General features: G+C 70.1%; 49 protein-coding genes and 3 pseudogenes (2 of these 52 running past the window's edge). 25 read left to right on the forward strand and 27 right to left on the reverse strand.

Translation table 11 applies throughout. The annotated features are described in order from the left end of the window. Both ACFZBU_RS06620 and ACFZBU_RS06625 read right to left on the reverse strand, forming a co-directional pair. Positions 1–168: the 5' portion of a hypothetical protein gene (locus tag ACFZBU_RS06620; protein WP_391582376.1), read on the reverse strand. It extends 69 nt beyond the left edge of the window; only the first 168 of its 237 coding nucleotides appear in the window; it begins with the start codon at positions 166–168; the stop codon falls past the left edge of the window. 120 nt (positions 169–288) lie between these two features. Continuing rightward, entirely contained in the window at positions 289–1,050 is a 762-nt protein-coding gene (locus tag ACFZBU_RS06625) for an IclR family transcriptional regulator (RefSeq protein WP_391582377.1), read from the reverse strand. 69 nt (positions 1,051–1,119) lie between these two features. Between ACFZBU_RS06625 and ACFZBU_RS06630 the strand changes: the two genes are divergently transcribed. The 3 genes from ACFZBU_RS06630 to dmpG are packed head-to-tail and all read left to right on the forward strand — an operon-like array spanning position 1,120 to position 3,826. Then, positions 1,120–1,827 (forward strand): 2-keto-4-pentenoate hydratase, encoded by a 708-nt coding sequence (locus ACFZBU_RS06630; RefSeq protein ID WP_391582378.1) that lies wholly within the window; start codon positions 1,120–1,122, stop codon positions 1,825–1,827. After that, positions 1,824–2,825 carry an acetaldehyde dehydrogenase (acetylating) gene (locus ACFZBU_RS06635; RefSeq protein ID WP_391582379.1) on the forward strand — a complete coding sequence of 334 codons (1,002 nt, stop codon included), beginning with the start codon at positions 1,824–1,826 and terminating at the stop codon, positions 2,823–2,825. Before ACFZBU_RS06630 ends, ACFZBU_RS06635 begins: the two co-directional genes overlap by 4 nt. Then, on the forward strand, positions 2,822–3,826 hold the full coding sequence (dmpG, locus tag ACFZBU_RS06640) for a 4-hydroxy-2-oxovalerate aldolase (protein ID WP_391582380.1): 1,005 nt from the start codon (positions 2,822–2,824) through the stop codon (positions 3,824–3,826). Before ACFZBU_RS06635 ends, dmpG begins: the two co-directional genes overlap by 4 nt. Before the next feature lie 389 nt (positions 3,827–4,215). Here the strand turns inward: dmpG and ACFZBU_RS06645 are convergent, their stop codons facing one another. Continuing rightward, the gene (locus ACFZBU_RS06645) at positions 4,216–5,694 is read right to left on the reverse strand and encodes an APC family permease (protein WP_391582381.1); all 1,479 of its coding nucleotides are present in this window, start codon (positions 5,692–5,694) and stop codon (positions 4,216–4,218) included. A 74-nt stretch (positions 5,695–5,768) separates the two neighbouring features. After that, complete coding sequence (locus tag ACFZBU_RS06650; RefSeq protein ID WP_391582382.1) at positions 5,769–6,992, reverse strand: amidohydrolase family protein; 1,224 nt, start codon at positions 6,990–6,992, stop codon at positions 5,769–5,771. 218 nt (positions 6,993–7,210) lie between these two features. Here ACFZBU_RS06650 and ACFZBU_RS06655 point away from each other — a divergent pair, with 218 nt between their 5' ends. Both ACFZBU_RS06655 and ACFZBU_RS06660 read left to right on the forward strand, forming a co-directional pair. Next, the gene (locus ACFZBU_RS06655) at positions 7,211–7,906 is read left to right on the forward strand and encodes a GntR family transcriptional regulator (protein WP_391582383.1); all 696 of its coding nucleotides are present in this window, start codon (positions 7,211–7,213) and stop codon (positions 7,904–7,906) included. A 452-nt stretch (positions 7,907–8,358) separates the two neighbouring features. Next, entirely contained in the window at positions 8,359–9,693 is a 1,335-nt protein-coding gene (locus ACFZBU_RS06660) for a VWA domain-containing protein (RefSeq protein WP_391582384.1), read from the forward strand. Positions 9,694–9,792: 99 nt separating this feature from the next. On the opposite strand, the gene ACFZBU_RS06665 is transcribed toward ACFZBU_RS06660, so the two are convergent. After that, a complete protein-coding gene (locus tag ACFZBU_RS06665) occupies positions 9,793–9,927 on the reverse strand; it encodes a hypothetical protein (RefSeq protein WP_391582385.1) in 135 nt (44 codons plus the stop codon). A 73-nt stretch (positions 9,928–10,000) separates the two neighbouring features. Between ACFZBU_RS06665 and ACFZBU_RS06670 the strand changes: the two genes are divergently transcribed. The 5 genes from ACFZBU_RS06670 to ACFZBU_RS06690 all read left to right on the forward strand — a co-directional run bounded on the left by ACFZBU_RS06670 (position 10,001) and on the right by ACFZBU_RS06690 (position 13,367). Further along, complete coding sequence (locus ACFZBU_RS06670) at positions 10,001–10,393, forward strand: hypothetical protein (protein WP_391582386.1); 393 nt, start codon at positions 10,001–10,003, stop codon at positions 10,391–10,393. A 37-nt stretch (positions 10,394–10,430) separates the two neighbouring features. Then, positions 10,431–11,444 (forward strand): hypothetical protein, encoded by a 1,014-nt coding sequence (locus ACFZBU_RS06675; protein ID WP_391582387.1) that lies wholly within the window; start codon positions 10,431–10,433, stop codon positions 11,442–11,444. Positions 11,445–11,704: 260 nt separating this feature from the next. After that, the gene (locus ACFZBU_RS06680; RefSeq protein WP_391582388.1) at positions 11,705–12,277 is read left to right on the forward strand and encodes a hypothetical protein; all 573 of its coding nucleotides are present in this window, start codon (positions 11,705–11,707) and stop codon (positions 12,275–12,277) included. Between the two features lie 144 nt (positions 12,278–12,421). Then, a complete protein-coding gene (locus ACFZBU_RS06685) occupies positions 12,422–12,793 on the forward strand; it encodes a peptidase inhibitor family I36 protein (protein WP_391582389.1) in 372 nt (123 codons plus the stop codon). 343 nt (positions 12,794–13,136) lie between these two features. Further along, positions 13,137–13,367: a hypothetical protein gene (locus ACFZBU_RS06690; protein ID WP_391582453.1), complete on the forward strand. Its 231-nt coding sequence runs from the start codon at positions 13,137–13,139 to the stop codon at positions 13,365–13,367. A gap of 84 nt (positions 13,368–13,451) precedes the next feature. Here ACFZBU_RS06690 and ACFZBU_RS06695 read toward each other — a convergent pair whose 3' ends face one another. Beyond that, a complete protein-coding gene (locus ACFZBU_RS06695) occupies positions 13,452–14,006 on the reverse strand; it encodes a TetR/AcrR family transcriptional regulator (RefSeq protein WP_391582390.1) in 555 nt (184 codons plus the stop codon). 260 nt (positions 14,007–14,266) lie between these two features. On the opposite strand from ACFZBU_RS06695, the gene ACFZBU_RS06700 reads away from it, so the two are divergent. Next, positions 14,267–15,448 (forward strand): 4-hydroxybenzoate 3-monooxygenase, encoded by a 1,182-nt coding sequence (locus ACFZBU_RS06700; RefSeq protein ID WP_391582391.1) that lies wholly within the window; start codon positions 14,267–14,269, stop codon positions 15,446–15,448. Positions 15,449–15,821: 373 nt separating this feature from the next. Here ACFZBU_RS06700 and ACFZBU_RS06705 read toward each other — a convergent pair whose 3' ends face one another. Further along, positions 15,822–16,331 carry a hypothetical protein gene (locus ACFZBU_RS06705; protein ID WP_391582392.1) on the reverse strand — a complete coding sequence of 170 codons (510 nt, stop codon included), beginning with the start codon at positions 16,329–16,331 and terminating at the stop codon, positions 15,822–15,824. Positions 16,332–16,546: 215 nt separating this feature from the next. Here ACFZBU_RS06705 and ACFZBU_RS06710 point away from each other — a divergent pair, with 215 nt between their 5' ends. The 4 genes from ACFZBU_RS06710 to ACFZBU_RS06725 all read left to right on the forward strand — a co-directional run bounded on the left by ACFZBU_RS06710 (position 16,547) and on the right by ACFZBU_RS06725 (position 20,846). Beyond that, positions 16,547–16,930 (forward strand): winged helix-turn-helix transcriptional regulator, encoded by a 384-nt coding sequence (locus tag ACFZBU_RS06710; RefSeq protein ID WP_391582393.1) that lies wholly within the window; start codon positions 16,547–16,549, stop codon positions 16,928–16,930. A gap of 466 nt (positions 16,931–17,396) precedes the next feature. Continuing rightward, on the forward strand, positions 17,397–18,737 hold the full coding sequence (locus tag ACFZBU_RS06715) for a radical SAM protein (RefSeq protein WP_391582394.1): 1,341 nt from the start codon (positions 17,397–17,399) through the stop codon (positions 18,735–18,737). Next, complete coding sequence (locus ACFZBU_RS06720; protein WP_391582395.1) at positions 18,734–19,750, forward strand: aminotransferase class I/II-fold pyridoxal phosphate-dependent enzyme; 1,017 nt, start codon at positions 18,734–18,736, stop codon at positions 19,748–19,750. Before ACFZBU_RS06715 ends, ACFZBU_RS06720 begins: the two co-directional genes overlap by 4 nt. Positions 19,751–20,216: 466 nt before the next feature. Continuing rightward, on the forward strand, positions 20,217–20,846 hold the full coding sequence (locus ACFZBU_RS06725) for an alpha-ketoglutarate-dependent dioxygenase AlkB (RefSeq protein WP_391582396.1): 630 nt from the start codon (positions 20,217–20,219) through the stop codon (positions 20,844–20,846). A gap of 477 nt (positions 20,847–21,323) precedes the next feature. Here the strand turns inward: ACFZBU_RS06725 and ACFZBU_RS06730 are convergent. Together ACFZBU_RS06730 and ACFZBU_RS06735 are read right to left on the reverse strand one after the other, a co-directional pair. Continuing rightward, a pseudogene (locus ACFZBU_RS06730) lies at positions 21,324–21,398 on the reverse strand (hypothetical protein); the annotation flags it as partial. A 231-nt stretch (positions 21,399–21,629) separates the two neighbouring features. Further along, entirely contained in the window at positions 21,630–21,938 is a 309-nt protein-coding gene (locus ACFZBU_RS06735; protein ID WP_391582397.1) for an ArsR/SmtB family transcription factor, read from the reverse strand. A gap of 61 nt (positions 21,939–21,999) precedes the next feature. Between ACFZBU_RS06735 and ACFZBU_RS06740 the strand changes: the two genes are divergently transcribed. Continuing rightward, positions 22,000–22,983, forward strand: coding sequence for a zinc-binding dehydrogenase (locus ACFZBU_RS06740; RefSeq protein ID WP_391582398.1), 984 nt, complete (start codon positions 22,000–22,002; stop codon positions 22,981–22,983). Positions 22,984–23,406: 423 nt separating this feature from the next. On the opposite strand, the gene ACFZBU_RS06745 is transcribed toward ACFZBU_RS06740, so the two are convergent. Further along, entirely contained in the window at positions 23,407–25,968 is a 2,562-nt protein-coding gene (locus ACFZBU_RS06745; RefSeq protein WP_391582399.1) for a hypothetical protein, read from the reverse strand. A 702-nt stretch (positions 25,969–26,670) separates the two neighbouring features. Here ACFZBU_RS06745 and ACFZBU_RS06750 point away from each other — a divergent pair. Further along, entirely contained in the window at positions 26,671–27,216 is a 546-nt protein-coding gene (locus ACFZBU_RS06750; RefSeq protein WP_391582400.1) for a hypothetical protein, read from the forward strand. A gap of 1,128 nt (positions 27,217–28,344) precedes the next feature. Here the strand turns inward: ACFZBU_RS06750 and ACFZBU_RS06755 are convergent. The 9 genes and pseudogenes from ACFZBU_RS06755 to ACFZBU_RS06795 all read right to left on the reverse strand — a co-directional run bounded on the left by ACFZBU_RS06755 (position 28,345) and on the right by ACFZBU_RS06795 (position 35,225). Beyond that, positions 28,345–29,223 carry a hypothetical protein gene (locus tag ACFZBU_RS06755; protein ID WP_391582401.1) on the reverse strand — a complete coding sequence of 293 codons (879 nt, stop codon included), beginning with the start codon at positions 29,221–29,223 and terminating at the stop codon, positions 28,345–28,347. Positions 29,224–29,288: 65 nt separating this feature from the next. Next, the gene (locus tag ACFZBU_RS06760; protein ID WP_391582402.1) at positions 29,289–29,819 is read right to left on the reverse strand and encodes a SigE family RNA polymerase sigma factor; all 531 of its coding nucleotides are present in this window, start codon (positions 29,817–29,819) and stop codon (positions 29,289–29,291) included. A gap of 238 nt (positions 29,820–30,057) precedes the next feature. Continuing rightward, complete coding sequence (locus ACFZBU_RS06765) at positions 30,058–30,207, reverse strand: hypothetical protein (protein ID WP_391582403.1); 150 nt, start codon at positions 30,205–30,207, stop codon at positions 30,058–30,060. A 290-nt stretch (positions 30,208–30,497) separates the two neighbouring features. Beyond that, entirely contained in the window at positions 30,498–31,103 is a 606-nt protein-coding gene (locus ACFZBU_RS06770; protein WP_391582404.1) for a peptidase, read from the reverse strand. 82 nt (positions 31,104–31,185) lie between these two features. Continuing rightward, a pseudogene (locus tag ACFZBU_RS06775) lies at positions 31,186–31,431 on the reverse strand (pyridoxal-phosphate dependent enzyme); the annotation flags it as partial. Between the two features lie 137 nt (positions 31,432–31,568). After that, on the reverse strand, positions 31,569–32,129 hold the full coding sequence (locus tag ACFZBU_RS06780) for a hypothetical protein (RefSeq protein WP_391582405.1): 561 nt from the start codon (positions 32,127–32,129) through the stop codon (positions 31,569–31,571). Then, a complete protein-coding gene (htpX, locus tag ACFZBU_RS06785) occupies positions 32,129–33,049 on the reverse strand; it encodes a zinc metalloprotease HtpX (RefSeq protein WP_391582406.1) in 921 nt (306 codons plus the stop codon). Before htpX ends, ACFZBU_RS06780 begins: the two co-directional genes overlap by 1 nt. 529 nt (positions 33,050–33,578) lie before the next feature. Next, positions 33,579–34,022, reverse strand: a complete 444-nt coding sequence (locus ACFZBU_RS06790; RefSeq protein WP_391582407.1) for a hypothetical protein — start codon at positions 34,020–34,022, stop codon at positions 33,579–33,581. Positions 34,023–34,256: 234 nt separating this feature from the next. Further along, positions 34,257–35,225 (reverse strand): DUF6461 domain-containing protein, encoded by a 969-nt coding sequence (locus ACFZBU_RS06795; RefSeq protein ID WP_391582408.1) that lies wholly within the window; start codon positions 35,223–35,225, stop codon positions 34,257–34,259. 1,070 nt (positions 35,226–36,295) lie between these two features. Between ACFZBU_RS06795 and ACFZBU_RS06800 the strand changes: the two genes are divergently transcribed. Beyond that, complete coding sequence (locus tag ACFZBU_RS06800; RefSeq protein WP_391582409.1) at positions 36,296–37,969, forward strand: flavin monoamine oxidase family protein; 1,674 nt, start codon at positions 36,296–36,298, stop codon at positions 37,967–37,969. A 101-nt stretch (positions 37,970–38,070) separates the two neighbouring features. Here the strand turns inward: ACFZBU_RS06800 and ACFZBU_RS06805 are convergent, their stop codons facing one another. After that, positions 38,071–39,384, reverse strand: coding sequence for a TetR/AcrR family transcriptional regulator (locus ACFZBU_RS06805; RefSeq protein WP_391582410.1), 1,314 nt, complete (start codon positions 39,382–39,384; stop codon positions 38,071–38,073). Between the two features lie 185 nt (positions 39,385–39,569). On the opposite strand from ACFZBU_RS06805, the gene ACFZBU_RS06810 reads away from it, so the two are divergent. After that, positions 39,570–41,033: an aminobutyraldehyde dehydrogenase gene (locus ACFZBU_RS06810; RefSeq protein WP_391582411.1), complete on the forward strand. Its 1,464-nt coding sequence runs from the start codon at positions 39,570–39,572 to the stop codon at positions 41,031–41,033. Between the two features lie 135 nt (positions 41,034–41,168). Here ACFZBU_RS06810 and ACFZBU_RS06815 read toward each other — a convergent pair whose 3' ends face one another. After that, positions 41,169–42,284 carry a LacI family DNA-binding transcriptional regulator gene (locus ACFZBU_RS06815; protein WP_391582412.1) on the reverse strand — a complete coding sequence of 372 codons (1,116 nt, stop codon included), beginning with the start codon at positions 42,282–42,284 and terminating at the stop codon, positions 41,169–41,171. Between the two features lie 198 nt (positions 42,285–42,482). Here ACFZBU_RS06815 and ACFZBU_RS06820 point away from each other — a divergent pair, with 198 nt between their 5' ends. Next, positions 42,483–44,102 (forward strand): ABC transporter substrate-binding protein, encoded by a 1,620-nt coding sequence (locus ACFZBU_RS06820; RefSeq protein ID WP_391582413.1) that lies wholly within the window; start codon positions 42,483–42,485, stop codon positions 44,100–44,102. Positions 44,103–44,865: 763 nt separating this feature from the next. Here ACFZBU_RS06820 and ACFZBU_RS06825 read toward each other — a convergent pair. Both ACFZBU_RS06825 and ACFZBU_RS06830 read right to left on the reverse strand, forming a co-directional pair. Continuing rightward, positions 44,866–45,060 (reverse strand): hypothetical protein, encoded by a 195-nt coding sequence (locus tag ACFZBU_RS06825; protein ID WP_391582414.1) that lies wholly within the window; start codon positions 45,058–45,060, stop codon positions 44,866–44,868. A 255-nt stretch (positions 45,061–45,315) separates the two neighbouring features. Further along, positions 45,316–46,050 (reverse strand): DUF4232 domain-containing protein, encoded by a 735-nt coding sequence (locus tag ACFZBU_RS06830; protein WP_391582415.1) that lies wholly within the window; start codon positions 46,048–46,050, stop codon positions 45,316–45,318. A gap of 255 nt (positions 46,051–46,305) precedes the next feature. Here ACFZBU_RS06830 and ACFZBU_RS06835 point away from each other — a divergent pair. Then, positions 46,306–47,293 (forward strand): annotated as a pseudogene (locus ACFZBU_RS06835) (tyrosine-type recombinase/integrase). Between the two features lie 20 nt (positions 47,294–47,313). Here the strand turns inward: ACFZBU_RS06835 and ACFZBU_RS06840 are convergent. From ACFZBU_RS06840 to ACFZBU_RS06850, 3 genes are all read right to left on the reverse strand, one after another. Then, positions 47,314–48,390: a hypothetical protein gene (locus ACFZBU_RS06840; RefSeq protein WP_391582416.1), complete on the reverse strand. Its 1,077-nt coding sequence runs from the start codon at positions 48,388–48,390 to the stop codon at positions 47,314–47,316. A gap of 147 nt (positions 48,391–48,537) precedes the next feature. After that, a complete protein-coding gene (locus tag ACFZBU_RS06845) occupies positions 48,538–51,600 on the reverse strand; it encodes a Tn3 family transposase (RefSeq protein WP_391582417.1) in 3,063 nt (1,020 codons plus the stop codon). 370 nt (positions 51,601–51,970) lie between these two features. Beyond that, a complete protein-coding gene (locus tag ACFZBU_RS06850; RefSeq protein WP_391582418.1) occupies positions 51,971–52,897 on the reverse strand; it encodes a LysR family transcriptional regulator in 927 nt (308 codons plus the stop codon). A gap of 110 nt (positions 52,898–53,007) precedes the next feature. Here ACFZBU_RS06850 and ACFZBU_RS06855 point away from each other — a divergent pair, with 110 nt between their 5' ends. The 4 genes from ACFZBU_RS06855 (at position 53,008) to ACFZBU_RS06870 (ending at position 56,873) form a co-directional block, all read left to right on the forward strand. Then, complete coding sequence (locus ACFZBU_RS06855) at positions 53,008–53,736, forward strand: SDR family oxidoreductase (protein ID WP_391582419.1); 729 nt, start codon at positions 53,008–53,010, stop codon at positions 53,734–53,736. 66 nt (positions 53,737–53,802) lie between these two features. After that, positions 53,803–54,414 (forward strand): ester cyclase, encoded by a 612-nt coding sequence (locus tag ACFZBU_RS06860; RefSeq protein WP_391582420.1) that lies wholly within the window; start codon positions 53,803–53,805, stop codon positions 54,412–54,414. A 450-nt stretch (positions 54,415–54,864) separates the two neighbouring features. Further along, a protein-coding gene (locus ACFZBU_RS06865) for an IS5 family transposase (RefSeq protein ID WP_391582452.1) occupies positions 54,865–55,769 on the forward strand; the annotation gives its coding sequence in 2 pieces (ribosomal slippage) (positions 54,865–55,201 and positions 55,201–55,769; 906 coding nt in all). A gap of 117 nt (positions 55,770–55,886) precedes the next feature. Further along, positions 55,887–56,873 carry a hypothetical protein gene (locus ACFZBU_RS06870; RefSeq protein WP_391582421.1) on the forward strand — a complete coding sequence of 329 codons (987 nt, stop codon included), beginning with the start codon at positions 55,887–55,889 and terminating at the stop codon, positions 56,871–56,873. Here the strand turns inward: ACFZBU_RS06870 and ACFZBU_RS06875 are convergent. Further along, a protein-coding gene (locus ACFZBU_RS06875; RefSeq protein WP_391582422.1) for a hypothetical protein crosses the window boundary here: on the reverse strand, positions 56,794–56,892 show its 3' end. 258 nt of this gene lie beyond the right edge of the window; only the last 99 of its 357 coding nucleotides appear in the window; its start codon lies beyond the right edge, outside the window; it ends in the stop codon at positions 56,794–56,796. The genes ACFZBU_RS06870 and ACFZBU_RS06875 overlap by 80 nt on opposite strands.

The following is a 56,892-nucleotide window of genomic DNA, read 5'->3' on the forward strand; positions in this document are numbered from 1 at the left end:
CAGTGCCGTCGGGCCGTACAGCCAGTCGACGAACGTGTAGTCGTGGGTGTCGCGTTCGTCGAGTGCCGCGCAGGCGTCGAGGAACCGGGCGGTGCCGAGTCGCATCCAGCGCAGCGGACCGTCGGGCGCGTCATCCACCGGGGCGGCGCCGGCGGGTGCGCCGCTCACCCGGCGTCCGCGCTGAGCACCCGCCACCCGAGCGCGCCTACCGTGCCCGGGGTGGGCCGGCCTGAACCCCGGACGGCCCGTCCCGGGCCGCGCGCGTCCCGGGCGGGTGCACGACGGGGGTCAGGACAGCGCGTCCCGGCGGGCGAGGACGCCGCCCAGGGCGGTCGCCGCGGCGCGCAGCGCGGCCACGTGCGCCTCGGGACGGAAGCGGGGGCTGGGCCCGGCCACGCTGATCGCCGCGACGGGCTCGTCGTCCGGACCCAGGACCGGCGCGGCCACACACACCAGGCCGACCGCGGCCTCCTCGTACTCGAACGCGACCCCGTTCTCCAACGCGGCCTCCAACTGGCGGCGCAACAACCCCGGGGCGACCACGGTGTGCGCGGTGCGCCGCGCCAACGGCGCGGCGAGCACGGTGCGCCGCAGGTCGTCGGTGCCGTGCGCGAGCAGCGCCTTGCCGATGGCGGTGCAGTGCATCGGCATCCGGCCGCCGACCCGGGACGGGCTGCGCGCCTGCCGGTGCCCGCCGATCTTGGCCACGTACACCACGTCGGTGCCCTCGCGCACCCCGAGGTGGACGATCTCGTGGGTGCGTTCGTACAGGTCCTGGAGGAACGGCATGGCCAGTTCGAGCAGGCCGCGTTCGACCGACGCGCGCATGCCGAGCTCGAACACGGTGCCGCTGAGCCGATAACCCGCCGGCAGCCGGTCCAGCAGTCGCAGCGCCACCAGTTCCCCGGTGAGCCGGTGCACGGTGGCCTTGTGCAGGCCCGTGCGGCGCACCAGCTCGGCCAGCGGGACGGCGCGGTCGTCGATGGTGAACGCCTCCAGAATGGCGGTCGCCTTGCTCAGGACGCTGTTGCGGTCGGGGGTGTCGGGCACCCGTCCAGCGTATCGCTGAGCGAGACGTTTTGGTTGTGCGCGACTCTCGCAGGTCGCGACGATGCCGGTATGACCTGTACCTCCTCCCACGGCGAAGACGCGGTGCGAGCCGCGGCCGAACGGCTGCTCGCGGCCGCCGAAACGGGTAGACCCTGCGCCCCGGTCCGCGACTTGATCGGCCCGGACGACCTGGCCGCCGCGTACGCGGTCCAGCGCCGCGTCGTCGACGACCGACCGGCGCGCGGTGCCCGCGTCGTCGGCCGCAGGATCGGCCTGACCTCCGCCGCCGTCCAGCAACAACTGGGCGTCGACCAGCCCGACTTCGGTGTGCTCTTCGACGACATGGGCTACGCCGTCGGTGACGTCGTGCCCTACCGCGCGGTGCTCCAGCCCCGCGTCGAGGCAGAGATCGCGTTCGTTCTCGGCGCCGACCTCGCCGACGGACCGCTCGACCGCGCGCACGTGCACGACGCGATCGACCACGCGGTCGCGGCCCTGGAGATCTGTGGCAGCCGCATGGCCGACTGGGACATCCGCTTCGCCGACGTGGTCTCGACCGGCACCGGTACCGCCTGCCTGGGCGACCCGGTCGAAGCGGTTGCCTGGCCGGCCCGGCAGGCCCGCGACCTCGGCGATCCGCTGCGCGCCGGGCAGCTCGTGCTCTCCGGCGCATTGGGGCCGATGCGCCCCGTCGTTCCCGGGGACACCGTCCGTGCCGACATCACCGGCCCGGGCACGGTCGCGATCGATTTCGGCTCCGACGAGGAGGGCTCATGAACAGGACCAAGGTCGCCGTCATCGGATCGGGCAACATCGGCACCGATCTGATGATCAAGGTGCTGCGCACCGCCGAGCATCTGGAGATGGGCGCCCTGGTGGGCATCGACCCGGACTCCGACGGCCTGGCCCGGGCGCGCCGACTCGGGGTCCCGACCACCCACGAAGGAGTCGACGGGCTGATCGCCATGCCCGGATTCGCCGACATCGGGATCGTCTTCGACGCCACGTCGGCAAAGGCGCACGTGCACAACGCGGCCCGACTGCGGCCGTACGGCAAGCGGCTGGTCGACCTCACACCCGCGGCCCTGGGGCCGTACGTCGTCCCCGCGGTCAACCTCGAACAGCACCTCGACGCCGACGACGTCAACATGGTCACCTGCGGCGGGCAGGCCACCATCCCGGTGGTCGCGGCGATCGGCGGCGTGGTCCCGGTCGAGTACGCCGAGATCGTCGCGTCCATCGCCTCCAGGTCCGCAGGACCCGGTACCCGCGCGAACATCGACGAGTTCACCGAGACCACCTCGGCCGCGATCGTCGAGGTCGGCGGTGCCCGGCGGGGCAAGGCGATCATCGTCCTCAACCCCGCCGAGCCGCCGCTGATCATGCGCGACACCGTCCTGGCCCTGGTGCGCGCGCCCGGCCCCGACACGGCGGACGAGATCCGGCGCGCGGTGGCCGCGATGGTCGCGTCCGTCGCCGAGTACGTACCCGGCTACCGGCTCAAGCAGGAGGTCCAAGTGGCCCCCGTCCCCGCCGACCAGCCGCTGGAAACCCTGCTGGCCCCCGGCGCCGACCGGCCCACCCACCAGGTCTCGGTGTTCCTGGAGGTCGAGGGCGCCGCACACTACCTGCCCGCCTATGCCGGAAACCTCGACATCATGACCTCGGCCGCGCTCCGCGTCGGCGACCGGATGGCGGCCCGCGACGCGGCCCGCGGCACGGCCGCCGGCAACGACCGCGGCACCGCCCGGCAGCACCTGGAGGCCGCCCCGTGAGCACCCAGATCTTCGTCCAGGACGTCACCCTGCGGGACGGCATGCACGCCGTCCGGCACCGGATCTCCACCGCGGACGTCGCGCGGATCGTCGCCGCCCTCGACCGGGCCGGCGTGGACGCCATCGAAGTGGCGCACGGCGACGGCCTCGCCGGCGGCTCGCTCAACTACGGCCCCGGCTCGCACAGCGACTGGGCCTGGATCGAAGCCGCCGCCTCCGTGCTGGAACGGGCCCGGCTGACCACCCTGCTGCTGCCCGGCGTCGGCACCATCCACGACCTGCGGCACGCCTACGACCTCGGCGTGCGCTCGGTCCGAGTCGCCACGCACTGCACCGAAGCCGACATCGCCGCGCAGCACATCGCCGCGGCCCGCGAACTCGGCATGGACGTCTCCGGCTTCCTGATGCTCTCGCACATGGCCCCACCGGAGGAACTCGCGGAACAGGCCCGGCTGATGGAGTCGTACGGCGCGCACTGCGTCTACGTCACCGACTCCGGCGGCCGACTCACCATGAACGACGTCGCCGCCAGGGTGCGGGCATACCGGGACGTGCTGCGCCCGGAGACCGAGATCGGAATCCACGCCCACGAGAACCTCTCGCTCTCGGTGGCCAATTCGGTGACGGCGGTGGAGAACGGCTGCCTCCGCGTGGACGCCTCGCTGGCCGGGCACGGCGCGGGCGCCGGGAACTGCCCGTTGGAGGCCTTCATCGCGGTCGCCGACCTCTCCGGCTTCGACCACCGCTGCGACCTGTTCGCCCTCCAGGACGCCGCAGACGACCTGGTCCGTCCGCTCCAGGACCGCCCGGTCCGGGTCGATCGCGAAACCCTCACCCTCGGCTACGCGGGCGTCTACTCGTCCTTCCTGCGACACGCCGAAGCCGCGTCGGCGCGCTACGGAGTGGACGTCCGCGACCTCCTGATGGAATGCGGACGCCGGGGTCTGGTCGGCGGCCAGGAGGACATGATCGTCGACATCGCCCTGACCCTGTCCGCCTGACCGACCCACAGCGGTCGGCGCCCGATTCGCGAACCCCGCCCGCCCCGGTGCTCCCGTGCGCCGGGGCGGGCGGGGGAGCGCCGACCCCTCGGCTGCCCCGGTTCGCAGGACGGCACGCCCGTCGGCGCCGCCCTCGCACCACCGCCGCGCGACGTGCGCCGGGTGCCCTCTCGGCGATCGCCGGTGGGCTGCGCCCGTGCGGTCAAGGCCGTTGACCGTTGACGACACGCGCACCCGTGCCGCGGGCGACACCGTCGCCTGCCACCGCGGCCACGACGGTCACCGACGCCGAGGCCCCACCCCCGCACCGTCCGGACACTTCGATGCCGCCCCTACCGATCCCGGAACCGGGTGGGGGAAGCGGCAACCACGTTGGAGTCCGGGCCCGTTCAGTCGCGCTCGACGTCGGTCGTGGTCAGGAGCGCGTAGCGCTCGGGGTCGGTAAGGCGGATATGCCGAGCCATCATCAGCCCGGCACAGAACACCACCGGCAGCGGCACGAGCAACGCCGCGTCGACTCCGTCGGACGCGCCGGTGAGCAGGTCGAAGTGGATCACCGCGAGCACCGTCAGCAGGATCAGTCCGGCGCACGCGGCAAGTGGCGCGAGCACGATCCGAAAGAGCGAGAAGCCGCGTCGGTTTCGACGGAAGAACCCGTACACGGCCAGTGCCGCCAGCGCCTGCATGGCCATCACGCCCAGCACGCCCGCGCCGTTGGGCCACAGGAAGGTGACGGTGTACGGGTCCACGTCGGCGAGCGCGCCGATCACGACGACGGCCAGGCCGAACGCGCTCTGCACGAGCACGGCCAGGCTCGGCGAGCCGGTCCGCCGGTCGACCCGGCCGAGTCCGCGTGGCAGCAGGCCCTCGCGACCGAGCGCGTACATGTACCGCGTCGCGGCGTTGTGGAACGCGAGGGTGGCGGCGAATGCGCTCGTGATGATCAGGACGTGCATCGAGTCGGCCAGCCACGGCCCGACGAAGTCGGAGCCGGCGGTGAAGACCATGTCGGCGCCGCCGGCGCCGTTCGCGACCTGCACGGACTTCTCGCCGCCGAACGCGCCCATGATCACCCAGACGGTGAAGGCGTAGAACAAGGCCAGGAAGCCGACCGCGATGTAGGTCGCCCGCGGCACGGTGCGGTCCGGGTCGCGCGCCTCCTCTGCGTAGATCGCGGTGGCCTCGAAGCCGGTGAACGCGCCGAGGGCGAGCACGAACATGCCCGCGACGCCGTCACCGGACAGCGACGAGGGGTCGAAGACACCCATGTCGAAGGTGGATCCGCCCCGATCGCCGAGCACGCCGATCTCCAGCACGAGCAGGACCAGGACCTCCAGGGCGAGCGCGATGCCGAGCACCTTGGCGCTGAGCGTCACCCGCAGCCACCCGAGCCCGGCCACCCCCGCGACGCAGCCCAGGGCCCAGAGCCACCACGGCAGATCGAGCCCGGTCAGGTCGGCGACGCCCGTCGAGGCGAAGTACCCGAAGCACGACACCAGACCGATCTCGATCAGGTTGTACGACACCACCGCGACGTACGCCGCGCCCACGCCGACGGCCTTGCCCAGGCCGCGGGCGATATAGGCGTAGAACGCGCCGGCGTTGCGCACGTAGCGGCTCATCGCGGTGAAGCCGGTCGCGAAGAGGGCGAGCAGCACACCGGAGAGCACGTAGCCCAGCGGTGCGGCCATACCGCCCATGCCGATCGCGGCGGGCGCGACGCCGGCCATCGCGGTGAGCGGGGCGGCGGCCGCGACCACGAAGAACACGAGGTCGGCGGTGCCGATCGCGGACTTGGCGAGGGCGCCGCCGGGTTCGGTGGGCTTCGCGACGGAGGGCGCGGCGGGGGATTGCTGACGGATCGTCATGGGTGGTGTCTCCGGGGCAGGGGAGGTGACCGATTCGACGGTGCGGGTCGAACCGGTGGTCTGGTGTGGGGTGTTCAGCCGAGCAGGCGACCCTCGGCCGCGACGGTGCGGCCGGCGTGCAGGACCAGGCGGCGGGCGGGGTGCGCGGCGACGGCCTCGGGCAGGGACGCGGCCTCGACGACCACCAGGTCGGCGCGGGCGCCGACGGTGAGGCCGTAGTCGGGCAGACCGAGCGCGGTCGCGGCGGCGTCGGTGACCAGGTCCGCGGCCACGGCGAGTTCGTCGTCGCTCATCAGGTCCTGGCGCAGGCCGACAATGGTCGCGCGCTCCAGCATGTCGCCGGTGCCGTAGGGCCACCACGCGTCGCGGATGTTGTCGGATCCGGCGAACACGCGCACGCCGCGGTCGCGTAGTGCGAGGACGGGCGGCATCGAGCCGCTCGGGCCGTTGGTCAGGATCGACACGCCCGCGTCGGCGAGTGCGTCGGCGGTGCGGGCGAACGCGGCGGGTTCGAGGTCACCCAGGCAGTAGGCGTGGCTGACGGTGACCTTCCCGGCCAGGCCGACCGCGGCGGTGCGGGCGGCGATCTCGCGCAGTTGTCCCGCGCCCGACTCGCCGCCGTCGTGCAGGTGCAGGTCGATGCCCGCGCCGTGCCGTTCGGCGAGGCCGAACACGACGTCCAGGTGGCCCTCGACGTCGTTGTCGAAGCCGATCGGATCCAGGCCGCCGATCAGGTCGGCGCCCTCGCGCAGCGCGGCGTCCAACAGGTCGGCCGTGCCCGGCGCGGTCACGATGCCGCTCTGTGGAAACGCCACGAGCTGCACCGAGAGCACGTCGCGAAAGCGCTCGCGAACCTCCACGAGGGCGTGCAGTCCGGACAGCCCGAGCTGCGGATCCACGTCGACGTGCGAGCGCACGTGGCCGGTACCGAGCGCCACGATCCGCCGGACCAGGTGTGCGGCCCGCTCCGCGGTCGGCACCCGGACCCGCTCGCGCAGGGCGCGCTCCGCCGCGACCCGCTCGCGGATCGTGCCGCCGGTGACGTGCGGCTGCCAGTCGCTGCCGAGGAAGGTCTTGTCGAGGTGGACGTGACCGTCGACGAACGCGGGCAGGACGAGGGCGCCGGCCACGTCGATCGTGGTGCCGACCGGCGGCTCGTCGCCGGCCCCGCGGTCGCCGACCGGGTCCAGCGCGGCGATCCGGCCTGCACGGATCGTGATGTCGGCGCGGGTGCCGTCCGGCAGGGTTGCGTCGTGAAGCAGGTCGGGACGGGACAAAGTGGGCGACGGAACGGTCAAGGCGGCCTCCTTCAAGGGTGCGGCGGTGGCTCACCGTATCTGGTATACCGAATACCAAACAAGGGTCTCGGACGTCTCGATTCCGTCGCGCGGGAACACTGCGATGATCTGCGAAGGCCGATCGAGGACGACCCGCCCGACCGGTCCGACCGGCGGGGAGGAACGACCTGCCCGACCGGTCGGACAGGCGGCGACACGAGCAGGAAGGCGCGGACAGCGTGGAGGACATCGCGGCGGCTCGACGGCGGCCCAGCATCGGCGCCGCCGACCGCTCGCTGCGCGATCAGGTGTACGAGGAGCTGCGCGAGCGGATCATCGAGGGCGACCTCGAACCCGGCCGCCGCCTCGTCGAGCGGGAGATCGCCGCCGAACTGGAGGTCTCCCGGGTCCCGGTCCGCGAGGCGGTCCAGCGCCTGGAGGTCGAGGGCTTCCTGACCGTGCACGCGCGCCGCGGTGCGGTGGTCACGCGGCTGCTCGCGCCCGACCTCGCGCACTTCTTCGACGTCCGGGAAAGCCTGGAGGCGCTTGCCGCGGGATTGGCCGCCGAACGCGCCGACGCCGCCGGGCTGGCCCGCCTGGGCGAGTTGTTGTCCGCCGCGCACCGGGCCACGGCCGCGAACGACGCGCGTGACATCGCCGCACTCAACGCGGCCTTCCACGCCGAGATCGTCGCGCTGTCCGGCAACCCCATGCTGGTCGGGATCATGGAGCCGCTCAACGGTCGGCTGCGCTGGCTGTTCCGGCTCACCGCCGGCCCCGACGACCACCCCGTGATGTGCCGCGAGCACGAGGCGATGTACGCCGCCATCCGGTCCGGCGACGCCGCCGAGGCCCGCCGCCTCGCCCGCGAACACGTGGTCGCCACCCGCGCCGCCACACTGACGACACTGCCCGCCGCCGAACCGGGCGCCTGACCGCGCCGGTCGGCACCGTGTTCCCCGAGCGGGCCGGGCCGAGCCGGCCGGGGTGGCCGGTGCATGCACTGTTCTGCCGCGAGGGTGTGGAACCCGGCGCACCCGCCGGCACGGTCGAGCCGTGGCGGTCGCACCGACCGGAGGAGGCCGGGATCGCGGGACGCCGCACCGGTTAGCGAACACGGCCTCCGAGCGCCATCGGCCGGGTTGTCCCCGGCGTAGACGAGGAGTTGGCCCGCCACATCCGGGTCGGCGCTCCCCAACGCGAGGATTCTGGGGGTGAATCCCGTCAACTCCCGCACGTAGAAGCTGAGTTTGTGCACGGCTGGAGCCACCGGCCGACGGCTGCTGCTCGCCGTGCGGCCGCTCGGGGTTCGGGCCCCGGGTTAGGGCTTCGGGGCTCGGACTCGCCGGCTCGGGCCTGGGAGCTCGGGCTTCGGCAGGATGGTGCCATGACATTGCCATCTCTGCGTCAAGGCGCCAACCTGCGTGTCGAATCCACGCGGCTTCGGGTGGAGCTGTCGTGGTCCGCCCGCGCCGGCGTGCCCGACGTCGATGCCTCCGCGCTGCTGCTCACCGATACCGGACGCGTGCGCGGGGACGCCGACTTCGTCTTCTACAACCAGGCGCGCCACCCGTCCGGCGCGGTGACACACCTGGGCCGAGGCGTGACCGGCGACGGCATCGTCGACACCTTCGCCGTGGATCTCGCGCTGGTGGAGGAGGCGATTCACCGGGTCCTGCTGTGCGCGTCGGCCGACGGCGGTACGTTCGGCCAGGTCCCGGACCTGCGCCTACGGGTGCTGGACGCGGTGACGGCGATCGAGATCGCGCGCTTCGACATGACCGCCGGGATCGAGACGGCCTTCGTCGGCGGCGAGTTGTACCGCCGTCACGGGCAGTGGAAGTTCCGCGCCGTCGGGCAGGGGTACGCCTCCGGACTCGCCGGACTTGCCACGGATTTCGGCGTCACGGTGCACGACGAACCGGCGGCTGACCCCGTCGTCGCGCAGCCGGTTGCGACACGGCCGGCCGCCGTACCGACCGGAAACGCCGAGGAAGCCCTGCCCGCGGGCATGCGTGAGCGCCTGTCGCTGCGCAAGGAGCAGGTGGCGGTGAGCCTTCGGAAGCGGGGCGCGGAGGGGATCGCCGCGCGGGTGATCCTGGTCATGGACGCGTCGGGCTCCATGAATTGGCTCTATGAGCAAGGCGTCGTCGCCGACGTGGTGGAACGTATGGCGGCCGTGGCGGCGGAGTTGGAGGACGACGGGGTGATGCAGGCCTGGACGTTCGCCACCGACCCGGTCCGCCTGCCCGACCTGCGCGTGGGTGAACTCCCCACGTGGTTGCGCCTGCACGTGCGTCCGGGGCACGACGATCCCGAGCAGGGGTTGCTGCCGGGCCAAGTCGACATGCCGGCGCTCGGCTTCGGCAACGAGGAGCACAAGGTAATCGCCGAGGTGCGCTCATACGTCCGGGAGAATCCGTCCCCGGCCCCCACGTTGGTGCTGTTCTTCTCCGACGGCGGCATCTACTGCGACGACGAGATCGAGCGCGAACTCCGGGACGCGGCCAGGGAACCGGCGTTCTGGCAGTTCGTGGGACTCGGCGACGCGAACTACGGCGTCCTGAGGCGCCTGGACACGATGCGTGGCCGCCATGTCGACAACGTCGGCTTCTTCGCGATGGACGACATCGGCGACGTTCCCGACCAGGAGTTGTACGACCGGCTGCTTTCCGAGTTCCCCTCGTGGATCGAGGCGGCGCGGCGCAAGAACATACTCTGACCGACTGCCGTTCCGGGCACCGGCGGAGGCTCCATCCGGCTCGCCGTGGCGCGGATGGGGCTCTCGGCTCGGCGCACTCGGCGCCCTCGACGCCGGGCGTCAGGCAGGCGAGCCGGGGGAGCGGTGCGTGTCCGCGAGGTGCGTCGGGGCCGGGGCCGGCGGGACCTCCTCGGCGGTGAGCTTGCGCAGACCCGCGAAGCCGTCGTCGGTGGGATACGTGTCCTCGGCGGTCACCAGGCCGTCGGCGTCGAAGGCTCAGAAAATGGCGATGCGCGACTCGTACCGGTAGAAGGCGTCCGGGTCGTCGATGTCGCGGCCCACGGCGGTCACGACGCGGCCCGGCTACGACGAACGCTTCATGCACACAGCGCTGTTGCTGCTTGCCGGTGCCGGGGGGTTCAGGTCGAAATCGGGGCGGGACCACGTGCTCTTCCGGGCGGAGACCAGCGGTGCCCTGCTGAAGCCCTTCGACGACGGGTGGCCGACGGTGCTGTCGGTGGGCCGCGACGGAGCCCGTTTCACCGGTTGCGCGGATCCGCCCGAGACGGTGGCCGGCCTGCGCCCGACCGAGGAGCGGTTCTACGCCCTGATCGAGCGCATGGCCGAGGACGAGGAGCAGTGGGACAGCGAGTCGGACGGCCCGTTCCACTGCGAAGCCCCGCGCGACCCGCTCTTCATCGACCCGGAGGTGCTGCGGTAGCGGAGCCGGAGCAGATCGGGCAGGGCGCGTAGGGCGGGTGGGACGCGTGCGCGGTTGTGATGCGTCCTGTTCGCGAACTCGTTTGTCGCCGTGTCGCGGGTCACCGACGAATTCCTCCAGCGAACGGCGTTTTATACCAAGCCGATTGTGGCCGCATCCGGTCGGGGCCACAGTGAAAGGCGGGGGATCGACGACCGCACGGCGACCGGGGGTTTCGATGCTGGTGTTCAAGGGCGACTTCGCGACCGAGGGGCATGGCTACGCGACGGCGGCGGCCCGCTTCAAGTCGCTCGGCCTGTGGGACACGATCGAGGCCGACCAGGGGACCACCCTGACGATCGCCTCCCGCAAGAACGGCCGGCAGGGCGATACGACACTGATCGTCGGCACGATCGACACCGTGGCGACCATTCCGCACACCTGGTGCACGGCCGGTGTCCACCTCCGGCCGGTGGAGATTCTCATCGAGATCGTCGCCGGCTGCGGCCAGGCCCTGACGCTCGAACTCCTCGCCCACGAATGGTGTCTGCACGGTGCCAAGGACTGGGGCTTCGTCCGGCAGATGCGGCACGAAAGCAACCCGGAGAAGGTCAAGACGCTCGCCGTCACGGTGCTGGGCACCGCGAAAACCGCCACCGAGGTCGTCGAACACCGCGAACTCGCCGAGAACACACACGATTTGTTCCGCACGACTTTGTTTCGCCTCAGGGCCCAATACCCGGACCTCGCGGACGGCCTCCTGCAGGCGTGGCGCGACGACATCGAGGACAACAAGGCATCCGCTCGTGACGGACACCTTGCCGAGGTGTCCTGGTCGAACGAGGACGGCGCCGAGGGCAAGCGCGCCGAGAAGAGGGAACCCACCACCACCACGACCACCCTCCCGGGCGAGGAAAGCCTCTTCGGCACCACCGACAACACCGCCTTCGAGGACTGGCTCGGCTCCGACGTCGGCTCCGATGAGGACGAAGGCGAGAAGAGCGGGAAGCACGACAAGACCGCTGCCCGTGAGAAGCTCGACGAGGACCGCGACAACAACACCTCGACGTAGCGCCGGTTCGGGAAGTCCGCGGCGAGGAGGGCCTCGGATGGCAGCGGGTTATCTTCCGATGCCTCCACCCGTCACGACGCGGACAACTGCCGTGCTTCCCGGCCCTGTCGAAGGACACGACCGTCCCGCAGCCCGCCACGACACGGGTCTGCCTCAGCGTCGACCACCCGCGAACCCACCGGTAGAACCCGCGAGGCGCCGGCCCGTACGCCGACGACCCGGCCGACCTCGCGAAGGTCATCCACCCGCCGGCCGCGCGCGTGCCTGGACACGGCCGGCGAGGAGGCTCGGGCCTCGCGGGGTACCGGCGCAAGCCCACCCCATCCGACGCGCACGCCGATCCCGACGAGCGACTGCGCGCCCACGAGAACACCAACGCACTCCTCGGGCTGCTCCGCGTCCACCCGGTCCTGTGGGTCGACGACCTGTGGGTCGACAACCCGACCGCGGTCGACGCCGCCGAGCACAAGCCCACGCAACCGGCCTCCGCCGGCCGTGCCGGACTGCACGTGCCCGACACCCTGCTCACCTGCGACCCGCCCGCCTCCCGCGCATTCGTCGACGCCCATCACGGCAACGCCGTGCTCAAGACCCCGACCCAACCCGCACCACGCTCGTCCCCACGACACGGCTGCGCGCCCGCGCCGACCTGGACGCGGTCGGCGGTCGCCGTAACGCTGTACTACCTCCACGGCGCCGAAGGGCGGGAGTTCGCGCTCGTCGGCTTGCCCTCCCGGATCGACGGGATCGTCTCGAACGACCAGGAGGGCCTCACCCCCAGCCTTCGACGCGGCATGTCGTACCTGCTACGTCGCGGCCATCCTTTCGAGTGATCACGGGCTCGGGCCTGCTTGGAGGCGGACGCGGATGCGTAGAACCCTCACGTCGACTCGTCTCGGATCATCGACGCCGAGGGTGGGCGACAGCGCCGAAGTGTCTCGTCGGCGCCTTCGGAGGATGTGAAAGGAAGTGGCACCATGACCTTCAGAACGCGCAGCGCCGCAGTAGCCGCCGCGTTGCTGGTCGGAGCCGTTGCGATCGCCACCCCACCTGCGGCGGCCCGCACGGACTCGTCGGCGTGGCCGTGCAACTCGAATAAATTCTGCATCTATTACGGCACGAACGGCACCGGCGCGCACTACGAACTCGAGGACGGCGCCTCCGACCTGAGCGTCCTGTCGGGCAGGCTCAACGACCACGTGTGGTCGGCCCGGAACAACACCAAGGACGACTGGTGCCTGTTCCACGACGCCGGATACAAGAACAAGATCCTCAACATCCTCGACGGCCAGAGCACGAACCTGCCATCGCCGCAGAGGAACGAGGTGAGTTCCGTCCGACGCTGCTGACCCCGACCGGAAGCAACACGCCGGAGGGCCCCTCGACAGGGTCGACCGGATCGACGTGGGCCACCGTCCGACCGCATGCGGGCAGCGGCAACTCCGCCGCTGCCCGGCCGACTACACAGCCGCCCTCCACGGCGGCAAACGACTCGCCCCACTTGCCGACCAGGTGCGGTACACGACGAGCGAGCCCCGGAACGCGCCCTCTCCGCCCTCGCCTTCGACCTCCGCGCAGGTTCACGTCCACGGCCGGCACGAGCCGGCCGTTGTCGGCTCGGGGCCGAGGGAGTGCGGCCGGCGATCGCCACTGCCGGGTCGCACCCAGGAGAAACGGAAGACTCTGCCGCGAGTGGAGCGGGCGTCGGCGAAGCCGGCGACCGCGTTCCAAGTCGTATTCGACACCACGAGCGAGCAGGTCGACACCGACGACGGCTTCGAGGTCCGCGACGAGGAACTCGCCCGGCTCTCCCCGTTCGTGCGACATCACATCAACGTGCTCGGCCGGTACTCCTTCCAACTCCCCGACCTGCCGGGTGGCCTGCGGCTCCTGCGTGACAAGACCGCCGTGGAAGAGCCGTGACGGGGCAGTGGTGGGGCCGGCGCCGGACGGTGCATCCCTATCGGGCCGGGCGCGCGGGCCAGGTTGGACGGAAGGGATCAGGTGTCAGCGCGGTACGCCGAGGCCGTCGAGGACGATGCCCACGGCCCGGTCGAGCGCCTCGCCTTCGCTGAGATCCGTGGCGTATGCGAGGGCGCGCAGGAGGAGGGAGACGTCGTCGGCGGTGACGTCGGGGCGCGCGGCGCCGGCGGCCTGGGCGCGGCGGAGTGCGCCGTCGAGGGCGGCGCGGAAGGCGTCGGCCGCCTCGATGACCGGCCGGGACAGGCCCCGGCCGTCGTCGTCGTGCGGGGGCAACAGATCCAGCAGGGTCATCTTCACCGGCCCGGCCGCCGCGAGGGACCTCATCAGGGAGGCGAAGGCTTTTCCGGGGTCCTGGCTTTCGGCGAGCGCCGGCGCCTGGGCGGTCAGCTTCTCCAGGTAGCGGCACGCGGTGGCCTCGATGAGGTCCTGCTTGGTGGCGAAATTCCGGAAGACGGTGGCGATGCTGACCCCGGCCCGCTGCGCGACCTCATCGGTGGAGGCGGCGGCCCCCTTCTCGGCGAACACATGCTCGGCGGCCAGCAGGACCTTCTCCCTGTTGGCGGCTCCGTCGCGGCGCATACCCGACTCCCTTTGCAAACGTAGTGGACACTACGTATGATGCGTAGTGAAGACTTCGCTTAAGGGTAGGGGGTCTCGCCCCGCTGCGCCAACGCGCGGGACACCCCATGTCCGGCGATCGCCATGAACAGCACGGGCCGATGAGCGCACCACTCTCCCGGGCGAAAGGCGCCCACCCTTCGCACCGCAGGCCCCCAGGGCACCGGCGCGGTAACGGCCCTCCTCACGGGCCGGCAGAAAAACATCAAGGAGCACCAACCATGTCCGTAACGGACGAGAACACCACTGTCGTGATCGTGGGCTCGGGTGTCGCCGGGCTCGCCCTCGGCAACTTCCTCCTGCGCAGCGGGATCGACTGCGTGGTACTGGAGCGGCACAGCCGCGAGTACGTCGAGCAGCGCCAGCGCGCGGGGGTCATCGACCCCAGGGCCGCGCGCATGTTCCGTGAGTGGGGTCTGGAGGACCGGGTCCTCGACGGCGCCCCCTTCGCGCCGGTGCTGAACTTCCGCGTCGACGGCGAGACGCGGCCCTTCCGGTACGTGACCGACGACCACGTCGACGGACGCTTCTGCCCCCAGCAGGTCCTCGTGCGCAACCTCATCGACGTCTTCGTCGGCGACGGCGGCGACCTCCGCTTCGAAGCCGAGCACGTCGAACCGGGGGACCTCGCCGGCCCCCGGCCCCAGGTGCGCTACCGCGACGGCACGGGCGTGACGCGGACCATCACCTGCGACTTCATCGCCGGCTGCGACGGAGACCACGGCGTCAGCCGGGCGAGCATCCCCGACAACGTACTCACCCGCCAGTCCCACGAGTACGGGTACGCCTGGCTGACCGTACTGGCCGACGCCCCCGCCAACCACCAGTCCATGATGGCGATCCACGACCGGGGATTCGCCGGCCAGTTCGCCCGCGGACCCCGAGCCAGCCGCTTCTACCTCCAGTGCCCGCTGGACACTGCCGTCGAGGAGTGGACGGACGACCGGATCTGGGAAGAGATCGAGGCACGCTTCGGCGAACCGGTCACCGCGAAGGGACCCATCACCAGCAAGACGTTGGTGCCGCTGCGCAGCGTGGTCTACGACCCGATGAGCTACGGCCGCCTGTACCTGCTCGGTGACGCCGCGCACATCGTGCCGCCCATGAGCGCCAAGGGCATGAACCTGGCCCTGCACGACGCCGACGTGTTCGCCACGGCCCTCCTGAAGCAGGTCAGGGAGCAGGACGCGGGCCCGCTGGAGGCGTACTCCGCCACCTGCCTGAAGCACGTGTGGAACTACCAGGCGTACGCCGCATGGTTCACCGACCTCATGCACGACGCGGGAGACGTCTCCTACCACGGCGAGTTCCGGCGCAGCCTCGCACGCGCCGAGTTCGAACGCCTCTACGACTCCGAGACCGCCAACCGGCTCTTCGGCGAGTTCCTCACCGGCCTGAACTGAGCCCCCACCTCCTGGCCGAGTAGGCAGATAAGCAGAGTTTGCGGGTCTGAGCAGCCGGGCCTTCAGCCTCTGCCACCGGCATCTGCGGGGGCCGGAACGGGGAAACTCCGTTCCGGCCCCCGCAGATGCTGCTCATGAACACCATGCCGTGAACGGGATGCGCATCGGCTGCCGGCGCATCAACTCCCGCTTCATCACCTACCGCAAGGCCCTGGGCCCGGACGACGGGCTGGACCACCACTCCTTCCGTAGGTCCTACGTCACCCACCTCATCGAGGATGGCTGGGACCCCCGCTTCAGGCATCCCGGCCCGGGCAACCGTGCTGCCGGTCGTCGAGATCAATCGGAAGTCAACGTGATCAGCCGACCCTCGTCAGCCCAGCCGATGCCTCACGAAGGCTGGATGCGGATCCCCCACTTCGATGGTGTTCTCGTCGAGGCCGTTGCCGATGCGGAAGCGATCCGCATCGAAGGCGAACTCCACAGCGATGGTGCCATCGGCCAGGTCTTGTCCTGACGGGCGCCATTCGAGCAGGGAAGCTTCGCGGAGTTCCTGGCCGACGAACGGCTCAAGTCGTTCGTCGGCGCCGGACCACACAGGCGTGAACTCTGACCACTCCCAGCCGGTGATCGCCGTGGTGGTGTCGATGGTGTTCCAGCCGATCGACAGCTCATCGAACTTCCAGTGGCAGATCTCGACTCGCACGCCCTCAAAGTCCAACACCACCGGGCAATCAGCGAACCACTCCCCGTCCTCGACAAAGCGCACCAGCGCGAACCCGGTCAGGCGCCGCCCGCCCAGCTCCGCCAACCGCGGTCGGTGACTCTCACGGACGGCTTCGAGCCCGACGAGGAAGGTTGGCTCGAAGCCGAAGATGCCCATACTCACAACCCCGGATTCTCCAGAACTTTCAGGGACACGGCCATTCAGGGGGCTGGGCCGATTGAACGGCATGGCCTGCGGATGGTGACGAACTCCAGCGCTGTCGCCGGTCACGGTGCTCGCCTTCCCGATCTGCTCTCTTGTGGTTACTCGGGAACCGTAGGAGAGTGAGCGCTGAACTGGAAGAACGCACGTTTCGGTGACTGAGGAACCTGATGGTGACCAAGCAACTGCTCAAGGACCTACCCGAGGACGCCGACCTGAGGCGCGCGGACTCCCTGGCGCGGGAAATCTTCTCGGACATTGCCAACAAGTGGGCGCTCCTGATCATCGAGGCGCTCGGCGAGCGCACCCTACGCTTCGGCGAACTGCGGAACGAGGTCGAGGGCGTCAGCCACAAGATGCTCACCCAGAACCTGCGCATGCTGGAGCGCAACGGCCTGGTCGAGCGGGAGGTGTATCCCACCGTGCCGCCGCGGGTCGAGTACACCCTGACCGAGCCGGGCCGGGCCTTGCGCGCCACGGTCGACGCCATATGCGGCTGGACCCAGCAGTACCTCGGTCACGTCGAGGGCGCGCGCCGTCACTTCGACGCCTGACGGGCGCTCAGCGTCAGACTGTCGTTGCGGGCTTCCTTGATCGATCCCGGGTTGAAGGCCACCGATTCGGCCTGCGCTGCGCCCGATATCGGGCTTCCGAGGCGTCGTTCCCATGCTCTGCCGGCGCGCTGATCTCGAAGACGGTGTTCGACGCGGCCGCGCCTTGAATTCCCCGGCGTCGAGCGGTACTTCACCGCGAGAACGAATCACCGGCCGCGTTTGCGGGCCCAAGCCCCCGGGCCGAGTCGGGGACCCGACTCCGCCCCGGTTTCCGCCTCGTCACCGCGGAGCGTCCCCGAGCGAGGCATGGGCCCACCATGGGCATCATCCCTCGGTCCACAACCATCGCGTGTCGTGGACCGCGGTGGGGTGGGGCTTGTCGTCGGCGACGGATCGGACCGGGACACCGCGTTCCGCCTGCAGTTCGGCCCATGTGGTCCGGGGCCCGTTCATGCATGATGACCGGATGAACCAGAGCCACCAGCGCTTCCACGTCATCGTGCTGTCGAACTTCGCGAAGGGCTTCGACAAGTACGCCTTCGCTTACGGCAAGGCCGGAATTCCGGAGAGTACCCATCCCGACCGGTTCCACCTGCTGACCCGTGCGGAGTTGGGAATCGGCATCGACAAGGCGCGACGCCTGCTGGACCGTCTGGCCATTCCGGGCGATCGGCTGCTGGTGCTGGAAACCACGGTGGACCCCGACAAGTTGGTGCCCAACGTGTCGACCGGCCTCGGCACGGAACTGCACGAGGCTCGCATCCGGTTGTCGGCAGTCCACGAACTCGACCAATTGGGCCAGGAGTTCACCCTGCGTCCGACCACCGTCGAGGATGCGATGGCGGCGTCCCTGCACCTGCACGCGTCGGCACAGCGTCGCTACGCCGACACGCGACCGCGCTCGGTTTCGATTCTGCCGGTCGCGTCCGCCTGCCAGGCCCGGTGTTCGTTCTGCTTCTCCTCGGCTTCGATCTCCAGCGACCAGGCGCCGGCACGGGTCCCGTGGGACGCGGTCGCCCACTGGCTGGAGCGCGCCCGTGCGGCGGGTGCCGAGCGTGCCGTGATCACGGGCGGCGGGGAGCCGACGCTCATACCGTTCGAACAACAACTGCGCCTGGTGTCCGCCTGCTCGGCGGCCTTCCCGAAGGTCGTCCTGATCACCAACGGGCACACCCTGGCGAAGGGCGGGCACGCCGATCGGGCCGGCCGCCTCGCAGCCCTGAGCGCCGCGGGCCTGAGCGTGCTGGCGGTCTCCCGGCACCATCAGGACGACGCCGTCAACGAGCGGCTGATGATGCTGCGCACGCCGGTGAGCTCCGTGATCGACACCTGGCGTGTGGGGCGTGACCGCCGGCCGGGTCTGCGGATGAGGCTGATCTGCGTGCTCCAGCACGGCGGCGTCGCCGACGCGGCCGGCGTCGCCGACTACCTTTCGTGGGCCGCGGCTCTCGGTGTCGACGAAGTCTGCTTCAAAGAGCTCTACGTATCCACCAGCACCGAGTCCCTCTACTTCGACCGCGCCGCCAACGTCTGGAGTCGAGAGCACCAGGTTTCGCTGTCCGTCGTCACCCGGTTCGCCGAGCAGCACGGCCTCGAACCGGCGAGCCGCCTGCCCTGGGGCGCTCCGGTCTACCACGGCAGCTGGGACGGACGGCCGATGCGAATCGCCGCCTACACCGAACCCAGCCTGCTCTGGGAACGCACCAAGGGGATCGCACGCAGTTGGAACGTCATGGCCGACGGACGCTGCTACGCCTCGCTGGAAGACCGGGCCAGCGAGATCGTGCCGGAAGGCGCCACGGCATGAGGTTCGACGAGTTCCAGGAATTCCGGCAGCAGCAACTCCGTGCTTCCTCGTCGCTTCTGGACGCCGCAGAGACCAACGTGTACCGGGCGCTTGCTCCGATGCGACCGGAACCGCCGACCGACACACGTACGGTGCACCGATGCGATCTCGCCCGTGCCTGGCTGCGGCGCTTCGAACTGCCGGATGAGTGGTCCGGCCACGCCATGGTCTGTCGAGGGGTCCGTCACGGGCTCGGCGTGGTGTTCCACCGGCTGCGCGCCATACAAGCGCGATTGTGGCTGCCCGGCGACGTGTACCCGGTCTACTTCGAACTGGCCCGCGCTGCGGGCCTGGCACCCGCGACCTACCCGACGCTACCGGCGCCGGTCCTGCCGAGGTCGCCGGCCGACCACCGGCCCGAATACCTGCTGCTCGCCAACCCCAGCAAGCCGCTCGGCCGATACCTGTCCGATGCCGAGTGCGCCGCGGTGGTCGCGTGGTTGCGGGTATCACCACGGCGCCGCCTGCTGATCGACAGCGTCTACGACCTGGGAGCCCCGTTCGCTGCCGGCACACGGCGATTGCTGGACACCGGGCGTGCGGTCCTGCTGCATTCGATCACCAAGGGATGGCTGTGGCCACGCACGTTCGGCGTGGTCCTGCTGGGCCCGGCACAAGCCGAATTGGCCGAAGCGTTCCGGGCGGATCCGCCGACGTCGGCACAGCTGAGGCTCGCCGACCGGCTGCTGACCGAGCACGGCGACGTGCCCCGGCAGGTCGTCGACGAACTGGCCGCACGGGCCGAGCGGCTGTTCGAACAGTTGCCGGACGAAGTGCTCGGGGCGATTCCCCCGGCGAGCCGGACTTGTCCCGGCAACTACTTCTTCCCGGTTGAAATCCCAGCGGAGACGCTCCGGCGCGAGTGCGGCGTACTCGCCATGCCGGTCGGCGTGTTCGGGGAGAGCAACTGGGCCGGCTCCGTCCTGACCAGCCTTGCCGGCGCTTTCGACCCGACGCCGGCGGCGGCACGATGAAACACCGGAGGACCTGGCTGTATAGGACGATGCGGACTTCTACGATCGGGAGTTCACCGCGCGAGACCACGACACCCTCCACACTTGCGCGTGCCCGTCAGCGTTCCGACTGCCAGTCGAGTGGCAGGAACAGGACTGCCGAGGCGCTTCGCCCTGGCGTCCTCGGAAACCAACACGATGCAGCACCTGCACAACCCGGAATCCCTGGTCGCGTTCCTCACCTCACCTCACCTCGGGGTGAAACGTGCTGCGACCAGGCGGGGCCCTGATCCTGGAGTGTTCGACTCCGACGTGGCCAAGCTGTGCGGGCTTCCCCGAGTCGCCCCACCAGCACAAGTCGGTAGTGGACCGGGACGGGTGGACCGCGACGGGGCGAGGCTCGACGTGCGAGCGACGAACGGCTACGACGCCGCTGACCAAGTGCTGGTTCGAACATGCGTTCGGATCAATGGGGTATCGTGGTGGAATGTCCGACTCACTCCAGGGTTCGCTCTTCGATCAGAGCGACGTCGTCCGTATCGGCCCGCCGCGGGGGCTGCGCCGCACCGTGATCGGCGGCGGTGCCTGGATCGACGAGTTGCCCGGGTGGGTGGAGGGCGCCGACACCCTGTTCACCGCGCTGGCCGAGACGGTTCCCTGGCGTGCCGAACGGCGCCTGATGTACGAACGTGTCGTCGACGTCCCCCGGCTGCTCGCCTACTACCGCGCCGGCGACGCCCTGCCGCATCCCGCCCTCGCCGAGGCGCGTGACCGGCTTTCGGAGCACTACGCGGCCGAACTGGGCGAGCCGTTCGTCGGCGTGGGGCTGTGCCTGTACCGCGACGGCCGGGACAGCGTCGCCTGGCACGGCGACCGCGACGGCCGCGGCGCCCACGCGGACACCATGGTCGCGATCGCGTCCGTCGGCGCGCCGCGCGATCTGCTGCTCCGCCCGCGCGGCGGCGGCGAGCCGGTGCTGCGCCGTCCGCTCGGCCACGGCGACCTGATCGTGATGGGCGGCTCGTGCCAACGCGCCTGGGAGCACGCGATCCCCAAGACGGCCCGGGCCACGGGGCCGCGCATCAGCATCCAGTTCCGCCCGTACGGCGTCGGCTGAGCGGACCGCCCGAGTGCCCGGCCGGCCTCGGGCGGCGGGGCACTCGCCCTCCGCTACTTGAACGCAGGTCGAGTCGGTCCTCGGCAGTCGGCCCGTGTCCAGGTAGACGTTGACCCGGTCATCCGCGCAGACAGCGCCCGCGCCGCGTCGGTGTCGTCCGCGTTCTCCATCAGGAGCACGAAGCCCACGTGGCTGTCGTCCAGCCGGTACGGGTCCGGGGCCGTGCCGACGACGAGCGGGCCACGCGTGGACGCCCCCTGGGCCCGGTCCACCGTGGCCGGCACCCCGGCACGGGTGCCGCCGAGGTGGTAAGCGTCGTTCCGAAGCGCCGCCCAGTCGCCCAGTCGGACACCGCGCGATCGTTCTCGTTCTCGTTCTCGCTTCCGCGCAACACCCGGGGCCGTAGCGGCGCGGGTCGAGCGCACCGTCCAGGACGACCCGGGCGACGCGACCGGGGAACATCTGGGCGTAGACCCTGCCGAGGTGGGTGCCGTACGAACAGCCCACGTAGGAGATGCGGCGCTCGCCGAGCGCGGCCGTGATGACGTCCATGTCGCGAGCGGTGTTGCGGGAGATCGACGACAGGAAACGCGGCAGCAACACCGCGACGCTGCGCGAGGCCGCGGGGAAGGCCGACCGACCCCTGAAGGGACTGCGTGCCAACGACCACGTGACCGTCGGGGCCCGCGTCGCCGGCGACGTCCACGCCGTCTTCGGATGCGGCGCAGAGGGTGCGGCCGGCTGCCTACCCGGCTGTGTCCGCCGTGTCCGGGGGTGTCGGGTCTAGAAAACGTCGTGCAGGGTGTCCAGGAGGCGGGCGATGTTGGCTTCGTCGCGGCGGTAGTAGGTCCATTTGCCGCGGCGGGTGGCGATCACCAGTCCCGCTTGCCGCAGTATCGCGAGGTACTGCGAGGTGGTCGACTGTCCCAGGCCGGTGCGTTGCGCGATGTCGGTCACGCAGACGCCGATCTCGACATCCTCGCGCTCCTGGCCGGGGAAGCTCATCGGGTCCTTGAGCCATACCAGCATCCGGCGGCGGGTCGGGTTGGACAGGGCCCGGAACACAGCCAGCAACTCCGCCTCCGTGAACATGCGGTGATCGTAACGCACGTACATATTGACGATTCGCAATATTACGATCTAACGTTTTCGCATGTCGACTTCGATGCGTGTGGTGGAACTCGTCAGCTTCGGTGACGCGGACACCGCGTTCGCCACCCGGGAACTGCCCATCCCCACCCCCGGACCCGGCCAGGTGCTGGTGCGCGTGATGGCCACGTCCGTGAACCCTCTCGACCTGCAGACCCGGCGCGGGGACTACCGCGACCAGGTGGCGCTGCCGGCGGTGATCGGCAACGACGTCTCCGGTGTGGTGGTCGCCACCGGCCCCGGGGCAGGCGACTTCCGCCCGGGCGACGAGGTCTGGTACCTGGCGCCGATGTTCGCCGGGCAGGGCACCTACGCCGAGTTCCACGTGGTCGACCAGGCCCTGGTCGCCCCCAAGCCCGCGCGGTTGTCGCACGTCGAGGCCGCCGCTCTCGCGCTCGTGGGCGTGACGGTGTGGGAGGCGCTGGTCGAACGTGCCGGGGTGCGGGCCGGGGAACGGGTCCTGGTGCACGGCGGAGCGGGCGGGGTCGGCTCGGTCGCCGTCCAGCTCGCCCGCGCGCTGGGAGCCGAGGTGGTGACCACCGCACGGGCGAGGGATCACGAGTTCGTCACCGGACTGGGAGCCGACATCGCGATCGACTTCTCGGCCGGTGACTACGTGCCGCAGGTCCGCGCGCTGGGTGGGGTCGACGTCGTGCTGGACACCGTGGGCGGGGACACCCTTGCCCGCAGCCCGCAGGTCCTCGCCGACCGGGGCCGCGTGGTGTCCATCGTGGACATCCCCGAACCGCAGAACCTGCTCGCGGCGTGGGGCGTGAACGCGACCTACCACTTCCTCTTCGTCAGCCCGGGCCGGGCGAAGCTCACGGCGCTGGGCGCCCTGGTCGACCAAGGCGAACTCCGGCCCGTGATCGGCGCCGTGCTACCACTGGCCGACATCGCACAGGCCCACACCCTGCTGGAAGGCGGCTCCACCGGTGAGGGCGGCAAACGCCCACGCGGCAAGATCGCCATCGCCGTGCACCCGTGAGCGGTCGGCGCCCGCGGTGTACCGGGCTGACGTGGATGGCCGACGCGGGCGTCCCGGTGCACGTCCTGCGAAGATCCCGGGCACGGATCGCCGTCGACGACGCAGTGGTACCTGCATCCCGAACTCCGTTTGGTGACCGGTGCGTCGGAGGCGCTTCAGGTGTATGTGAAGTGGCGCGGTCCACAAATGGTCCACAAGGTGAGGGGCCCTGCAGGGGTGCAGCCGGCGGCCGGGTTGACCTGGCGCCACATGTCAGGTCGGGGGCACGTGGTGGCGCGATGCGCGTCGGTGTGCGCCTGTCCTCATCGATGTTGTGACGGAGGGCTTTGCGGTACGTGTGTAGCCCGTTCCGGCCGGCGTGCCGGTCAACCGGTCGCCAAAGGGGCGGGTCGTATGGACCGGCCCGCCCCGTGCGTGCGAGTCCTATGGCTTCAAGCGGTCCAGCGAGACGCGCCCGTCGGGCTCGAGGACGGCCGCCAAGGCGACGGGAGGATCGAGGTCGAGGAGCCTGGCCGAGGACCTGTTGTTCCAAGTCTCCGGGGTAACGGCGACATAGTCGGATCGGCAGGCATAGGACGTCCAGGGGAGAGCGATGATGGCGTTGTTCGCGGCGTGGTTGATTCCGATGCAGCCGCCCTGGAAGACCTGGAGGGTCGTGAAGTTCTTCACCTGTGGGGCGGGACTGTAGGCGGGTTCCTTGATGGGGAATCCCAGCCACGAATCAGGCCCGGTCGTCAGGTACGCCTGGAAGGCGCTCGCCCAGTGGAGTCCAGTGGTCGGGTGCGAGGTGTAGACCGCCAGGAGGGCGGGGCCGCCGTTGTAGATACGCGATGTGTAGAGGACCTTGCCCTTTCCATCGGAGGTCGTTCTTTCTTGATCGACCGGGTAGCCACTGGCCTTTTCGGCGCCGTACTGCAACCACTGCCGGCGAATGCCGTCACGGATCCATCCTGCTCCGATCTGCGGGTGCCAGTAGATGGAGTCGTCGTCAGCGGTCGCTCCGAGCTTCCGGAAGTGGTTGTACCTTCCCGCGCCGTCGGGCGTCACTGTTGTATCGGTGGTCGGGTATCCCGCACCGGTCTCCCAGCCTGTTGCCTGCCACTTGTCGCGGACCGATCCGCCGATCTGATGGGCTCCCGTCGCCGGAGTCCAGTAGATCGAGTTGTTCGCGTTCGAGAAATGGTTGAATCGCCCCACGCCATCGGGAGCCGTGGTCTCGTCGGTGGTTGGATAGCCGGGGCCCTTCTCGTAGCCGAGGCCGGCCCACTTGGCTCCGATCGGCCCGCCTACTTGGTGGGCTCCCGTCGCCTCGGTCCAGTAGATCGAGTTTCCGTCCTTGGAGAAGAAGTTGAACCGGCCTCGTCCGTCGGGTGTCGAGCTCTCGTCGGTGGTCGGGAAACCGAGTCCGTCCTCCCAGCCGAGCGATGCCCATTTGGTGCGGATGTTCCCCGCGACGTAATGGGCTCCGGTGGTCGGGCTCCAGTAGATCGATGCGCTGTCGATGTCGGAGCCGGGGCTTCTCAGGTGAACGAAGCGGCCACTTCCACCCGGGATCGACGACTGGTCCGCCGTCGGGAACCCTGCCGAGAGTCCGGGGCGCAGAGCGGTGTACTTGTCGCGTATCTCTCCGGATATGGTGTGGGCTCCGGTGGAAGCGCTCCAATAGATCGATGTGTTGTCTCGCGAGAACTCCGCATGGAGACCGCCACCGCCCTCGGTTGCCGCGGTGTCGGTGATCGGATAGCCGAGTCCGCCTTCCGAGCCGAGGCCGAGCCATCTGTCCCTGACGGGACCGCCGAGGTAACTGGCGGGAGTGGAGGGTGTCCAGTAGATCGTGCCGGATACCGCAGGTTCGCCCGGGCGGCGCAGGTTCAGGTATCGCCCCGTTCCATCCGCGGTGTTGCCCGTGTCTACGGGCGAACCGACTGCACTCGGTCCGCCGACCCTGTTGTATGCCTTCAGTAGGGGACCGCACACAAGCAGCGCCGATGTGCTCGCCGTCGACTTCGACAGTGGTGTCGCAGTGTCGAAGGTGTCGCAGTCTCCCCATCCCGGTGGCCCGGCGTCGACCCAGTAGGGATCGCGCGGGCTCAGCCTTGCAGACGTCGTCAGCCCGGCGAGAGCGGAACCGACCAATTTGTTTTCGTTGTTCGGGATGTGGCCACGAACGCACAGCGCTTCGTCATCGACCGGCCCGATGGGCTTGACGCTTGTATATAGTGCCTCCCCGGTCGGTCCGGTGACCTTTCCCTGGGCTTGCACCTGGATGCATTCCTGGCCGGAGCGCACGGCGTCGGGTCCGGGTCGCCCGCCCTGCCCGGCGCTCTGGGTTGCCATGGCGAACGGGTATTCATCGCAGCTGTCCGGGCCTTCGGGGAAAGGTGAGGCTACGAAAGTGCCATCGCAAACGATCTTGCGACTGACTTCGTCCCAATCCTTGTCCGCAGGTTCGACGGCTTTTTCCGGGCTTCGAGTCAGCGGCTTTCCAGAGCCGTTTGCCCGTTTGAGGCCCCATCGGTCGATGGTGTGTTCCTGATAGAAGCGGATCATGGCTGCGGAGGAGCCGAACTTCGGATCGGTCAGATCCAATGTCGGGGTGTATTGGGCAAATACACAACCGGAAGAGTTCCTGATGGCCGTGTCGTCGCATCTGACTGTCTGGAGCGCGCCTCCGCCCCATCCGTTGTTTCCTGGGATGGTGGGCGTGCCGGGCAGGATCGCGTGCATTTTCCAGGTGGGGAAAATGGTGTTCCTGTCGGTGCCGGTCCACGTCATCGTTCCGTCATAGATCAGAACGGCATCCTGGAATGCCGTCTGGTAATTCCACGTGTCGTTCGCAGTACATGCGGGCGAGCAGGCCGACTCGATGCTGAGGGTGAGACCCTTCAGGGCCGGATCGAATCGGTCGACGCGGACGGCCGCATAGTTGATGAAGGTCGGAAGTTTGGGCCTGGTGCGCAGCTCCTGCAAGATGGTGATATTCATACTGCCGATTGGGGCTTCTGTCCCCACGTCGAAGACCGTGAGTGTCCTTGATGTGGCGTAGCACCAGTTCAGGCGATCGTAGGACTCGCGCTCATATACCGGCTTGCATTCCCAGTCCGGAGCCAAGCGTCCTTTTGTGGGTTCGGCCACGCGGCCCGTGACGGGACCTGTGCCTTGTCCCGGCGAAAAACAGACGACTCGTGTTCCCGGGGCGGTCGATAAACTCTCGGTGGCAACCCCGGGACACAGTTCGCGCAGCGTTTTGTGTGTGGGCGAGTCCGGTATCTGTGTGCTGCGGGTTGCGCTCGGGTCTTGAGGGGGTGCCTTCGCTGGGGGCTCGTTCGTCGTATCGGGCAGCGCGGTCCGGGTGTTGGTCGATGGTGCTTCGCGATTGCTCGCCTGCGTATCCGTCGCAGCGGCCGATGAAGCGGGAGGGGGAGAAGGGCGGACTTCTTCGGCGCTTGCGGTCGTCGGGAAGAGGGTAGGGCTTATCAGTACGACCAGCGAAACAGCCAGGCCCAGGGAACGTGCCCTTGACCGGTTCCTTATTCGCACCGCGCGGTACTCCTTTCTCGGCACGACGCGGTTTGCCGTTTCATCTCGGCGAGGCGCTGGATGCGCGAACGTCGTGGATGGGGATCGCGTGCGCGTTCGGCGGTCGGTAGGCTTGGTTCGCCGAGACGCTCACGAGGAAGGACGGGAATGGAATCGTCCGCATGGGCCTGGATTCGCGATTACTCGTATTTGTGCGGCTTCTTCGGATACGCCAGGGGCGTTACACCACGTGAGGTGATCCAGGCTGCGAATATTTCCGGGCGAGAACCGTTCATGACGACGCGCAGTGAGGCCATGGCCATGGATGCGGATCTCTATGAAGGCGGCTTGACACTTCTGCGGGCAGGTAGGATCGGGGATTGGACGTATTTTATGACGGCCCTGTCGGCGAAGCCGAGCAGGGAGCCCTTCATGTCCGAGATTTCCCGCAATGGAGATGCCTTGGGGTTCTATTGGGACTCGATGCAGTGGTTTACTTATGCCAGAAATGGGTCGATCGAGTTGTCATGCGACCCAATGTTTGGCGTACCGATCGAAGCGCCCGCTTCGGCTCTCGTACGAGATCTGCGCTCGGCTGTACCGGGCGGGTCCGGCCTGGAGGAATTCTTTGCCGTATGCAGTGAGCACTTCGAATTTTCGGTCGACATCGAAGTGATATCTGCATCGTCGCCGTCCGTCCATATCGACGCCTGAGACCCTTGGCAACTACCATGTGTGACCGTGCGAGTACAACCAGACGGTATCAATCGAATCCCGCATCCCGGAAGAGGGTCGCGGAAAATTGATCGATAAGCTATAAATAATGCCGCGTATGTAGATTGGGGTGAAATTGGTTTCTCTGCAAGATTTCGCGATCATTTCGACAGAGTGGTGAGGATCCACATATGCAACATCCGGAACCTCATGATCAGGATCGAGGGCCTGCGTCAAGGACACGATCACGATCCTGGTGCGTGGGATGCAACAGACCCACCGGGACGGGCTGATCGAGACGAATCCGGCCCGGGTCACAGGCCGCAGCATGCGTACCACGCGGCTGAGGACGAGCTCGACAACCCCCGCGCGCTCGCGCTGTGCGACTGGGCGGCGCTCGACGGGCCGACGGAGGCTTTGGTCGCCCGCTCGCATGGGATGGGGCGACGTGGTGCGGTTCGCCGGTGCACCGCGGCTACGAGTTCCCGCTGCGGCACGGATTGCGGCACGCCGGACTGACACGGATGGCCGATGCGGGGGTCCCCGTACACGTGTGCTCCGGAAGCTCGCCGGGGACGGGTCGCTGTCGACGACGCAGCGGCATTCGCAGCGTTGGCCAACTTGGTGGCCGTGAACGGGTGACCGATTTCCGTGTTCTCGCCGTCGACGTGCAGTTCGCCCGCTGTGCCGACCTCGAGTTCCGGACCGTCGGCGATCACCGCGCTTCACGCGACCGGACCGACGTGCTCGCCCGGCGGCCAGTCGAACGGATCGAGGTCGATGTCCACGCCACCCAGTCCCGGCACGGTGAGGTAGCCGCATGCCTCGATGATCTCCAACCTGTGAGTGTGGCCCGATTCGTAGCGGGTCACGTACACCTACGTGGGCGACGACAACGACACGGACGACGTGATCCAGAACGCGTGCATCGGCCTGGTCGGGAAACTGGCGCACCCTGAAGACCATGGCGGAGCACAAAGGGGGCGGGCGTCCTCGGCGCCGGGCCCGGCGGTACCGGCCCCTTCGGCCGGTGGCCCGACGCCGGGGAGGACAAGGAGCGCAACGTCGGTCCCGACCGGGGCGCCCCGGTCGGGACCGACGGGGGCGCCCTCAGCACGTGCGGGTCGGTCAGGGCTGCCCTGCCGGGCTGAGCGGGGCGATCGGGAACCGCGTCGGGCCCGAGGTCGGCAGCGTGGCGGGGTCGGCGGGCGGCGGCGGGACGTAGGCGGCGAGGATCGGCGCCCAGGCCGGGTTCCTCAGGATGGACAGGGCCTGCTCGTCGGTCAGCGGCAGGGTGCTGCGGGTGGGCTTGCCGTTGTCCGACAATTCGCCGTTTCCGTAGCTCAGTTCGACCATGGTCTCCCCGGTGACGTAGTTGACGACCTTCCAGGCGATGCCCTTGTCCGGAAAGGGCTTCTCGAAGGTACCGAGCAGCGTTCCGTCCGGTGCGTTGCGGCAGCCGCCGAAGTTGTTCTCCTTGGGCCTCGGCTTGCCGTCGGCCATGGTGCACCCGAAGAACCGCTTGCCCACCATGTGGAAGGTCACCTCGACCACGCCCTGGCCGGTGTCCCAGGTGACCTTCGCGTAGAGGCCGCCGTCGATGGCGGTGTTGGTTGTGACCTGCTTCGTCCCCCCGGGCAACAGGCTCGTGATGATCGGACCGAGCCGATCGGCGAGGGGATTCGGGGCCACCGGCTGCGCCGGCAGTTCGGGGTTCACGTGGTCGAACCGTCCGTCGATTTGGGACGGCGACGGATTCGCTGCGGGCCCCGCCTTGGTCGCCGGACTCGTCCGCAGCTGTGCCGCGCCCAGCACGCCCGCCGCGATCACTCCCACCGCCAGGATCGCCCCGACGGTCTGCCCCAACGCGCGCCGCCGTGCCCGGCGGCGGCCGCCCTCGGCCGCCCGGGCAGCCAGCCCCGCGCCCGGCGGGATCACCAACTCGTCCAGTTCGGCGCGCAGTTCGCTGCGAAACAGGTCTTCGGTCTCCACTTCGTGCCCTTCCACGACGTCGGTTCCTCTCATGTGTGCCGCTGTGTCCGCCGCCGGCCGCTTCGCCGTGCGCCGTTTCCTCACGGCCGACCCTCCGCAGCGGCCTTGCGGGTCAGCTCCGGCACGCGCTCGCGCAGCCTGGCGAGTGCGCGCATCGCGCCGGTCTTCACGGCGGACACGCCCATGCCCAGTCGCCGTGCGGTCTCCTCGACGCTCAGGTCCTCCCAGTACCGCAGCACCAACAGGGCGCGGTCGCGTGGTTCGAGGGTGTGCAGCGCGTCGACGAGGGTGAGCCGCAGTTCGGGGTCGCCATGGACAGGGGCGGGGGTGCGGGCCAGTGCGTCGGCATCCATGCCCGTCATCTCGCCGCTGCTCTTGAGGCGGCGCCCGTCCAGGAACGCGTTGATCAGGACGCGCTTGGCGTAGGCCTCCGGGTGCTCCTGCCGCTCGAGCCTCGGCCACGCGACGTAGACCTTCTCCAGCGCGGTCTGCGCCAGGTCCTCGGCCAAATGCCAGTCGCCGCAGAGCAGGAAGGCGGTGCGGCGCAGCACGGTCTGGTTCGCCTCGGCGAACTTGGCAAATCCGATGCGCTCCCTGTGGAACCAACCCATCCTGCTCCCCGCTCCGTCGACAACCTCGCAGAGTCTTGACGTGTCGAACCGCCGGTTCGGTCACATCCTTTCGAGGCACGGTCAGGGCGGGGCCCGTGAGGTATCACGTCATGGTGCTTGAGACTCTGCGTCGGGAACGGGTGACGGTTAAAAACAGTCGAGGACCGACGCCCACCGTGATGACGTCGGCGTGAAAGCGGGTCGGACAGTCCACAAGCCAAGTCGATGTCTCGGCCGGCTATCCGGTGCCGTATGTCTCCCGCAGGCGGGCGGACAACTCGCGGACGTCGGGCGCGGAGAACACGGTCACCTCGGCGCCGTCCGCGTCGACGTCGACCCTCGGCTCGCCCTCGCGATCGCCCTCGCCCTCGCGATCGCCGAGCCCCACCCGTACGGGAGGTCGCGGGCGTCGACGGCACCCAGACCGTGTGGTGTGGCGAACTCTCCGGCCCGTCGTGGCCGGTCCCCCGCGCGGCTGATCCCGAACGCGGTACCGCCCGCACAAACTCGCGCGGTGGGTCGGTAGCGCGTTCGGCATACATGGACACGTGGTGCTGAACTGCCGTTGCCGGAGGCGCCGGCCGAGCCGGCGGCGGCGCGGGTGGACGAGTACGCCGGTGTCCGGCGACGGCTGAAGACCTGCCTGGGACGCAACCGCCCGAAGCGGCGTCGGTGATCTCAGATCAGGGACACGCCGCGGCCGGCGAAGAACCCGGCGAACTCGGCCGTGGGCAGGCTCGCGGTACGGGCCTGCTCGGTGTGTCCGGACGGGTTTCTGAAGTGCACGGTGTCTCCCTGGCGGTGGGTGACGAGCACGAGGTGCCCGCCCTTGCCGGGGGCGGGGTTCTCGGGGCGGCGGATCTCCTTGTGGACGGAGGCCATCACCAGCCGCCCGCCGTCGAGCAGGGCGAGGAGGCCGGGCACGGTCAGGGTCGAGTGCGTTTCGGCGCCCAGCGGGTGGACGTCCTGCACGTACTCGACGAAGGGGGCGTAGATCAGACCGCGGATTGCTCCGGTGTCCGGGTCTTCGGTGTAGGCCCCGTACTTCCGTGCACCGTCGAGGAGTTCGAACATGGTGGGTGCGTCGCCGGTGCGGGCCAGGAGCGCCATGCGCAGGCAGGCGATGCCGCACATGTGGCCGCACCACCGGCCGTACGTGTCGGGGTCGGGGGCGCCGGACTCGGCCCAGCGGGGATCGGCGGTGCGGGGCAGGCCCTCGTAGGCGATGGCGGCGATCAGGTCCGGGCTGGCGTACTGCGTGACGGTGGGGAACTGGTCGGACACGTGGAGGCTGTTCCTTCCGGTGGGCGGCCTGGTTGATCAGCCGGTGGAACGTGGGCAGGTCCACGCCGCCGCCGGAGATCACCACTCCGATCATCCCCGAGTCGTGGGGGAGGAGGCCGCGAAGGACGGCGGCCGGGGCGCAGGCACCGCTCGGTTCGGCCACGATCTTGAGGCGGCGGAACGCGAACGCCATGGCGGTGGTGATGTCCTGGTCGGTCACGGTCACGACGGCGTCCAGGAGCTTGGCGTTGACGGCCCAGGTCAGCGGCGAGGGGCTGGTGTGTCCGAGGCCGTCGGCGATGGTGGCGGGGATGTCGGGCAGGGCGATGCGGCCTCGGCCGCCTGGTGGCCGGGTTCACGACCGCCCCTTAGCCGGCAGGGAATGCCTTTCGTTTCGGGGCCGTGATCCGCCGCCCGCCCGCCCGTCGGCGCCGCGACCGCGACCGCGACCTGCCCGTCGTACGGTCACAGACCCGGCGCGCCCCAGACCGGAAACCAGCGGGACAGGTCGGGTTCGAGTCGCAGATCGTCGGTGACCGCCGCGTTCACCTGGATCTCCAGCGCGGTGTCGCGCTTCTCGTGCGCGCCCGGCACCGGTGCGAAGGGGTAGAAGGTGCCGCGCTTGTACAGGTAGACCAAGGCGAGCCGGCGGCCGTCGGGATGTTCGAACGCGGCCAGTGAGCAGAGTAGTTGCGGACCGAAACCGCCATCCTCGAGCGCGGTGTTGATGGCATGCAGATCGGTCACCAGGGTGCCCACGTCCTCGGGTGGGCGCTCTGCGAGCAGCCACGTGTACCCGTACTCGTCCCGACTGCTTCGCAACCCCTGGACCAGCTCGTTCAGGTCGCGCAGCACCTGGTCGAACGCGCCGCCCTCGACGGTGGCGAAGCACACCGACCCGGTGCCTGTGGGGTGGAACCCGGCGGCGATCTCCAGGGTGATGGCGGCCGAGGGCAGGCCGAACAGCTGGTCGAGATCGGGCTTCACCGGCCTGCTTCGGCCGAAGACGGAGTCGAACAGACCCATCAGGCGGCACCGCCGAGTTCCGCGCTGATCCGGCCGAGCTGCTCGAGGCGCCGTTCGAGCGTCGGGTGGGTCGCGAACAGGTTCGCCAGGCTGTCCTTGGAGGCGACGGCCGGCGCGAAGAAGAACGCGTTGAAGGGTTCGGCCCGGCGCAGATCGCGGGTCGGGATTCGGGCCATGGTGCCGCTGATCTTGGTCAGCGCGGAGGCGAGCGCGGAGGGTCGACCGGTGAGCAGCGCGGCCGAACGGTCGGCACACAGCTCGCGGTAGCGCGACAGGGTCCGGACGAGGACGAAGCTCAGCGTGTACACCACCACGCTCACCGCGGTCACCACAAGCATCAGGACCGCGGTGTTCTGGTCGCGGCGCATCCCGCCGAAGAGGCCGAACTGTACGCCGACGCGGGTGAGCAGCCCGGCCAGGACGCCGAGGAAGGATGCGATCGTCATCACCGCGACGTCCTTGTGCGCGACGTGCGAGAGCTCGTGCGCCAGGACGCCTTCCAACTCGGCGGGCTCCAGACGGCGGAGCAGCCCGGTCGTGGTGCACACGAGCGTGTTCCTCCGGTTGCGGCCGGTGGCGAAGGCGTTGGGCACATCGGAGTCGGCGACCGCCACGCGCGGCTTGGGTATGTCGGCGAGGGCGCACAGCCGGTCGACCGCGCCGTGCAGTTCCGGCTGCTCCTCGGGGGTGACCTCGCGGGCGCCCATGGCGAACGCCGCGAGTTTGTCGCTGAACCAGAACTGTGCGACGAAGACACCGCCGATCAGCACGACCGCGAGCGGCCAGGCCCGGCCGAGCATCACCACGAGCACGCCCACGAAGACCACATAGAGCAGCCCGAGCAGGAACATGGTGGCGAGCATGCGGCCCACCAGGCCGCGATCGGTGCCGAATCGGGTGCCGGCGCTGGTCCTGGTCATCGATTCCTCCCTCGCGGGGGACCTGGCGGCGGTCCTCACGGATGGCCCGAATAGGTGGATAAGGTAACGAATCAGGTCACACTACGATTCTGCCTCGCCGGCGGGCCCAGCGGGGGTAGGCCGGAGGCAAGGGGAGACAGGGGCCATCGACCCCGTACGCCGAGTTCGCGGTTCCGAAGGCATGTGGCCGAGCCGGGGCATGCGAAGGCCCTCGGAACCGTTTTCGGCGCAGGGAGCCCCGACGTGCGAGTACAGGAGCCTTCACGGGAGGATCCGGACCACGAATCGGACGGCGAGAGCCGTCCCGAGGAGGCCCGTGTTCCCGCCGGCGCCGTTCCGGGCCAGGGCCGGGTCCATCAGGCCCGTCGCGCTCGTGCTCCAGCACGGCGGCGGCTACGACGACCAGGTCGGCGAGGCCGGCCGGTTCCAGCGCGACGTTCAGGGCGTCGCCAGGCCCTACAGTAAGTTCCGGCCGGAACGCTCGACCTTTGCCGGACACGCCCCCGGGGATCCGGCCGACGGCTTCGCGTCAGGTCCGCTTGCGGCTCGCGATCTCGTCGGAGAGCCGCTGCACGTGGGTGGGGTCCGCGCCCCGGGCGAGGCAGACGTAGTGGTCCATGACGGCCGGGCGGTAGCGCACGGGCAACGTCTGTCCCGGGGCGAGTCGGGTGAGTTCGGTGATCGTGAGGTCTTCGTCCGCGATACCGCGGAACGAGATGCCGTCGGCGGTCTCCACGTCGAACATCAGGACCACGCGTGGATTGCTGTTGACCTCCCGCCAGTCGACGAGAACGCCGAGCGCAAGCGCCCCCGAACGCAGTTCCGCATTGCGCTTTCGTGCATCACCGCTCAGGATCGGGTTCGGGGCGACGCCCGGGAAGTCGGGCCCGACGCCGAGCGATTCCCGACTCAGGTCGGGCCTGAGCTGCGCCATCAGATCGTCGAGCTTCTTCTTCTTCTTCGAACCGAACATCCCGGCCCCTCCCTCACACCGGTGCCGGAATCTCGGCCCGGCGCTTCGCCCCATCGCGATTGTACGTCGCGGGTCGACGGCCGTGATCGTACCCGTCGTACAGGCGGGCCGGATGCGAGCGGGGGCGCGGACGGTCGTCGACCCCGAAGCCCGGTTCCCCGGTGGCGTCCTTCGTTTCCGTGTCTTGCCCCCAGGCTCGGGGAGGGCACGCGGGCCTGGTTCCCGGGCCCGCGTTCAGTACATCGCGGCGAGGAGTTCGCCGTGCTCGACGTCCTCGCGGGGCAGCGTCGTGCCGAACTCGGTGTGCATCATGCGGTGGGTGAGGCGTTGTCGTTCGTCGATGCCGTGGTCGGGTCGGGTTCCGTCGGGGAGCAGCAGGCCCGCGCGGGTCAGGTGCGGTACCAGCCGATCGGGGTCGGAGCCCCAGCGGTCTCGGGGCCGGTCGAATCCGCACACCACGTCCCCGGACTGCGCGTAGTGGAACATCGTGAGCGCGTTGATGTTCTCGAAGGTGCTCAGGGCCACCGTGCCGGCCGACACGGCGGCGAGGACGTGGTCGTGGGTGCCGTGGGTGCCGGCGTCCTCGACGGCGAAGGCCCACCCGTCGGCCTCGCCGGCCCGGATCGTTGCGCGACCAACGGCATCAAGCCCTTGACGGTCCTTTTGGAACGCCCCCGCTGCCCGAGGACCACGTCCGTGATCGCGGCCACCACCCGCTCGTCGGTCCGCCCCAGGCCACCAGGGCCACGAGTGGCGCGCTTGTCGACCAGGCCCCAAGTCCCTGCCGTCGATACCGGCCGCGCATGCGCTGCACCGTCGTCCGTGACACCCGCCCGAAACCCGGCGCCGTCGACTCCTCGGCCTTGGCCCGTTCCCGCTCGGCCGGCGCGAACCGCTCCGGGTCGTACTCCGGCCGCACCGCCCCGCCGCCGTCGGGCCCGCCGGCACGGCCGCACTCCACTTCCCGGATGTGCCGCTGCCACGCCGACGCCCTCTCCCGCGCCGCGGCCGGGGCGGTCGCGAACAGCCCCCACCGCGGCACCGCCGGCTGCCGCTCGACCTCGGCGCCCAGGACGGCAAAGCCGGGATCGGCGAACAGGTGCCCGACCAACACCACATCCTCCGCCCCGTCCTCGCCGACCGGATGGATCCGCGCTCCGGCCAAACCGACGACCTGCCACCACCCGCCGCGAAAGCACGCATGCGCGCCGACCGCCACCACCGGCCGACCACCCCGCCACGCCTCGTTCACTCTTCGTCTCCACCACGACCGGCATCCGCGCCGTCGCCGCCGACGTCGTCCTCGTCTTCCCCGCCACCACGAACATCGTGTCCGCCGAAGGAAGGGTCACCGGTCCCGTCCAGGCCGGCACCCGCTCGTGCAACGGCTCGTCCAGGGATGCGTCAACCGCCCGTGGCACAGGGCGTGGAAGGCGCAGGGGAGGACTTCGATCGGGTCGCCGACCGTTTCGACGCCCTCGATCAGCGGCCGCGCCCGTGCGAACGCCTCGAGCACCGAGGCCATCAGCCCCGCCCGGCCTTGGTTGCGGGGGTGTCGGTACCCGGCCGGCCACCGCACGTTCGTCAGGAGAACCGGGTTCGGCGGCTCCAACCGCCGGTAGACCCAGCCGACCCGCGTACACGCCTCGGTCATCACCGCCGCGGCTTTCGACGCCCGTTCACCGCCTGCGTCGGCACGGCTGGGGCAGGCGGCCGCCGGCGCCGTGCCGTCCGCGTACCGCGGCGGCCGGAGTGGAGACGGCGTATCCGCGCCGGCCGCACACCGATGTCGTCCCCGACTTCGGGGTCGTTCCGGTTGTCGAAGTCCTCGTCCTCGTCGGCCCGGTCGGCCGCGTCGTTCTCGAAGCCGTTGGTTGCGGCGGTGTCGGGATCGGCCCGGCACCCGCGGTCCACAGGGCGAGTCGCGGGGTGCTGGTGGGGTCGCCCGCACACCTGCGGCGGCCAACGCCGCGTCGCCGCCGAGGGAGCACACCGCCACCTGGACGCCGCCGGTGCGCCCGACTCGCTGCCAGGCGGTCAATGGAAAGCGTCGACGGCAGCAAAAACGCGCGCTCTTCGGGTGCGGGAAAAGTCTTCCAATGGCGCGAGCCGGAACGCCGTTGACATCGTGGAAAGTACACGATTCACTCCGACGAACGGTCCGCACACATGTTGCGACCACGGGCGAACCACCTTTGTAGCGTTGAGAATTGCCCCCCTCGGCATGACCCGCGTGCGTTTTTCTGCGTTCCCGGACGAAGGGAAACCCTTCCGTGAAGACCGAAGGATCGCTGCTGCGTTCCACCACCAGAGTCGGCACCCCCGACCCGTTCGGCGCCGCGCTCTCGCTGCACCGCGAGGCTCGCCGTCGCGGCATGCCCGCCGCCGAACTCGCGGGCGCCATCGCCGAGAACACCGAGCGCCGCCGCGAGCGCGCGGCGCAGCAAGGGCCCATGCCGAACCGACGTCGACTCCTCGGCGCGGTCGGGATGGCGGCGGCGGCCTCCGCGCTTCCCGGCGGACTGCTCTCGCCCTCGTCGGCGTCGGCGGCGGGCAATCCGCGCGTGGTCGTGGTCGGCGCCGGACTGGCGGGCCTGCGCTGCGCGCACCGGCTCTGGACCGGACCGGAGCGCATCGCCGCGACCGTGTACGAGGCGGACACCACGCACGTCGGCGGGCGGTGCTGGACCCTGAGAAACTACTTCAGGGACGGCCAGGTCAGCGAGCACGGCGGCTCGTTCATCAGCACGGAGGATGTCGAACTCCTCGCGCTGGCAAGGCGTTTCGGCATCGAGACCGAGATCCACCACGGCGGTGGCCTGTACACCGGCGACTATCAGGCGTGGATCAACCACGCGAGGTACACCACCTACATCGAGGACCTGGAACCGTTCCTGCCCGCCGTCGAAGCGGACTTCGCGAACATGGGGTGGCCGAACCACCAGAGCTCCACCCCCACCGCGCGCCGGCTGGACCGGATGTCCTTCCTCGACTACATGAGCAGTATCGGCATCGATCCGCGTTCGTCGCTAGGCCAGATGATCCAGACCCGCCAGCTCGAAAGCGGCGGCGAAGGATCCGAGGTGTCCGCGCTGAGCTTCGTCGGTTTCTACGGTTCCGGCGCCGCCCTCGCCAAGATGTCCGCCTCGGACGAGGGCGGCTTCGACGAGCTGTACCACCTCAAGGGCGGCAACGACCAGGTGGTCGCCGGCATGGTGCGCGAACTGCCGTCCGGCTCGGTCGAGCAGGGCTACGAGCTGATCGCGGTCCGACGCAACGGCACCGGCAGCTACACGTGTACGTTCGACAACTGCGGCCGGATCGTCGATGTCGTGGCCGACCACGTGGTGCTGGCCCTGCCGTTTCGCACCCTGCGCAACGTGGATCTGTCCCGGGCCGGTCTGACCTCGCTCAAGCGGACCGCCATCGCACAGCAGGGCATGGGTCACCACGCGAAGCTGGTGCTTCAGTTGAACCGCAAGACCTGGCCCGCGGTCGGCAGCAACGGCATCACCAACACCGGCCCGGACGGCTATCAGACGGCGTGGGACGGCTCCGTCGAGCGCGGCGACAACGGCGCGCCCGCGCTCCTGGTGAACTTCCCCGGCGGCCTCACCGCCGACCGGCGCTACACCGGTGCCGCCCACGGCCCCGCGCCGTCGGCGGACGTACGGTTCCTGCTCGATCAGATCGAGAACCTGCTGCCGGGCACTCGTGCCGCATTCAACGGGTTGGCCTGGGAGGACCAGTGGTCGCGCGACCCGTGGCACTACGGCGCGTACCACTACTACAAGATCGGGCAGCGCACCACGTTCGGCGGGTACGAGGCCGTACAGGAAGGCAACGTGCACTTCGCCGGCGAACACACCAGCGACTACGGCGCCACGCTGAACGCCGCGGTGGTATCCGGCGAGCGCGCGGCGGGCGAGATCCTGGCCCGGATCTGACCGGTACCTCCGGGGCGCCGCCGGCTCCACTCGACCGACGGCACCCCGGCGGTTCAGGGCGCCGAAGTGGCCGACAGGCCACCCGGGACGGCGCGATTCGCTCAGCCACCCGGCGGCGCGGACGCGTCCAGGACCCGCCCGATGCTCGTGGCGAGCAGTCCGGGCGGGTCGATCTCCGGGTCGTAGAGCCGTTGTTGTTGCAACCCCTCGCACAGCGCCAAGAGCCACACCGCCTCCTGCTCCGGGTCGCGTCCCGGGGCCAACTCCCCCCGGTAGGCGAGGTGTTCGAAGAGGGTGGTGAAGTACCGGCGGCTCACCGCGAAGTGCTTCTCGAAGTAGGCGTGTGCGGGATGGCCGGGGGCGACCGCCTCGCCGGACAGGACGGAGAACAGCTCGCGCAGTCCCGGCGTCTCGTAGGCCACGCGCCGGGACGCCTCGACCACGGCGCTCAACCGGTCGGGCAGCCCGGTATCGCCGGCGACGGCGCCCAGGCTGATCGTCAGGTAGTCCTGGCGGGCGAGGACCGCGTGCAGCAACTCGTCCTTGCCCTCGAAGTGGTAGAGCAGCGTCGAGTGGGAGATGCCGACGGCCTTGGCGACCTCGCGCATGCTGAGGGCGTGGAAGCCGCGCGCGCCGAACAACGTGGTCGCGGCGTCGAGGATTCGGGCGCGGCGCTCGCGGCCCGAGGCATAGCCGGTGCGCCGGTCGAATTCCTCGGCGTCTCCCGCCACGAGTTCGTCGAGCGTCCGGCGCGGTGGCGCGGCGGGAGCGGTGTTCGCCCCGGGCTCGGACACGAGACCGTGCAGATAGCGCTCCAGGCTCGCGGCGACGTCGACTCCGGACGGGTCGTAGAGCGCGAGCAGTTGCAGGCCCTCCCAGCCTGCCACCACCCGGTCCGCCTCGGCGCGCAGCTCGCCCGCCGGGACTGCGGTGCTCAGCATCTCCGCGGTCCAGGCGCGGAGTTCGCGGTAGCGGCGGCCCATCCGCGCGTGTGCCGGGTGGTCGACCCGAGTCGCCTCGCCGCCCAGGGCGGTGACGAGGTCCGGGTACCCGGCGACGGCGGAGTTGCGGCGGGCGGCCGCGACGATGCGGTCCGGGCCGGGCCGTTCGACGGGGGACGCGGCCTCCGGTTCGGCAGCCGGCCCGTCGCCGGGCAGGGACGGCGGCCCGGTGATCGGCCCGCCGGGTGCCCGGGCCGCCTGTTCGTAGCGGTCGAGCAGTGCGTCGAGCAGTTCCTCCTTCGAGGCGAAGTAGCGCAACAGGCCGGGGTGCGACAGGCCGGCCGCCTTCGCGATCTCCCGCAGCGATGGGGAGCCGAATCCGGACTCGCGGAACAACCCGTCCGCGACGTCGAGGACCCGCGCGCGGCGGGACAACCCCGTCGCGTAGTGACGCGCGGCCTTGCGGACAGCCATTCCACACCCTCTTGGCAGGCGACGGACGGCAAAGCTATCAAGCCCCGCCTGATGCCCCGCATCCCCACGCCTCGATTCAGACCAAGTGGTAGTGCTTCCAATTTAGACCAAGTGGTAGCACTTATCGTCACGGCTGCGGTACAAGTGATCGATCGACCACTCGCAGGCACCGAACGGAGCAGGAAATGACGATCCGGCGCGAGAACTTCATCAACGGCGCGTACACCCCGGCACTCGACGGGCGCACCAGTGACCTGGTCGACCCGGCGACCGAGGAGGTGTTCGGCAGTGCCGCGCTGTCCTCGGCCGCGGATGTCGACGCGGCCTACCAGGCCGCCCGAGCCGCGGCCGAACAGTGGAGTCGCACCACCCCGGCGGCGCGGCAGCGCGCGCTCTACCTGCTCGCCGACGCCGTCGAGCGGCACGCGGGGGAGTTCGCCGACCTCGAATCGCGTGAGACCGGCAAGCCGCGCGACACTCTGGAGCAGTGGGACATCACCACCGCCATGACCGACCTGCGGTTCTTCGCCGGCGCCGCGCGGGTGCTCGAGGGCCGGGCGGCCGGCGAATATCTGGAAGGCTTCACGTCCTACATACGCCGGGAGCCGATCGGCGTCGTCGGCCAGATCACCGCGTGGAACTTCCCGCTTCCGATGGCCGTCTGGAAGGCGGCTCCCGCGCTCGCGGCCGGCAACACCGTCGTGCTCAAGCCGGCCGAATCCACCCCGTCCAGCACACTGTTGCTCGCCGAACTCGCCGCCCGGGTGCTTCCGCCGGGGGTGTTCAATGTGGTCACCGGCGACCGTGCGACCGGTGAGGCGGTGGCCAGGCACCCCGTCGCCGGTCTGGTGTCGCTGACCGGATCGGTCCGCGCCGGCCGCCAGGTCGCGGCGGCGGCGGGTGCGCAACTGACCCGGCTGCACCTCGAACTCGGCGGCAAGGCCCCGGCCGTGGTGTTCGACGACGTGGACCTGGACACCATCGTCGAGCCGCTCGCCATGTCGAGTTTCTACAACGGCGGCCAGGACTGCACCGGTTCGACCCGCCTGCTGGTCCACGAACGCGTCCACGACGATTTCGCCGCCCGCTTCGTTGCCGCCACCGACCGGGTCACCTGCGGCGCGCCGCACGACAAGGGCGTGTTCTACGGGCCGATGAGCACCGCGGACCACCTGGCGGCCGTCGAGGGCTTCATCGACCGGCTCCCGAGCCACGCGCGCGTGCTGACCGGCGGCCGACGCATGCCCCGCCCGGGCTACTTCTTCCCGCCGACCGTGGTCGCCGACGTCCGGCAGGACGACGAGATCGTCCAGAACGAGGTGTTCGGACCGGTCGTCACCATCCAGCCGTTCGGCACCGACGACGAGGCGCTCGCCCTCGCCAACGGCACGCCGTACGGTCTCGCCGCATCGGTCTGGACCAACGACCTGGTGCGCGCCAACCGCTTCACCCGCGAACTCGCGGCCGGCTGCGTGTGGGTGAACTATCACCTGCCGCTCGTCTCGGAGATGCCGCAGGGCGGCTTCGGGCAATCCGGCTACGGCAAGGACATGTCGGTGTACGCCCTGGAGGAGTACACGCGGATCAAGCACGTGATGACCTTCAACGGCGGCGCCTACCTGCCGATGGAGGCGATCGCCAACGCGTGAGCCACAACGGCGGTACACCGGGCCCGAATCCGCCCCGGGAACCCATGTCCCCGGGCCCGGTGCGTCGGCCGAGGCCCCCCGACGGCTCGCCGGAAGGCGAACCGTCCGGAGGCACCGCCCGGCCCGCCGGCGGGCCTACCGGGTGCGCAGCGAGGACGCCCGAATGTCCAGCCGAGTGGGCACCTCGACGCCGCGCGACTCGGTGATGCCCAGGTCCAGCACCTCCACCAGCAGGTGGATGCCGGCCTCGGCGATCAGCGCGGGCTGCATGCTGAGCGTGGTCACCGCGGGGTCGGTGTGCTCGGCCACGCTGTCCTCGCTCGCGCAGACCACGAGCAGATCGTCCGGCACACGGCAACCGAGCCGGCGTGCGGCGTCCAGCACCAGGAGCGGACTGACCTCGGTGAGCACGATCATCGCGTCGGGGCGGTCGCCGGCATCCCCGAGAAGTCGGCCGACGACCTCGAGAGTCGGCGCGTGACCGGGCGCGGTGGCCGTCTCGACACGGGTGCGGATACCGCGCCGCATCGACCAATCGGCCTGCGCGAGAAGGGCGTTGCGGGTGTACAGGGTGTCGCTACCGGCCGCGACGAGGGCGATGTCGCGCGCGCCCTGCTCGGCGAGATGGTCCAATACCTCGCGCACGGCGGTGTGGTAGTCGGTCTCGACCCAGTAGCCTCCCCGGCGCCCCTCGACCCGGCGGTCGGTGACCACCGGGGTGCCGGCCGAGAGCAGGTGGTCGACGAGCGGGTCGTCGATCATCGGGTCGACCACGCACACCGCGTCCAGCGGCAGGTCCGTCCATTCCTCGCGCGGTGCATGGTTCGGCAACAGTACGAGGGCGTGGCCGTGGTCCAGTGCGGCACGGGCGCCGGCATTGGTGAGCTGCGTGAAGTACGGCAGTTCCAGGTAGACCCACGGCTCCGCGATGTACTCGCGCACGGCGAAGCCGATGAGCCGGGTATGGCCGGCCCGCAACAACCGCGCGGTGACGTTGGGGCGGTAGCCCATGCGCCACGCGGTGTCGCGGGCGTGCGCGCGCGCCTCGTCCGACATTCGTCCGGTGCCGTTGAGGGCGGCCGAGATGGTGGTCTTGGACAGCCCCGCCTCGCGCGCGACATCGACCAGGCGCACCCGCGGAGCGGCGCGACGGTTGCGGGCTCCGAACGTGTTGCGGCCGACCTGCGGCGGGGGGACCGCTCTCTTGCCTGCCGCCGCGCTTTGTGCAACCGGACGTTCGGGTTCGTTCATGGCCTCGATCCTGACAAAGTGACGGGTCGTCAGACAGCCTCGGATCACGTTCCCGCGACACCCGAGAATCGTTCCCGCAAACCCTTGCGGCGGAACGTTCCCGCGTCAATACTCACCGGCACCCGTCCTGACGCGTGCCGCTCGGTATCCGTCTCCGCGCCTTCCGCTCTCCCTCCGAAAGAGGTGGGTTACTTGCGCATGCCCAAAATCGTCGCTGTCGCCGCCGCGGTGGCTCTGACCGCCGTCGGCTGCTCCGGTGGTGGCGACGACAAGTCGTCCGACCCGAACCCGGGCTTCACGACCCGCAACGACACGCCCGCGGCCAAGGGACCGCTCGACCACGTCAAGTGGTCGCTGTACGCCGAACCGCAGACCCTGGACTACGCGTACGCCTTCGACTACCCGATCAACACCGTGCTGACGAACGTCTGCGAATCGCTGCTCCGCACCACCCCGGACCTGAAGACGGCCCCCGCACTGGCCCGTCGCTTCGCCAACCCCGACCCGCTGACCTGGGTCTACACCCTGCGTGACGACGTCAAGTTCCACGACGGCACCCCGATGACCGCCGCCGACGTGGTCGCGAGCCTCAAACGCCAGATGGACCCGACGGTCGGCTCGTCGTACAGCACGGTCTTCAAGGACGTCGAGTCCATCACGGAGTCCGCGCCGTTCGAGGTCACCATCAAACTCAAGCGTCCGAACGTCCTGCTCAACGAGCAACTCGGCGCGGCACCGGGCACCATCGAGAGCGCCGCCTTCCTGGCCAAGGCGGGCAAGGACTACGGCAATCCGAAGGGCGGCGTGAACTGCACCGGCCCGTTCTCGCTCAAGGAGTGGAAGCCGGGCACGTCCATCACCGTCAAGAAGAACGAGGCGTACTGGGACGGGACGCTGATGCCCAAGACGAACGAGGTCGAGTTCGTCTTCATCCAGGACCCGGCCGCGCGCGCCAACGCGTTGCTCACCGGCGAGGTCGACGGCGGTTACCTGCTCCCCACCAACGCGTACGACAAACTCAAGGCCGGCGACGGGAAGTTGTACTTCGGCGAGATCACCGGCAGTTACTCGGCCGCCGTCACCAGCCTCAAGGGCGCGCTCGGCGACACGCGCGTGCGACGTGCCCTGTCGATGGCGATCGACCGTAGCGGCATCATCGCGGCGGGCATCAACGGCTACGGCACCGTCGCCAAGGCGGGCATTCCCGCCTCCGGTTGGGCGACCCTGCCGGTCGAGCAGGCCAAGGCCCAGTACGACGCCCTGCCTCCCATCACGCGGGACGTGGCCGGGGCCAAGAAGCTCATCGCCGAAGCCGGCGCGGGGGGCAAGAAGATCGTCGTCGCGACCAGCAACCTGGCGCCGGAGATCAGCGTCGGCACCAATGCCATCCAGGCGGCCGGCAAGGAGATCGGCCTCGACGTCGAACTCCGCACCATCGCACCGGACGCGTACACCGCGCTGTTCACCGACCCGTCCACCCGAGTCGGCATCGACCTGCTGATCACCAGCGGCTACGACCTGACGCCCGATCCGTTGGAGTTCTACCAGACGCTGCAGACCGGGGAGTTCGCCAACTACGGGAGCTGGTCCAACGCCGAGTACGACACGATCGCGCAACAGGCACTGGGCACCAGCGACCCGATCGCCCGCGCCCAACTGACCGCCAAACTCCAGGAGATCGCGCTGCGCGAGCTGCCCGGCATCCCGTTGTGGGACTCCCCGCTGTCGCTCTACCAGGGCAAGCGCGTCACCGGCGCCACCCCGAACATCACCCACCTGTCCTTTCCCTGGGCAGCGACCCTGGGCGCCGCGAACTGACGAGCCGCGCCCGGGTCGGATCGCGCGTTGGTTGCCCCGGCGCACCGGCAGACCGCCCCGGGTTTGCGAACCGCGGTGCCGCAGGGTCCGAGAGACGAGGCGGCGCCGTCGTCGTCGACACGCATTTCACGGCCTTCTCGTGGGCGTCGTAGAAGAGCCGTATCGCGGGTACGGCGGGCAGAACCTCCCCGCCCACCCCACCCTTTCGCGACAACGCACCGCCGACCGTGCTGCCGGGGACAGGTTCCGTCCCGGGAGATCGCCACCGCGTTCACGGACTCAGTTCGGGGACGCCCTCTGGCAGCGCCCGGCCCCGCGCGGAACGACGTGCCGTGTCGGTCGGCGGCGTCGTGATCGATGCCCGCGCCCGATGCGGTTTCCCTTCCGCGGCCGCTGCGCCGACGACCGCTGCGCTGCCGACGTGCGGCTGTGCCGGGTCGGACAGCCCGTGGTCGGTCGAGCGGGATTTCGGGTTCGCGACTTCGGAGGAATCGTGTTCGGGGCCGGCCTGCCCTGGGCTCGGTCGCGCGGGTTCTCGCGTTCGGTGGTGTGAACGGCCGGCGTCGTGGCCTGGAGGAGTCTGCGGTGGGGCGCGCCGTCTGCGCCGGCGGCGGCCGGGTGGACGCGCGCGGCAACACCAACGGCCGACCGGGGCCGGGCAGGCCTGTCGTGGTGTTGTCTGCGTGTGCTCGACCACGCGGGCGACAGGCGCCAGGATGGGCGTCGTGACCGACGACCGGCTCCCGGGCGACCTGATCGGCCGTTACAGCGCGCCGACCACCGGCTCGGCACCCGCCAGACAGGTCAGCGTCTTGTTCCGGTCCTGCGGCGCCAACAACCCGACCGGATACTCCCGGAACCCCCGACGTTGCGCGAGCGTCCCGAACAGGTCGTCGAACCGAGCCGCATACCCCTCCAACGACCCCGGCGCGGGCGGGCACGGCACACGAGCGGTCACGGAACACCCCCGAACAGGCCCACAAATACCGCTACTTCACGGCACACTGCCAATCAGAGCCGCCGTCAACAAACCACCGGTAGTGCCTTCCCGAGTCGGTCGCGCACGTTCGTGACGCGGTCCGGGTCGCCCGAGTGCAGGAACCGGTCCGGCCGGGTGCTCTTGGCCTCGACCAGTCGGGTCGACCGACGAAGGCCCCTTCGATGTCCTGTTTCGACATCGAAGGGGCCTTCGTCGGTTTGCCGGGTCGTGTGGTCAGCCGCCCTGGCCGGCGCTGCCGATGGGGCGGACGTCGACCGGGGAGCCGGCGCCGTCGACGACCGGCAGGGTGGGGGTGCCGGGCCGGCGCAGGGTGATGGCCTTGGTCTCTCCGGGCGGGGTGACCTCCAGCCCCGTGATCTTGACGCCGTGGTCGCCGGTGGCACCGGAGGGGTAGGTGATGCCGAAGGACACCGACGTGTCGCTCTTGAGGGTGAACGGGTCGGCCGGGGCGCCCACGCGCTTCGCGGACAGGGGCCCCTTGGCGGTCTGGAGGTCGACGCCCGCGAATCCGGACATCGTGCAGTTGTGGCCGATGTTCTCGAACGTCACGGCGACGGTGAGTTCGTTGTCGCCGGTGATGGTGGCGTCCTGCGCGGTGGCCCTGAGGTCGTCGGTGCGGCACTTGCCGATCGAGCTGTTGTCGCCGCCGCCCCCGCCGCCGGTGGTCGTGCCCTGTCCGCCGGAGCTCTTCCCGGCGGAGTCCTTCCCGGGGGTGACCTTCCCGGCGGGTTTGGTCCCGCCGCCGCCCCCGCTGCCTCCCGGGTTGCCGCCTCCGTTGCCGCCGGTGGTCGACGCCCCGGGCGGGGCGGCCGGCGGGGCGACGGGTGAAGAGCCCTGCGTGGCCCCCGCGTTCGAGTTCGAGTCCGTGTCCTGGCACGCCGTCGTCAACATCGCGCCGCCGAGGACGGCCGCGGAGACGAGGAGGGCGGTGCGACGGTTGCGGAACATGAACGACCCCTTGGTATCCGGTGGTTGGAGCCGAAGCACTCTCGGCCCCTCGGTGCGGGGGTTGAGCAACATCGGAACGAAAACCGGCGCTAAGCCTTCGTCTGGCCTGGTGGACGGCTGACGGAGTGTGCGCAGTGGGAGAGTTCCGAGATTGAGGCACAGATAATCCCCTATTAGCTGTAGCAATTCCCCGCGAGAGCTGGGCAGACCGTTCTCGGGGCCGACGCGAAGCGACCCCGTTATCTGTGGCAAGGCATGCGAGGGGGCCGGGTGGCGGAACTCGTGGCGCTGCCGGTTGCGGCCGGGCCGACGGTGCGGGCGGCGGCGGACGCGTTCCTCGACGCGCAGCCGAACCCGAACACTGCCCGTGCGTACACCACCGCCGTCGGCAAGGTCGCCGAACATCTCGGTGACGCCCGGCCGCTTGCGTCGGTCGCCGACGACGAGGTCGGCCAGGCCCTCGAACTTCAGTGGGGCGGCGCAGCGGTCAACACGTGGAACGCGCGGCGCGCGGCGGTGCTGTCCTGGCTGGGCTGGTGCCACGCGCGCGGGTACGCAGCGCCGGCGGTGCCTGCGTGGGCCAAGCGCCTCGCACCGCCGGACTCGGTCACGCCGGTGCGCTCCAAGACTGCGGTCGACCGGCTGATCGCGCGGCGCGAGGTCGGGCTGCGGGAGAAGACGCTCTACCGGATGCTGTACGAGACCGCCGCGCGCGCCGAGGAAATCCTCGAGTTGAACATCGAAGACCTGGACCTCGCCCAGCGACGCGCGCCGGTCAAAGCCAAGGGCGCCGCCACGCGCCGACGTGGGTCGGCCGCCCGCGAGGACGCGGTGCGCGAATGGGTGTACTGGGATGCAGGCACCGCGCGGCTCCTGCCGCGCCTGCTCAAGGGGCGAACGCGCGGGCCGGTGTTCACCACCCACCGCAGGCCCGCGCCGGGCAAGGTCGTGGGTCTGCGGGACGTGTGCCCGGACACCGGGATGGCGAGACTGTCGTACGGCCAGGCACGCGCTGCTGGACCGGCATACCGCCCTGGCCGGGTCGGGAACCGGGTGGGACCTGCACGAGTTCCGGCACAGCGCGCTCACTCACCTCGGCCGCACACCAGGCGTGAACCTGTTGCTGCTGATGGCCAAGTCGAGGCATCGCAAGGCCGATAGCCTGCGTCTCTACTTCCACCCCACCGGCGAGGACGTCGCCGCGCTCACCGCGCATCTCGCTCCCGGTGACGCCCGCCGCTGAAGCTGCTCACGTCATCGGGTTCAGGACGCTGGCTCACTCCAGCGGTAGAGCGTCTCGCTCGCGCTGTCGTAGGTCAGCCACGTCCCGTCGCCGAGCGGGCGCACATAGCTGCCGTTGGCGCCGGTGGGGTACGTCGGCGTCCCACGTATTTCGAGGGTCCGGCCGTCCAGGAGCCAGTGTCGGACTGCTCGTTCCGAGTCCTCGTCTGCGTCGACCGTCGTGGCGATGACGGTGCCGCCGTCGACGAAGCCGCATCCGTAGTCCCACCACGACGGGTCCTTGCCATCGGCGGCCTCGGGCGCTCCGGTGGCGAGGACGGTGCCGTCCAGCATGTGAAGTCGCACGTCGGTTCCGTAGTGCTCGACCGTCAGGAAGCCCGCGTGGTCCGGATGGACGTCCGTCAGGATGCGGTCCATTCCGTCGTTCAGATCCCAGCTGGTCAGCTTCTCGCCGTCCCAGCGCGCCCAGTAGAGCAGGATGCCGTCCTGGCCCATACCGATGCACAGGCCGACGTGGATGCCGTCCGGGTGGGACACGTGATGCGAGCCGGCAGCGGCACTGTCGAGCCGCAGTTGGGCCAGCTCCCGTCCGTCCCGGGCATCCAGGACGACCCAACACTCGTGCCAGTCGTCCCAATCTCGGTCATGGCCGCCGACCACGACATGCGCCCACACGAGCCGACCGTCGTCGGAGACGCGGCAGGAGCCGTGTTCGAGGCCGCGGCACACCTCCTGCTCGTCCCCCGTGTGGGAGTGACCGAACGCCGGTCCCCAGCAACTGTGCTGGTACTCCCACAGCGTCTCGCCGGCGCTGCTGACAGCCCGCACCGCGCGTTGGCCGGAGAACACCGCGAACGCGGCGTCGGGGCTCACCGAGTCGACACCGCGGTCCCACCCCGGCCACGGAACCGGGAAGACCGCAGTCGGCGCGGTTTCGCCGGTGAAGAGCTCGTCGAGGTCGTAGACCTCCAGCTCGTGCCCGTTCCGGATCAGCGTGCGGCGTGCCCAGCCACTGCGGCTCTCCAACGCGTAGCCGTTGACCAGGGCGTCACCCCCCGGCAGCCGTACCGAGTCGCGAAGTTGTGCAGTGATCGACATGCGCGAAAGCTAGCGAATCCCACTGACGGGTTCGTTGTCGGGCAGATCGGAGCTCCGGTCGGCTCCCACTCGACCCCCGTATTCAGCACGCCGCAGGCGCGCACCGTGCCCACGATCCGCCGCCGCGCGGCCTCCCGAAAGGACTTGTCATTCGTCGTCGGCCTCGGCGGCGATGCTGTCCCGCAAGGGACGCAGGCCGCCTGGCAGTTCGGGGAGCTTGAAGGAGTACCGGCCGAGCATGTTGACGTGGTGGCGGACGAACGGCGAGAGACGGGCGACGTCCTCGTCGCGGACGTCGAACCCGCCCGCGCGTAGCTTCGTGACGGCGGCGTCCATGTAGCGGGTGTTGAACAGCACCAGCGCGTTCAGGACCAGGCCCAGCGCCCCGATCTGGTCCTCCATGCCGTCCTGGTAGCGCTGGTACAGCTGCCCGTGCTTGCCATGGAAGATCTTGCGGGCCAGCGCATGCCGGCCCTCCTGGAGATTGGCCTGGACCTTGATCTGGCGGCGGTAGCCGGGCTCGTCGGCCAAGCGCAGGATGTGCAGGGTCTTGAAGATCCGCCCGTAGTGCGCGATGGCGTCGCCCAGCGGGGTGGGGCGGCCGTCGCGCGACAGCATCCGGATGACGTCGTACGCGCGCACCGCGCCGGTGTGGATGGAGCCGATGATCCGCAGGATGTCGTCCCAGTGCCGGGCGATCCGGTCTGGGTCGATCCGGCCGCGAGCCGCGTCCTCGAACGCCCCGTAGTCGGCGGTGCGGTCGATCCGCCACATCTTCTGGTCGGGCAGGTCGGCCAGTTGCGGAGCGTACGCGAATCCGGCCAAGGTCAGGAGCCCGAAGACGATGTCGCTGTACGGGGCCGTGTCGGTGACGATCATCTCCGGGCGCTTGCCGCCGTCGCGGTCGTAGAGCACGTCCAGCACGTACAGCGAGTCGCGCGGGGTGCCGGCCACCACCTTGCCGCCCAGCCCGGCGGCTTGGTCGTTGAGCAGGTTCAGCCACGTCGCGCCGCCGCGGCGCCCGAAGTAGCGCGGGTTCGGCCGCGCGTACACCGACGGCACCGGCACCACGAACCGCATACCGTCCACCGAGGCGACTAGCCCGCCGCCCCACGCGGTCGCGAGCGGGATCGACGCCTGGTGCTCGATCAGCGTGGCGTTCGCTGCCCGATACGTCGCAAGGCGCAGGTACGTCTGGTCGACGTGGGACAGCGTGCCGTACTTCAGCGCGTCGACGCCGCCGATCACCGGGGTGTAGCCGACGTTGCAGCCGTGCGCAACCAGCAGCGCGGCGATCGTGATGTGCAGGTCCTTCAGCCGGGCCTCGCCGCCGGTGACCGAGGTGAACGCAGCGTCAGCGCCGGTCCAGGAGAACACCTCCAACAAAACCTCGGGCAGGTCCACGCGCGGCAGCATCGCGTTCACCGCCGCCAGAAGATCCAGCAGGGAGGCGGGTTCGGGCTCCGGTTCCAGCGCCGCGAAGTGCAGCCTTCCCGCGTCGTCGACGGTGATCTGCGCGTTGTCCGGCAGCCGCGCGGCGACCTCGCGGTACGTGCCGTCCAGCAGCGCGGCCCGCGCCGTCAGGTGCCCGCCCGGCTCCCCGGGCAGGCTGAGCGACGCCAGCACGGTCGGCTTCGCCTGCTCCCAGGCGTCCCCGGCGAGCAGCTTCGCCCGCGGGTCGCCCCACTTGGAGGAGTTATTCGCGAACACCTCCCGCCGGCGCAGCATCCGGTGGAACTGCTCCAGCACGCAGAACACGTACGCCTTCCAGTCCACCGTCCCCGGCTCCAGGCCTGGCGCGGACAGCACCAGGCGCCGCCACGACCCGACCAACAGGGTCGTGTCGATCTCGGCAGGGCCGACCTTCTTGCGGCCCATCAGGTCCGGCAGCGTCTTCAACGCGGCCAGCACCGGCGCGCCTTCCGGGGTCGCGCCGAAGTCCACGGCCCGGACGAGCAGCTTCAAGAACGGCCGCACCGTGCCAAACCGGGACACCAGCAGCGCCCGCCACGCCGCATCCGCGTCCGAGTCCAGCGGCGGCGTCAGCTCGAACAGCGCCGCGACCGCGGCCGCCAGCTCGTGGCGCGGCACCACCGCCTCGATCCGCTCCCACATCCCCGCCAGCGAATCGACCTGCGGCGGGGTGATCTCCCCGGTCTCGGTGTCGACCTGCTCGGCGGTGGTGTCGAAGACGACCTGGAACGCGGTCGCCAGCTTCGCCGACGCCCGCTCCACGCGCGGCAGCGTCTTCAGCTTCGCCTTCGTGCTCTCCCGCTCCGACCGCGCCAGCAGCTTGGTGGCGACCAGCACGTCCAGCAGGTCCAGCGCGTCGTCCACCGCCCGCGTCGTCAGGTACACCGCCGTCGCCAGCAGCGTCGCCAGCCTGCGCGAGTCGCCGTGCCGCTTCAGCAGCGACGCCTTGCCGTCCACCCCGTACCGAGACAGCTCCGCCAGCCGCCGCGGCGGTATCGCGGACACGTCCAGCGCGCCGACTTCCAACGCTGCGATCTCCCCGACCCGCTCCAACGCCTCCTTCATCTGCGGGCCCGAGATCCGCACCGGGCCGCGCCGCAGCCGGTCCAGCTCGGAGACCCGCGCCCCCGGCGGCACCGTCAACAGCGCGTCCAACACCCCGCGCTGACCCGTCGTCAGCAGCCCGTACAAGGTGTCCCACAACCGCTGGTTCGCCGACTCCCGCACCGACGCGACCAACCTCGCCAGCGTCGTCACCCCCGGCAGCAACACCCGCCGCTCCCGCAGCCACCCCACCGACGCGTCGAACAGCGCTTTCGGCCCCTCGCCCGTCGTCCACGCCCGCGCCTCCACCCACGCCCGCAGATCCGCCTCAGCCTCCGCGAACTCCCGGTATTCCAGGACAGCCCGGAGTTCGCGCGCGTGCTCCAGCCGGGTGTTCTCCCGCTCGCCGTATGCCTTCAACACCGACGCGTCACCGATACCGAGCTGCTCGGCCAGATAGTCCACGACCTCCGCCGGCACGTCCGCCGGGTCGTCCAGGAAAACCCCGAGATACCGCGCCGTCGTCAACTGCACAGCGAACCCCAGCCGGTTGTGCGCCCGCCGCTTCCCCTCGATCAACTCCCGGTCCGCGTCGTCCAGGAAGAAGAACCGCTCCAACTCCGCACGCGACGGCACACCGCGAAACGCCGCGTACGCGGCAGCCTGCTCATCCGTCAAGAACTCGGCCAGCACCCCGGACCTCCACACAGTCGACCAACACGACTGCCGAAGGCTCCGCCCCCGAAGAACCCCAGGTCAACGCACCCTCAAGCGCACGAAGCCCTTACCGCCGGTTTTCGTTCCGATGTTCCTCAACCCCCGGTGCCTGCTCGACCACCTTGGCCGAGCCGCCGGCCCCGGCGATACCCGAGTCGTCGCACCACGACACCGCTGTCGCAGACCGGTGACATGGTCACGAGAAGGAACGAGAACCGCCCCACCTCACCCCGCCCGACGCCCCGACGACACCACATCTTCCCTGGTCACAACCCTCCCCGGCCGCCCCGAAGGACGGTGTTACAACACCCCGTTACAACACCCCCTCCCCACCCACGGCCCGGCGTTACGGAGTGGAACTACGCACTGCGGCAAGCGCCCGGATGTGGGCGGGGACAACGCATGCCTGGCGCGCGAGCAGGTCCGCGAACGTGGTGGTCAGCGGGTCCGGCCGGGTGCGGGTGTACGCGGTGAGGGTACGGCGGATCGGCGGGTCCGGCAGTCGCAGCAGGCCGTCGAAGTCCGGTGGGACGATGTTGGCCGGAACGAGGGCCGGGCCGAGCCCGGCGGCGGCGAGCAGCGGTGCGGCCGAGGTCTGTTCGGCGTGCACGGCGGTCGTGGGAGAGAAGCCCGCCTGGTGGCAGGCCTGGTCCAGGATGTCGGCGAGCCCATTGGCCGGGGCGTAGCGCACCCAGGCACGGTCGGCCAACTCGGCCACTGCCAGCGGCCCGGACGGTCGTCCTGCGAGCGGGTCGTCACCGGGCAGCACGATGACGAACTCCTCGATGCCCAGGTCGCGGACCGGGCCCTCCCAGCCTGCCGGGGACGGGCCGACGGCCAGGTCGGCCTCCCCCGCCGCCATCGCCGCCTGCAACCGGTCGGCGTGCGCGAATTCGCGCAGTCGGATCCGCACGCCCGGGTGCTGCCGGCGCCAGGCCCGTAGGACCGGCGGCAGGATGCCCAGGCTGACGGAGTAGACGGTGGCGACCTCCAACTCGCCGCCCTCCAGGCCGGCCGTCCGCCGCGCCGCCGTGTGCAGGCGCCGCGCCTCGGCGAGTGCGGCTCGGGCGTGCGGCAGGACGGCGCGGCCCATCGGCGTGGGCCTGATCGCACGTGGCAGGCGTTCCAGCAGCGGACCACCGAGCGAGGTCTCCAGCGCACGGATCTGGTGGGACAGGGCCGGCTGGGTCACGTGCAGTTGTTCGGCCGCCTGCGTGAACGAGCCGGTGTCGACCACCGTGACCAGGTATTCGAGCTGCCGCAACGTCGCCATGAACAAATGTTATCGCAGGCAGAGAAAACAAGCCTTGGACTCATAGGGCGTGGTCGGGAGAGGGTCGGGGACGGGACAACCCACCATCACCTCCTCTCTTGGAGCCAGACATGACAACCTCCTCCACTGATCTCACCGGGCAGCGCCTGATCATCGTGGGCGCAGGCTCACGCACCGGCCGCCTCCTGGCCCAGGCCGTCTCGGCGGCGGGCGCGGACCTGGTGCTCGCCGGCCCCGACTCGCGCAAGCTGGAATGGACCGCCGGCGAACTGGCGGGCCCGGCCGACGTGGTCCCGGTCGACCTCGCCGAGGAGACCTCGATCGCCGCCCTCGCCCGGAAGGTCGGCAGCTTCGACCACCTGGTCTCGACCGCCGCGATGCCCGCCAACGGCCCACTCGCCGAACTCGAACTCGCCGACGTGCAGCGCGCCTTCGCCGCCAAGGTGTTCGGTCCGCTGCTGCTCGCCAAGCATCTGGCCGGCCAGGCGCGCGAGAGCGGCTCGTTCACGTTCTTCTCCGGTGTGGCGGCCTGGCGCCCCGCCCCGGCCCGGACTGTCATGGCCACCACCAACGGGGCGCTGGCCTTCCTGGTCCAGGCCCTCGCGGTGGAGATCGCCCCGCTGCGCGTCAACGCCGTCTCCCCCGGCATCGTCGACACCGGCTCCTGGGACGGACTCGGCGCCGACAAGGAGGCATTCCTCCGCACCATCGCCGAACGCAACCCGGCACGTCGGGTGGGCACCCCGGACGACCTGATCAAGGCGGTCCTGTTCGCCGTCACCAGTCCCTACGTCACCGGCACCGTGCTGCACGTCGACGGCGGCGGCCGACTCGCCTGACACGACCGGTCGACAACGTGGGCGGGCCGCCCACTTCACCCGCACCTCTCACCCAGGAGTACTTCCATGCGTTCTCGCACCCTGATCCGTACGATCGCCATCGCCATCGCCGCCTCGGTCGCGGGCCTGGCCGGCGGCACCGTCGCGGTCGCCTCCGCCCACGACAACGGCAATCGTTCTTCGCATGCCTGGCCACAGCGCCTGATCGACCGCTCGCCCGACCTGGTCCAGCCCAAGGCGTTGACCGTCGACCACTCGATCGGCGAGCGCAGGGCCGCCCAGGAGGTGCGCTTGGCCCAACAGCTCTACACCTTCTGGAACACCGGGCAGCAGAAGTACCTGGACGCCGCGGTCAGCCCCCGGTTCAAGGACAACACGCTGCCGACCGGCCGCCCACAAGGCCCCGCCGGCCCGGCCTTCGCCTCGAAGAACTTCCGCGCCGCCGTACCGGACCTGACCTGCGAACTGTCCGACGTACTGATCACCGGCGACAAGATCACCGCCCGCCTGGTCTTCCGCGGCCACTTCACCGGCACGTTCGACGGCGTCCAAGGCAAGGGCCAGAGTGTCGACTTCAACGCCATCGACATCCAACATGTCGGCACCGACAGGATCATCGAGGACTGGCACATCGAGGACAACCAAACCCTGATGAGCCAACTCGGCGTCGACAACTGACACCGCCGACCACGTACACACCGCCCTCGACCACACGGGTCGTTCGGCTGATCCGCCGGAGAGGGACTGTAAAACACTAACGGCTCTGTCTCACATTCGGTGGTGACGGACTCTAAGGTCCGGGATCATGTGCAGGTGTCGAGTGCGAACGAGCTTGTGGGCGTGGTGTTTTCGGGTCCGGCGCCGCTGGTGGTCGAGGATGCCATCAGCGGCGAACCGTAAGGTCGTTGGCCCAGGTCCGCGCCGTGGTGAGGGAACTCGCCGGCCGCGGCGGTGCGCGGACACCGAAGTCGCCGGGAGCCGGGATGTCGCGGTGCTCCGCGCTCCGCGTACTGGCAGGGATCCCCTTGGCACTCAAGGTGCCCCGTGTTCTCGGTGTCGACGACTTCGCGCTCAAGCGTCGGCACCGCTACGCGACGGTGCTAAGGCCTGTCTGATAATGATCTTGTGGTGTCTCGGGGTGGGTTGACGGATGCGGCATGGGTTCGGATCGAGCCGTTGTTGCCGGTGGTGGACGGTCGTGGTCGGCCGTGGCGTGGTCATCGGCAGGTGATCGACGGGGTGTTGTGGCGGTTGCGGACCGGTGCTCCGTGGCGGGATGTTCCGGCGCGGTACGGACCTTGGCAGACGGTGTACGAGCGGTACTCGCGGTGGGAGGCGGACGGGACGTGGGCCGCGCTGCCGGAGCATGTGCGGGTGCGGGAGGACGCGGTCGGTCGGGTCGACTGGTCCGTTTCGGTGGACTCCACGGTCGTCCGCGCGCACCGACACGCGGCCGGGGCGCGTGGAAAGGGGTTGCGGGCGGGGACGAACCGGGCGGCGTGGAGCGTGCGGCGGCGGGCCCGACGCATGCGGGCCGCGAGGGTCTCGGCCGCTCGCGGGGCGGGTTGACGACGAAGCTGCATCTCGCGGTGGACGGGCGGGGGTTGCCGTTGTCGATCGTGGTCACCCCGGGGCAGGCGGGGGACGCGCCGGCGTTGGACGCGGTGCTCGCCGGGATTCGCGTGCCGCGGCTCGGTCCGGGTCGGCCGCGGGTGCGGCCGATCCGGTTGATTGCCGATCGGGCGTACTCCTCGCGGGCGATCCGTGCCCGGTTGCGGGCGGCGGGGGTGCGGGTGGTGATCCCCGAGCGGGCCGATCAGCGGGCGAATCGTCGTCGTCGGGGTCGTGCGGGCGGGCGTCCGCCGGCGTTCGACCGGGAGGCGTACCGCGAACGCAACGTCGTGGAGCGGTGTTTCGTCCGCCTGAAGCAGTTCCGGGCGATCGCGACACGTTACGACAAGCTCGCCGCCCGCTACACCGCAGGTGTCGTCCTGGCCTCACTGATCCTGTGGCTCCGCGAACCACAACCATGATCGTTTTGTCAGACAAGCCCTAGGCGCCCCGCTCCGCTCTCCACCGCTCGCGGCCCGCCGACCGCCGCCCACCGCAGCGTCCGACGGCCGTGAACACCCACCCAGGAGAGTCCGACCATGCACGAGACCGCCCTCGTTCCCTACGCCCACCTGCCCCGAGCGCACCACGACCACCACGTCCTGACCAGCACCGTCGACGTCTACGGCGTCGCCCACTGGCTGCTCGCCGAATCCGCCCCGCAGCCCGGCGGTGATCTCCCGCCGTTCGACGCCCTGGTCGTCTCCGTTGATCCGGACGAAACCGTCGAACTCACCGAACTGACTTCCGTGCGCGCCCATTGGCCGCAGTTGGACCGCCTGCCCGACGGCGGGTTCGTCGTCGCCGCGTCGCGCGCCCGCCGCGACGAGGACGCAAACCAGGTCCAAGTCTTCGACGCGCTCGGCCGCGAGACCACATCGTTCTTTGTCGGGGACGCCATCGAGCACCTGCTCGTGGACGAGAGCGGCCACCTCTGGGTCGCTCACTTCGACGAGAACCCGGTCGGAATCCGCCGCTGGAGCGCCACGGGCCGGCTCGCCTGGACGTCGGACGGCGCCCGCATCCCCGGTCTGTTCGACTGCTACGCCCTGAACGTGTCGGGCACCACGGCTTGGGCCTTGCCCGTACACGGACTTCCCGCTCGTCGAGATACCCGACCGCCCCGACCGGCCGGTGACGGTGCGGGGAATCGCGTCCGGGGCGCCCACGCGGTGGCCGTCCACGGCGATCGGGTGGCCTTCTACGGCGGCTACGGCGACGAGCAGGACCGACTCGCCCACGCAGAACTCACCGAAGCGTCCGTCGAGCCGACGGACGTCGGCCTGCTCACCTTGCCCGACGGCTCCGCCCCCGGCCCCGACGCGTCGTCGGCCGGGGAAGCAGGATCCACGTCCAGGCCGAGCCGTTCACCGCGTGGGGCGTGTTCGACCTCGGCGGCTGATACCCGACACGGGGAAGTGTGGGCGCTGCGCCCGCGCGCCTCGATCACGCCGAGGAGTTCTCCGCCGTCGGGGCGGCCGGAGCATGGTCGGTGTGCGGCGACCACGCGTTGGGGACGTGCATGACGCTGCCGTCGGCGGCGGT

Source organism: Embleya sp. NPDC008237 (assembly GCF_042956465.1).
Lineage (GTDB): Bacteria > Actinomycetota > Actinomycetes > Streptomycetales > Streptomycetaceae > Embleya.

Excerpts from the sequence above, each read along its gene's own strand:
- ACFZBU_RS06645 (WP_391582381.1), bottom strand. The coding sequence starts at position 5,694 with ATGACGATCCGTCAGCAATCCCCCGCCGCGCCCTCCGTCGCGAAGCCC.
- ACFZBU_RS06735 (WP_391582397.1), bottom strand. The coding sequence starts at position 21,938 with ATGTTCACGGAGGCGGAGTTGCTGGCTGTGTTCCGGGCCCTGTCCAAC.
- ACFZBU_RS06695 (WP_391582390.1), bottom strand. The coding sequence starts at position 14,006 with ATGCGCCGCGACGGAGCCGCCAACAGGGAGAAGGTCCTGCTGGCCGCC.
- ACFZBU_RS06660 (WP_391582384.1), top strand. The coding sequence starts at position 8,359 with ATGACATTGCCATCTCTGCGTCAAGGCGCCAACCTGCGTGTCGAATCC.
- ACFZBU_RS06850 (WP_391582418.1), bottom strand. The coding sequence starts at position 52,897 with ATGGCGACGTTGCGGCAGCTCGAATACCTGGTCACGGTGGTCGACACC.
- ACFZBU_RS06670 (WP_391582386.1), top strand. The coding sequence starts at position 10,001 with ATGTCGCGGCCCACGGCGGTCACGACGCGGCCCGGCTACGACGAACGC.
- ACFZBU_RS06685 (WP_391582389.1), top strand. The coding sequence starts at position 12,422 with ATGACCTTCAGAACGCGCAGCGCCGCAGTAGCCGCCGCGTTGCTGGTC.
- ACFZBU_RS06725 (WP_391582396.1), top strand. The coding sequence starts at position 20,217 with ATGTCCGACTCACTCCAGGGTTCGCTCTTCGATCAGAGCGACGTCGTC.
- ACFZBU_RS06805 (WP_391582410.1), bottom strand. The coding sequence starts at position 39,384 with ATGGCTGTCCGCAAGGCCGCGCGTCACTACGCGACGGGGTTGTCCCGC.
- ACFZBU_RS06760 (WP_391582402.1), bottom strand. The coding sequence starts at position 29,819 with ATGGGTTGGTTCCACAGGGAGCGCATCGGATTTGCCAAGTTCGCCGAG.
- ACFZBU_RS06750 (WP_391582400.1), top strand. The coding sequence starts at position 26,671 with ATGGAATCGTCCGCATGGGCCTGGATTCGCGATTACTCGTATTTGTGC.
- ACFZBU_RS06815 (WP_391582412.1), bottom strand. The coding sequence starts at position 42,284 with ATGAACGAACCCGAACGTCCGGTTGCACAAAGCGCGGCGGCAGGCAAG.
- ACFZBU_RS06855 (WP_391582419.1), top strand. The coding sequence starts at position 53,008 with ATGACAACCTCCTCCACTGATCTCACCGGGCAGCGCCTGATCATCGTG.
- ACFZBU_RS06830 (WP_391582415.1), bottom strand. The coding sequence starts at position 46,050 with ATGTTCCGCAACCGTCGCACCGCCCTCCTCGTCTCCGCGGCCGTCCTC.
- ACFZBU_RS06720 (WP_391582395.1), top strand. The coding sequence starts at position 18,734 with ATGAGGTTCGACGAGTTCCAGGAATTCCGGCAGCAGCAACTCCGTGCT.
- ACFZBU_RS06810 (WP_391582411.1), top strand. The coding sequence starts at position 39,570 with ATGACGATCCGGCGCGAGAACTTCATCAACGGCGCGTACACCCCGGCA.
- ACFZBU_RS06740 (WP_391582398.1), top strand. The coding sequence starts at position 22,000 with ATGTCGACTTCGATGCGTGTGGTGGAACTCGTCAGCTTCGGTGACGCG.
- ACFZBU_RS06700 (WP_391582391.1), top strand. The coding sequence starts at position 14,267 with ATGTCCGTAACGGACGAGAACACCACTGTCGTGATCGTGGGCTCGGGT.
- ACFZBU_RS06795 (WP_391582408.1), bottom strand. The coding sequence starts at position 35,225 with ATGCGTGCTTTCGCGGCGGGTGGTGGCAGGTCGTCGGTTTGGCCGGAG.
- htpX (WP_391582406.1), bottom strand. The coding sequence starts at position 33,049 with ATGACCAGGACCAGCGCCGGCACCCGATTCGGCACCGATCGCGGCCTG.
- ACFZBU_RS06780 (WP_391582405.1), bottom strand. The coding sequence starts at position 32,129 with ATGGGTCTGTTCGACTCCGTCTTCGGCCGAAGCAGGCCGGTGAAGCCC.
- ACFZBU_RS06860 (WP_391582420.1), top strand. The coding sequence starts at position 53,803 with ATGCGTTCTCGCACCCTGATCCGTACGATCGCCATCGCCATCGCCGCC.
- ACFZBU_RS06745 (WP_391582399.1), bottom strand. The coding sequence starts at position 25,968 with ATGAATATCACCATCTTGCAGGAGCTGCGCACCAGGCCCAAACTTCCG.
- ACFZBU_RS06870 (WP_391582421.1), top strand. The coding sequence starts at position 55,887 with ATGCACGAGACCGCCCTCGTTCCCTACGCCCACCTGCCCCGAGCGCAC.
- ACFZBU_RS06630 (WP_391582378.1), top strand. The coding sequence starts at position 1,120 with ATGACCTGTACCTCCTCCCACGGCGAAGACGCGGTGCGAGCCGCGGCC.
- ACFZBU_RS06790 (WP_391582407.1), bottom strand. The coding sequence starts at position 34,022 with ATGTTCGGTTCGAAGAAGAAGAAGAAGCTCGACGATCTGATGGCGCAG.
- ACFZBU_RS06715 (WP_391582394.1), top strand. The coding sequence starts at position 17,397 with ATGAACCAGAGCCACCAGCGCTTCCACGTCATCGTGCTGTCGAACTTC.
- ACFZBU_RS06840 (WP_391582416.1), bottom strand. The coding sequence starts at position 48,390 with ATGTCGATCACTGCACAACTTCGCGACTCGGTACGGCTGCCGGGGGGT.
- ACFZBU_RS06705 (WP_391582392.1), bottom strand. The coding sequence starts at position 16,331 with ATGGGCATCTTCGGCTTCGAGCCAACCTTCCTCGTCGGGCTCGAAGCC.
- ACFZBU_RS06710 (WP_391582393.1), top strand. The coding sequence starts at position 16,547 with ATGGTGACCAAGCAACTGCTCAAGGACCTACCCGAGGACGCCGACCTG.
- ACFZBU_RS06635 (WP_391582379.1), top strand. The coding sequence starts at position 1,824 with ATGAACAGGACCAAGGTCGCCGTCATCGGATCGGGCAACATCGGCACC.
- ACFZBU_RS06820 (WP_391582413.1), top strand. The coding sequence starts at position 42,483 with ATGCCCAAAATCGTCGCTGTCGCCGCCGCGGTGGCTCTGACCGCCGTC.